Origin of the sequence: Enterococcus sp. DIV2379, from assembly GCF_050542965.1 — a bacterium.
In the GTDB taxonomy this organism is placed as follows: Bacteria; Bacillota; Bacilli; order Lactobacillales; family Enterococcaceae; genus Enterococcus_D; species Enterococcus_D entomosocium.
In genome coordinates, this window is sequence record NZ_CP172938.1 from 1 (window position 1) to 57,671 (window position 57,671).

Below are 57,671 nucleotides of genomic sequence, written 5' to 3' on the forward strand. Positions count from 1 at the left end.
ATGCCATCTGCTGATTCTATTTGGCAAGATCTTCAACGTTCCTTTAAAGAAGAGCTGAATCCGGCCAGTTATAGTGCTTGGATCGAGACTGCCAATGTCTTGTCGTTTGAAAAAAATCAGCTGCTGATCGAAGTACCCAGCGATCTTCATAAATCTTATTGGGAAAAAAATCTAGCTGCCAAAATTGTTGAAATGGGATTTATGAAAACTGGTGAAGAATTGATTCCTAGTTTTGTGACTGTCGAAGAAGCAGAAGCTTTAAAAACAGCCCCTTCTACTATTCAAACAGCTGCAAAAGAAAACGAGCGGCCGCCGAAATCGATCTTAAATGAAAAATACACATTTGATACCTTTGTCATCGGGAAAGGCAATCAGATGGCCCATGCTGCTGCTTTAGTTGTTGCAGAAGATCCTGGGTCTATTTATAATCCGCTGTTCTTCTATGGTGGCGTTGGTTTAGGGAAAACCCACTTGATGCATGCGATCGGTCATCAAATGTTGCTGAAACGTCCCAATGCCAAAATCAAGTATGTTAGTAGTGAAAATTTCACCAATGATTTCATTACTTCTATTCAAAAGAACAAAATGGAAGATTTTCGAAACGAATACCGCAATGTTGATCTTTTGCTAGTGGATGATATTCAATTCTTAGTCAATAAAGAAGGAACCCAAGAAGAATTCTTTAATACCTTCGAAGAACTGTATCGCAATAATAAACAGATCGTCCTCACAAGTGATCGTTTGCCAAATGAGATCCCGACTTTACCAGAACGTTTGGTTTCCCGTTTTGCTTGGGGCTTGTCCGTTGATATCACCCCGCCGGATCTAGAGACGCGGACTGCGATTTTGCGGAAAAAAGCCGAAGCCGAACGCTTGGAGATCCCCGACGATACGTTAAGTTATATCGCTGGACAGATCGATTCAAATATCCGGGAACTTGAAGGAGCACTCGTGCGGGTGCAAGCTTTTGCTACGATGCAAAACTCAGACATTACAACGAGCTTGGCAGCTGAAGCCATCAAAGCCTTGAAATCAAGCCATGGCTCGACCCAAGTTTCGATTTTGCAGATCCAAGAAGAAGTCGCAAAATACTATCACATTCATGTCAATGATCTAAAAGGGAAAAAACGGGTCAAAGGCATCGTTGTCCCACGGCAGATCGCGATGTATCTCTCTCGAGAATTGACCGATAGTTCTTTACCAAAAATCGGCGGCGAATTTGGTGGCAAAGACCATACCACGGTCATTCATGCCCATGAAAAAATTCAGCATTTAGTCGAAACAGATCCCACGATCAAAAATGAGATCGCTGAAATCAAACAAATTCTCTTCAGCTGATCTGTGGATAAGAAAAGAAGAACCAAAAAAGTTGTCCACAAGTTATTCACAGGCATTTTCGTTAGTCTAATCACTCTTTTCTCGAGTTATCCACATTACTAACAAGCCTATTACTACTATTACTTTTATTTAATAACTATAAATTAAAGGAGTATCGCTATGAAGCTAACTTTAAACCGAACAGAGTTCATGCAAGAATTACAAACTGTCCAACGGGCGATTTCAACCAAAACCACCATCCCGATCTTAACCGGAGTAAAATTGTCCCTTTCAGAAAAAGGATTGACCATGACTGGGAGCAATGCCGATATTTCCATTGAAACTTTTTTAAGTGTGGAAAACGAAAAAGCGCAAATGCAAATCGAAAAAACAGGAGCAATCGTTTTACAAGCACGTTTCTTCAGCGAAATCGTTCGTCGTTTGCCTGAAAGTACCTTAACGTTAGAAGTTTTAGACAATAATCAAGTAGCGATCACTTCTGGAAAAGCTAACTTTACCGTCAACGGCTTGGATGCCGATAGTTATCCACATTTACCAGTTGTCGAAAGTCAAGATTCGATCGAGATTCCAGCGCACGTGTTGAATAAGGTTGTTAGTGAAACGGTCTTTGCGGTTTCGCAACACGAAAGCCGTCCAATCTTAACTGGGGTCCACTTTGTCTTAGAAAATCAAAAATTATTAGCTGTTGCGACGGACTCACACCGTTTGAGTCAACGGGTGATTCCCTTGGAAAGCGGGGAAACAGCCTTCAATATCGTGATTCCCGGCAAAAGCCTAACGGAACTTTCTCGTTCCTTAACAGATGAAGAAGAAGCGATCCAAATCAGCATTATGGATAACCAAGTATTGTTCCAAACGAAAACTATGAAATTCTATTCTCGTTTATTGGAAGGAACTTACCCAGATACCAACCGTCTGATCCCTTCAAGCTTCAATACTGAAATTGAATTTTCTGTGCCAGAATTGTTACAGGCTATCGAACGGGCGTCATTGCTTTCCCATGAAGGCCGTAACAACATCGTTCGTTTGGCGATCTCCGAGGAAGCTGTTGTCTTATATGGAAACTCACCAGAAATCGGGAAAGTGGAAGAAGACCTTTCTTTTGAAAAAGTGACCGGCGACCCATTAGAGATCTCTTTCAATCCTGATTATATGAAAGCTGCACTACGAGCATTTGGTGACACCAGCATCGTGATCCGCTTTATCTCAGCGATCCGTCCCTTTACGTTGGAGCCAACAGAGAGCAAAGGCAGCTTTATCCAGCTGATCACACCGGTGCGCACCAACTAGTTTTTCATGTCTTTTGAAAAAAGTTGAAACAATCATCTGAAAATGAATAAATGAGTTAAAAGGGCTTAAAATCGTTTTTAAGCCCTTTTTTCTATTTTGGCTTCTTTTTTGTCTAAAAGCAGTAAGTCTTCTGAGAATGAAAAATATGCCGATGAATTTGTTTTCTTGGCAAAAAAAGAGTATAATAGAGCTAAACGCTCTTTGATAGAATTGAGGGGAATTATGAAAATGCAAATACCGTTAGAAACGGAATATATGACACTTGGACAAATGCTCAAAGAAGTCAGTGTGATCAGCAGCGGCGGCCAAGCGAAATGGTACCTTGCAGAGCACACCGTTTTTGTCGACGGCGAGCCGGAAAATCGACGAGGGCGCAAATTGTATGCGGGAATGCGTGTTGAGCTACCTGATGAAGGTACTTTTTTTATGGTGAAGAAGGAAGACGCAGATGCGGCTGAATGAGTTGCATTTAAGCAATTATCGGAACTATGATTCGCTGACACTGACTTTTGAGAAAGGTCTGGTCATTTTTTTAGGCGAAAATGCGCAAGGAAAAACCAATATTTTAGAAAGTATCTATGTATTGGCGATGACCAAAAGCCACCGCACCTCCAGCGAGCAAGAACTTATCCGTTGGGACACGGAAGGTGCGCGGATCTCTGGCAGTGTCAGTCGGGGACGCTCAACGATCCCGTTAGAACTGTTTTTGTCAAAAAAAGGACGAAAAACGAAAGTAAACCACATTGAGCAAAAAAAGCTCAGTAGTTACATAGGGCAGCTGAATGTCATTTTATTTGCTCCAGAAGACCTCTCCCTTGTAAAAGGAAGTCCCCAAGTCCGCCGCAAATTTCTCGATATGGAAATTGGGCAGATCGATCCAATTTATCTCTATGATCTCGTTCAATACCAATCCGTTTTGAAACAGCGCAATCAATACTTAAAACAGCTGAATGAAAAAAAACAGACCGATGAGATCTATTTAGATGTTTTGACGGAACAGCTGGTGGCTTTCGGCAGTAAAATCATTTTAGCCAGACAACGGTTTGTTCAGCGCTTGGCGTATTGGGCAAATCAGCTGCACCAAAAGATCAGCCAAGGAAAAGAAACCTTGCAGATCGACTATTTATCAAATGTGCCCGGTGAGGCGACCTCGCTGGAGGAGATCCAACAGCAATTTGTCAAAGCCTTGGCACAAGTCAAAGACCGTGAACGATTTCGGCAAGTCACGTTGGCAGGCCCCCATCGAGACGATCTGGATTTTTTGATCAATGAGAAAAATGTTCAGACCTTTGGTTCGCAAGGACAGCAGCGAACAACGGCCCTAAGTGTCAAATTGGCAGAAATCGATTTGATGAAAGAAGAAACAGGGGAATATCCCGTCCTTTTATTAGATGATGTCATGAGTGAGCTGGATGATTCCCGACAACTGCATTTATTGGAAACCATTGAAGGAAAAGTTCAGACCTTTCTGACAACAACGACATTAGAACATGTAAAAGACAAAATGTCTGTGGAAGCAGAGATTTTTTATGTAGAGCAAGGACATATTAAAGGAGAATAGACTGAATGACAGAAGAAGAAAAAAGCTTAGTTGAACGTGCGAAAGCCTATGATGCCAGTCAGATCCAAGTGCTGGAAGGACTAGAAGCCGTCCGCAAACGACCTGGGATGTACATTGGTTCTACCAGTTCAGAAGGTTTGCACCACTTAGTATGGGAAATCGTCGATAACTCGATCGACGAAGCACTAGCAGGCTTTGCCTCAAGTATTCAAGTGATCATTGAACCAGATAATAGCATTACGGTCGTCGATGACGGTCGGGGGATCCCCGTTGATATCCAAGCCAAGACAGGCCGTCCAGCGGTAGAAACCGTCTTTACGATCCTGCATGCCGGCGGGAAATTTGGCGGCGGCGGCTACAAGGTTTCCGGCGGACTTCATGGGGTAGGTTCCTCCGTCGTTAATGCGTTGTCCACGACTTTAGACGTAAAAGTCTATAAAGAAGGCAAAGTGTATTATCAAGAATACCATCGTGGAGCAGTCGTTGATGACTTAAAAGTGATCGATGAAACCGACCGCCACGGAACGACCGTCCACTTTGTTCCAGATCCAGAGATCTTTACGGAAACAACGGAATTCAATTTTGATAAATTAGCGACGCGGGTTCGGGAATTAGCCTTCTTGAACCGTGGTTTAAAAATCTCGATCGAAGACAAACGGGAAGAAAAACCCGTTTTGAAAGAATATCATTACGACGGCGGGATCAAGAGCTATGTGGAGCATTTGAATGCGAGTAAAACAGTGATTTTCCCAGATCCGATCTATTTAGAAGGAGAACAACAAGGAATCACGGTTGAAGTCTCCATGCAATATACCGATAGCTACCATAGCAACCTGCTAAGTTTTGCCAACAACATCCATACCTATGAAGGCGGAACCCATGAATTCGGGTTTAAGACTGCCTTGACCCGGGTGATCAATGATTACGCCCGCAAGTCAAAATTGATGAAAGAAAACGACGAAAACCTGACCGGAGAAGATGTTCGGGAAGGCTTGACGGCGGTTATCTCCATCAAGCATCCAGATCCTCAGTTTGAGGGACAAACGAAAACCAAATTAGGAAATTCCGAAGTGCGGACAGTCACCGATCGTCTCTTTTCCGAACATTTCACGAAATTCTTGATGGAAAACCCGAATGTGGGTCGTCAAGTCGTGGAAAAAGGACTTTTGGCATCAAAAGCCCGTCAAGCAGCCAAACGTGCCCGGGAAATGACTCGCCGAAAAGGTGCGTTAGAAATCAGTAACTTACCTGGGAAATTAGCCGACTGTTCCAGTAATGATCCAGAAAAATGCGAATTGTTTATCGTCGAAGGAGATTCTGCCGGCGGTTCAGCAAAACAAGGCCGCAGTCGGGAATTCCAAGCGATCTTACCGATCCGTGGGAAGATTTTAAATGTCGAAAAAGCCAGCATGGACAAAATCTTAGCAAACGAAGAGATCCGTTCATTGTTTACGGCAATGGGTACCGGGTTTGGTGCTGATTTTGATGTAGCAAAAGCCCGTTACCACAAGCTAGTCATCATGACCGATGCCGATGTCGATGGTGCCCATATCCGGACCCTACTCTTGACGCTGTTCTATCGTTATATGCGTCCCATCGTTGAAGCCGGTTATGTCTATATCGCACAACCGCCATTGTACGGTGTCAAACAAGGGAAAAATATCCATTATATCCAACCCGGCAAGAATGCCGAACAAGATTTGAAAAATACGATTGAATCACTACCTGCGACACCAAAACCAACAGTTCAACGATACAAAGGTCTAGGGGAAATGGATGACCACCAGTTATGGGAAACCACGATGGATCCTGACAATCGGATGATGCTGCGGGTCAGCGTAGATGATGCCATTGAAGCCGATCAAATTTTTGAAATGCTGATGGGGGATCGCGTCGAACCAAGACGGGCCTTTATCGAAGAAAACGCGCACTACGTGAAAAATCTTGACATCTAGCCAATCGTAGAGGAGGAAACAGCTTGAGTGAAGAAGCAAAACAAAATATTCATGACGTCAATCTGACCAGTGAAATGCGCGAGTCCTTTATCGATTATGCAATGAGTGTAATTGTTGCTAGGGCTTTACCAGATGTGCGGGATGGCTTAAAGCCGGTTCACCGCCGAATTTTATATGGAATGAATGAATTAGGGGTCACACCAGACAAGCCCCATAAAAAATCAGCCCGGATCGTCGGCGATGTCATGGGGAAATACCATCCCCATGGTGATAGTGCGATCTATGAATCAATGGTGCGGATGGCACAGCCCTTCAGCTATCGCTACATGTTAGTCGATGGCCACGGAAACTTTGGCTCAGTCGATGGTGACGGTGCCGCTGCGATGCGGTATACCGAAGCCCGCATGAGCAAACTGGCGATGGAGATGCTGCGGGACATCAACAAAGATACTGTTGATTTCCAAAGCAATTATGATGATACAGAACGAGAACCAGCGGTATTACCAGCACGCTTCCCGAACCTTTTGGTCAACGGGACGACGGGGATCGCTGTTGGGATGGCGACCAATATCCCGCCTCATAACTTGAATGAAGTTATTGCAGCCATCGATCTATTGATGGAAAATCCAGAAGTCACGACAAGTGAATTGATGGAAGTCCTGCCGGGACCAGATTTCCCAACCGGCGGGATCGTCATGGGAAAATCCGGTATTCGCCGTGCCTATGAAACAGGGAAAGGTTCGATCACTGTTCGCGGAAAAGTCGAAGTGACTGAAATGCCCAACGGTAAAGAACGGATCTTAGTGACTGAATTGCCGTATATGGTCAATAAAGCGAAGTTGATCGAGCGGATCTCTGAGCTGCACCGTGACAAACGGATCGAAGGAATCACCGATCTGCGGGATGAATCGTCTCGTGAAGGCATGCGGATCGTTATCGACGTTCGTCGCGACGTCAGTGCGTCGGTGATCTTAAACAATCTCTACAAAATGACTGCACTGCAATCTTCTTTTGGCTTTAATATGTTAGCCATTGAAAAAGGCGTGCCGAAGATTTTGAGTTTGAAACGAATTTTAGAAAACTACATCGAGCATCAACAAGAAGTGGTGACTCGTCGGACACAGTTTGATAAAAACAAAGCAGAAGCCCGTGCCCACATCTTAGAAGGGTTACGGATCGCATTGGATCATATCGATGAGATCATTGCTTTGATCCGGGCATCAAATTCTGATGATGAAGCAAAAAATAGCATGATGGAGCGCTTCAAATTGTCCGATCGCCAAGCGCAAGCAATTTTAGATATGCGTTTGCGTCGCTTGACTGGTTTGGAACGCGACAAGATCGAAAACGAGTACCAAGGTTTGTTAGAATTTATCGCTGATTTGACAGACATTTTAGCAAATCCACAACGAGTCCTAGAGATCATCCAAACGGAGTTGCAAGAATTAGGCCAACGCTTTGGCGATGATCGCCGGACTGAATTATTGGTTGGGGAAGTCTTAAGTCTTGAAGATGAAGACTTGATCGAAGAAGAAGAAATCGTCATTACTTTGACGAACAATGGATACATCAAACGAGTAGCTAAGTCTGAATTCCGTGCACAACGTCGCGGCGGACGTGGCGTTCAAGGAATGGGGATCCACGATGAAGACTTCGTGAAGACGTTGATTTCTTGTTCGACTCACGACACATTACTGTTCTTCACCAATAAAGGGAAAGTTTACAAAGCCAAAGGCTATGAAATTCCTGAGTATGGTCGGGCAGCCAAAGGTATCCCTGTGATCAATCTGCTAGGGATCGATTCTAGCGAACGGATCGAAGCGATCATTTCGGCTTCTGGTGGGCCTCAAGAAGGACGCTACTTGTTCTTCACGACGCGTCTAGGTGTGGTCAAACGGACCTCAGTGACGGCCTTTTCAAATATCCGTGCCAATGGTCTGATTGCGATCGGTCTTCGGGAAAATGATGAGTTGGTTAACGTGATCGAAACCCATGGCGAAGATGTCGTGATCATCGGCACCCACGATGGCTACTCTGTGACTTTCAAAGAAGCCCTTGTGCGGGATATGGGCCGAACAGCTGCTGGTGTGAGAGGCATTCGTCTAAGAGATGGAGACTACGTCGTAGGTGCCGCTGTGATCACAGAAGACAGTGAAGTCTTGGTCATCACTGAGAACGGCTATGGCAAACGCACCAAAGGCTCTGAATACCCAATCAAAGGTCGTGGCGGAAAAGGGATCAAAACAGCCAACATTACGGCGAAAAACGGTCCATTAGCCGGCTTGACGACGGTCAGCGGTGAGGAAGACATCATGGTGATCACCAATAAAGGCGTCTTGATTCGTTTCAATGTAGCGACTGTTTCCCAAACTGGTCGGGCAACCTTAGGGGTTCGTTTGATGAAGATGGAAAACAATGCCAAAGTAGTGACGATGGCAACGGTTGAACCGGAAGTCGAAGAAGAACTAACGACTGCCGAAGAAACAGCGGGACAAGACTTGCCAGTTGTGGAAGAAACAACGGAAGACACCACGGATACACAAGAATAAGCAATACATTTTCTAGGAAGACAGCAACCTGCGAACCTGCAGCTTGCTGTCTTTTTACTCTTTTTCAAAAAATCGGCAGCAGCTGACGTATTTATCAGTGTAAGCGATTGTTTGCAGTGATGGGTAGATGCAGGGACGCAAAAAAATAGCTTGCAGTAGGGACGAAAAAAGTGTATAATAATTATTTGTGAGTAGTCTAATTAGACCACTCTCTCTGCTCCTAGAAAACTAGGGGCCAAAGTCCACAGGGAGGTGAAAAATCAATGGAAAACACGAAATATGAGATCTTATATATCATTCGTCCAAACATTGATGAAGAAGCAAAAGCCGCATTGATCGCTCGTTTTGACTCAATCTTAACTGATAACGGCGCTGAAGTTATCGAATCAAAAGATTGGCAAAAACGCCGTCTAGCGTATGAAATGGATGGATTCCGTGAGGGTATCTATCACATCGTTAAAGTTTCTTCTTCAACAACTGCAAGTGCAATCAACGAGTTTGACCGTCTTGCGAAAATCAATGATGACATTATCCGTCACATGATTGTCAAAGAAGAAGCATAATATTGTTTCACATGAAACAAAAGCGATGAGGAGATGATGAACTTTGATTAATAATGTTGTACTAGTAGGAAGACTAACCAAAGATCCTGATTTACGTTACACTTCTAATGGCACTGGTGTCGCAACCTTTACCTTGGCGGTAAATCGCAATTTTACCAACCAAAGTGGAGAGCGCGAAGCTGATTTCATCAACTGTGTTATTTGGAGAAAACCAGCGGAAACATTAGCAAACTATGCACGCAAAGGAACTTTATTAGGGGTTACTGGACGTATTCAAACCCGTTCATACGACAACCAACAAGGCCAACGTGTTTATGTAACAGAAGTCGTTGCTGACAACTTCCAATTATTAGAATCGCGAAATGCTTCCGAGCAAAGACGCACAACTGATAGCGGATCTGGCAGCAGCAATACGTATAACTCAAATAGTTCTTCTGGATTTGGTAACAATAACTCAAATCAAACTCAATCCTCTCAACCATCAGGAATGCCTAATTTTGATCGAGACAACTCCGATCCATTCGGAAACTCATCAATCGACATTTCAGACGATGATTTACCATTCTAAGAAATTGATAGGAGGGAAATAGGATGGCACAACAAAGAAGAGGCGGACGCAAACGTCGTAAAGTAGACTACATTGCTGCAAACCATATTGAACATATCGATTATAAAGATATTGAATTACTAAAACGTTTCATTTCAGAACGCGGTAAAATTTTACCACGTCGTGTAACTGGTACTGGTGCGAAAAACCAACGCAAACTTACCATTGCAATCAAACGTGCGCGTATTATGGGATTACTTCCATTCGTAGGCGAAGAATAAATCGAATGATTTTCATTGACAAGTTTCTTTTGAAGCTTGTCAATTTTTTTATCTACTGAAGAAATACTTGTTATTTTATATACAGATAGAATAACGAGTGACAGAAATTTTCCCATGATTATCTCACCAAAAAAGTTTCACGTGGAACTTTTTGCATCAATCGCCTATTTGATTGTTTTGTGGTAAAATAAGGAACAAAGCTTCAAAAAAATGGGATGATACATTGAGGGGTAAAAAAGATGGCAGCAATTGGGTTGATTTCAATTGATAATTACGATGATTTGATTGAGAAAAAAGACGACAAACAAGTTTCTTATTTGAACTCGCTGATCACGACACTGATTTCTGATTGGGCAAGTGAGAATCATGTTTTTTACAAACGAATCAATTCCGAGCGGTTTCTTTTCGTCGCGAAGTATTCAGATATTGAGCGGATGAAGGAAGAAAAATTCCAATTTTTGACTAGAGTACGGCAAGTTGCGGAAAAAAATGATCTGGCATTAACGATCAGTATGGGAATCTCCTATGGGGAAGAGTCTTTTGAAGAGATTGGTGAAGTGGCACAAAACAATCTCGACATTGCGTTAGTTCGTGGCGGCGATCAAGTCGTTTTAAAAGAAGCCAAAGAAGAAGCAAAACCGCAATTCTTTGGCGGTAATACGGATGGTACGCCGAAGAGAACGCGTGTTCGTTCTCGTGCCATGAGTACGGCTTTGAGAAAGATTTTTGCTGAAAACCAGCGGATCTTTATCATGGGTCATCGTTACCCGGACATGGATGCTTTAGGTTCGGCTTTTGGGGTGGCTTACATGGCGATGATGAGCGACAAAGAATGCTACATCATTTTAAATCCGAAAGAGATCACCGCCGACATTCAGCGGGCATTGGAAGAATTGAAAAAATACCCCGAGCTGGAACGATTTGTGATCACTGGGGAAGAAGCAGTCAATTTATCAAATGAAGAAAGTGTCTTAGTGATGGTAGATTACCATAAGCCGTCGATGTCGATCTCGCAAGCGGTCTATGATGAATTTGACAAAATCGCAGTGATCGATCACCATCGTCGCGGGGATGAGTTTCCCGATAAGCCATTATTGACGTATATTGAATCTTCCGCGTCTTCAGCATCGGAACTGGTAGCAGAATTGATCCAGTATCGCGCTTCTCGCAGATCGCAAGTCCCTAAATTTATTACGACTTCTTTATTAGCGGGAATCTACGTGGATACGAAGAACTTCACGGTGCGAACCACTGGTCGGACCTTTGATATTGCTGGCTATTTGAAAAATCAAGGCGCAGATACGTCATTGGTTCAATACATGTTGAGTACGGATTTAGATTCCTATTTGATGATCAGTGAACTGGTTTCTCGCAGCCAGCATTTCCGAGAAGATATCGTGATTGCTGCAGCGGATGAAGATCGGGTGTACGATAGTGTCACCGTTGCAAAAGCGGCCGATACTCTGCTATCGATCAATGGGATCCATGCCGCGTTTGTCATTACGAAACAGCCAGGAGATTTGATCGGTATTAGTGCTAGAAGTACCGGAAAAGTCAATGTACAAACCTTGATGGAGGCATTAGGCGGCGGCGGACATTTTACCAACGCAGCCACGCAAATAAAAAACAGCAGCATTGGCGATGTAGAAAACCAGTTGCGAGCGGAATTAACGAAAAATGAACAATAACAAGGAGTGACCAAGATGAAAGTTATTTTCTTACAAGATGTCAAAGGCAAAGGCAAAAAAGGCGATATCAAGGAAGTCCCTAATGGCTACGCACAAAACTTCCTGATCAAAAACAACTTAGCCAAACCTGCCAACAATGAAAGCATGGCAGAATTAAAAGGCAAACAAAAAGCCAAAGAAAAACAAGATGCGGAAGTCTTAGCAGAAGCGAAAGAGCTAAAAGCACTTCTTGAAAAAGAAGAAACCGTCGTGAAGATCAATGCCAAAGCAGGGGAAGATGGCCGCTTGTTCGGTTCGATCCCATCAAAACAAATTGCCGATGCCTTGAACAAGCAATACAAAATTAAGATCGACAAACGCAAAATCGAATTGGATCAGCCGATTCGTGCATTAGGGTTTACGCAAGTACCTGTAAAATTGCACCCACAAGTAACAGCAACGATCAATGTTCATACCATTCAAGAATAAGCATTACTCCCAACAGTCACATGTTGGGGTTTTTTTCGGCAAACGTCCAAGCAATCTTGTACTTTGGATGGGAATCTTGTAGAATGAATGGACGAAGGAGCGAATGGCATGAATGAAGTTTGGCAAAATCAAGTTCCCCCACAAGATATTGAAGCGGAACAAGCGGTCCTAGGGGCAGTCTTTTTAGATGCCGATGCGATCATCGATGCAATGGAAGTAATCGCCCCAGAAGATTTTTATCGCCGCAGCCATCAAATAATTTTTCAAGCAATGATCCAGTTGAACGACCGTAGTGAATCGATCGACTTGATTACGTTGAAAGCAGAAATTGAAAAAAGCAACAGTCTTGAAGATGTTGGCGGTCTGACGTATCTGACTGAACTGAGTCAAGCTTCACCATCAGCAGCAAGTATTGCTTATTATGCGAAGATCGTTGACGACAAAGCCACGCTGCGCAATCTAATCCAAACAGCGAGCCGTATCGTAACCAAAGGCTTTGAACAAGATGAAGATGTACAATCGATCATTGATCAAGCAGAAAAAAGTATTTTAGAAGTATCCGAAAAGCGCAACAGCAATGGCTTCCAATCGATAGCGGAAGTCTTGAATCGGACGATCGAAACGATCGATCAGTTGGCGCAAAACAACGAAGAAATCACCGGATTACCTACGGGTTATGCGGCTTTAGACAAAATGACGGCGGGGCTGCAAAAAGAAGAGCTGATTATTCTCGCTGCCCGCCCCGCGGTAGGGAAAACCGCGTTTGCCTTGAATATCGCGCAAAATGTCGGAACGAAAACCGATCGTTCCGTAGCGATCTTTAGTCTGGAAATGGGGGCTGAATCATTGGTCAACCGGATGCTTTGTGCGGAAGGCTCGATTGAGGCCAGTCACTTGCGGACGGGGCAGCTCTCAGAAGAAGAATGGCGGAATTTGATCGTTGCCATGGGCAGTCTTTCTAACGCCAATATCTATATCGATGATACCCCCGGGATCAAGATCTCTGAGATCCGGGCGCGTTGTCGGAAACTGGCGCAAGAAAAAGGCAATCTCGGCTTGATTTTGATCGACTATTTGCAGCTGATTGAAGGAACGGGTCGCGAAAACCGCCAACAAGAAGTCTCTGAGATCTCTCGCCAATTAAAGAAACTGGCGAAGGAATTGAAAGTGCCGGTGATTGCACTGTCTCAGCTTTCTCGGGGTGTGGAACAGCGACAAGACAAACGTCCTGTTTTAAGTGATATCCGGGAATCAGGGTCGATCGAGCAGGATGCCGATATCGTTGCTTTCTTGTATCGGGATGACTACTACCGCAGTGAAGGCGACGATGACGATGAACCAGAAGAACAACAAAACAACAATGTGATCGAAGTCATTATCGAGAAAAACCGGAGTGGTGCCCGGGGGACGGTCGAACTTCTATTCATCAAAGAATACAATAAATTCTCCTCGGTCTCGCCACGAGAAGAGTTCGGGTAAGACAACTAGCTATCTGAGAAACACTAGCTCTTGCTACCATCCGCATCGCGCTGATGGTAGTAGGGCTTTTTTTATGTGTCGACTTTATTCGTTTTTACGTGTATAAATAATTATTCCAAAGAAAATAGTTCGTTTTTTACCCCTGAAAAATGAGAATTTAAAACGATTATTCGATTTTAGATTGAAAGAGCTTGCGAATCTTGTTACAATACTTAAGGAATGCACTAATTAAAGAAAGAGGTCATTATATGTCATCTGTAGTAGTAGTAGGTACACAATGGGGCGATGAAGGTAAAGGAAAGATTACGGACTTTTTGAGTGAAAACGCGGAAGTCATTGCACGTTATCAAGGTGGAGACAATGCCGGCCATACGATTAAATTTGACGGTGTGACCTATAAACTGCATTTGATTCCTTCAGGGATCTTTTATGCAGATAAAATCAGTGTCATTGGAAACGGGGTCGTTGTGAACCCGAAATCATTAGTTAAAGAATTAGCATACTTGAAAGAAAACAATATAATAACAGAAAACTTGAAGATCTCTGATCGTGCACATGTTATTTTACCTTACCATATCCATTTGGATCAGCTGCAAGAAGATGCCAAAGGTGACAACAAGATCGGTACGACAATCAAAGGGATCGGACCAGCCTATATGGATAAAGCGGCCAGAGTCGGCATTCGGATCGCTGATCTTTTAGACAAAGAAATTTTTGAAGAACGTCTGCGTATCAACTTAGAAGAAAAAAATCGTCAATTCGTGAAAATGTTTGATGCAGAGCCAATCGCCTTTGAAGATATTTTTGAAGAGTATTACGAATATGGCCAACAAATCAAAAAATATGTGACGGATACTTCGGTGATCCTTAACGATGCCTTAGATGAAGGCAAACGAGTTTTATTTGAAGGGGCACAAGGCGTGATGCTGGATATCGACCAAGGAACCTATCCTTTCGTAACGTCATCCAACCCCGTTGCTGGAGGTGTCACCATCGGTAGTGGTGTGGGCCCTTCAAAAATCAACAAAGTCGTTGGTGTCTGCAAAGCCTACACCTCTCGGGTAGGAGATGGTCCATTCCCAACGGAACTGTTTGATGAAACAGGTGAACAAATTCGTAAGATCGGTCGTGAATACGGGACAACGACAGGACGACCTCGTCGTGTGGGCTGGTTTGATACCGTCGTGATGCGCCATTCAAAACGGGTCTCAGGGATCACGAACCTATCCCTTAACTCGATCGATGTCTTGAGCGGTTTAGAAACCGTGAAAATCTGTACCGCTTATGAACTAGACGGCGAATTGATCTATCATTATCCAGCAAGCTTGAAAGAGTTGAACCGCTGCAAACCAGTCTATGAAGAACTTCCTGGCTGGTCTGAAGACATTACTGGCTGCAAAACATTGGCAGATCTGCCAGAAAATGCACGCAATTACGTTCACCGCATCTCTGAATTAGTCGGTGTCCGCATTTCGACCTTCTCGGTAGGGCCAGACCGCAGCCAAACCAACATCTTAGAAAGTGTTTGGGCGCAAATTTAACCTGACGCGAAAGTATCAGAACAAGACAAAGAACTTCTGTGTCAGAAGCGGTCAACGACAAGTTTGGCTGCTTTTGATGAGAATTTCTTCTGTCTTGTTCTTTTTTTGCTATAATAGGGGGTAACGAGAGGGGTGAAACCATGTTTCAAATCATGACAGATTCCTGCTGTGATTTACCAGCAGCAAGATTAGCGGAGCTAGATGTCGCCTATATTCCAATGCTGATTGAATTAGATGGCAAAGAATATATCGATGATATGGGCAAAGAATTTGATACGGAATGGTTTTTAGGAAAACTAAAAGAGCATGCGCAACCGACGACTTCTCAAATCAATGTCGGACGTTATATGGAATATTTTCGGCCATATGTCGAAGCGGGCACACCGGTCCTTTATTTAGGTTTTTCTTCAGGAATGAGCGGCTCATTCCAAAGTGCCGTCCAAGCCGTAGCCTTACTAAAAGAAGAATACAAAGAAGTCGCGATCACCTTGATCGATACGCGCTCTGCTAGTTTAGGCGAAGGCTTCTTAGTGGCTGAAGCAGCCCAACAAAAAGCCCAAGGGCGTTCGTTGCTGGAAGTCAGCCAATGGGTAGAAGAAAATAAACTGCGTTTAGATTCATGGGTCACCGTCGATGATTTAAAACAATTGGAACGCGGCGGCAGAATCTCTAAAACAGCCGCAGCGATCGGTGGATTGTTGAATGTGAAACCAATCATTACCGTAGATACCGCGGGAAAATTACGTAGCGTTGATCGAGTGCGGGGACGCAACAAAGCGATCCAAAAAATCGTGGATCAAACCATCGCCAATCTTCACGAATCAAAAACCAATACGGTTTATTTTGCCAATGCTGGCGATGCCGAAGCAGCGGAGAAACTCATCAAACGTTTGACCGAAAAAGTTCCTGACATTATTATTCATCATTATCCATTAGGTCCAACGATCTCCAGTCATACCGGCTATGGCTGCTTGGCGCTGTTTTCATTCGGCAAAGCCCGTTTAGAACAAGCGTAACCTGCCAAAAATACCCGAAGCACCTAGGTAAAATAAAAGAAACGCTCCAGTTGCAGCCTTGGTGGCGGGCAACTGGAGCGTTCTTTTTTTCAAAAGCAGCTTATTGATTCATTTCTGCTACGCGTTTTTGGACATCTTTGTTTTCTAAGAATTCATCGTAGGTCGTTTCGGCACGATCCACCACGCCTTTGCTAGAGACCGCAATGATACGGTTCGCAAGGGTTTGAATAAATTGGTGGTCATGAGAAGCAAACAACAATGAGCCGGTGAAGGCCATCAAACCATCGTTTAATGCGGTGATCGATTCTAAGTCCAAGTGATTGGTTGGATCATCCAACACCAATACGTTGGCTTTTGAAAGCATCATTTTCGACAACATACAGCGAACTTTTTCGCCCCCGGAAAGAACGTTGACGGGTTTTAATACTTCATCACCAGAGAATAACATGCGACCTAGGAAGCTGCGCAAGAAGGTATTGTCGTCTTCTTCTTTGCTTGCGTATTGACGCAGCCAATCAACGATCGGGGTATCCGTATCGAATTCGCTGGTCGTATCTTTTGGCAAGTAGGCATGCTGCGTGGTGACGCCCCAACGAACACTACCTGTATCAGGAGTGATTTCCCCCATGATGACTTTGAATAGCGTCGTGGTGGTGATATCGCTATTGGCAACAAAAGCGACTTTGTCGTCTTTATTCAAGGTGAAAGAGATATTGTCTAAAATCTTTTTGCCGTCGATCGTCACACTGACATTGTCGACTTGCAGCAAGTCATTCCCGATTTCACGTTCTGGTTTAAAACCAACAAACGGATAACGGCGGGACGAAGGTTGAATATCATCAAGGGTGATTTTATCCAACATTTTTTTCCGAGACGTTGCTTGTTTGGATTTTGATGCATTGGCACTAAAGCGTGCGATAAAGTCTTGCAGTTCTTTGATCTGCTCTTCTTTTTTGGCATTTGATTGTGATTGTAATTTCGCCGCTAATTGGCTTGATTCCAACCAGAAATCATAGTTGCCGACAAACAATTTGATTTTGCCGAAGTCTAGATCGGCCATATGGGTACAAACTTTATTTAAGAAGTGGCGGTCATGGGAAACAACGATGACAGTGTTGTCAAAGTTGATTAGAAATTCTTCTAACCAGTTGATAGATTGGATATCCAATCCGTTGGTAGGCTCATCTAGGAGCAAGACGTCTGGCTTACCGAAAAGGGCTTGTGCGAGTAAGACTTTTACCCGTTGACCAGCAGTTAGATCTTTCATCAAGACATGATGCAATTCATCGGGAATGTTCAGGCCTTGCAAAAGAACGGCTGCTTCTGGCTCTGCTTCCCAACCATCAAGTTCCGCAAATTCGCCTTCTAGTTCGGCGGCACGAATCCCATCTTCATCAGAAAAGTCTTCCTTCATGTAGATCGCGTCTTTTTCTTTCATCACTTCGTAGAGACGTTTATGGCCCATGATGACCGTTTCGATCACTGGAAACTCTTCGTAATCATAGTGGTTCTGTTTCAAGACAGCCATCCGTTCATCAGGACCTAAAGAAACGTTCCCGGTCGAAGGTTGGATCTCACCAGATAAAATTTTTAAAAAAGTTGATTTACCAGCACCATTTGCACCAATCAAACCATAACAATTACCAGGCGTAAACTTAATATTAACATCATCAAACAGTTTGCGGTCTGAAAAATGCAAACTTACATCACTTACTGTAATCAATTCTTTTCCTCACTTTATATAAATTGACATGGAGTCTCCTAGCATTATAGCGATGAATGTTGAAACTTTCAAGTAAAGCCGAGGATTTCGTCAGGAAAGGCATAGGCCTGGTGAAAGAAAAATTATGGTTGCTGCTGCCTTCCTAGTAGAACCTGACGGCTTCCTATGCTAGAGTATTGGTAGAATAGTTAGACAAAGGAGCAGACGAATGGTGGATTGGTTGGTTGGATTGTCGCCATGGCAGCAAGCGCTGGCGGGGACAATCTTTACGTATGGTATGACGGCGCTTGGGGCAGCGCTAGTCTTTTTCTTCAAAGAAATCAATAAAAATGTCCTGAATACAATGCTGGGGTTTGCCTCTGGAGTGATGATCGCCGCTAGTTTCTGGTCGTTATTAGATCCTGCGATCGCACGAGCCGAAGAAAATGGCGACATTCCGTGGCTGGTGGTCAGTATCGGGTTTGGTTTGGGCGGTTTGTTTCTTTATGCAGCAGATAAGACACTCCCACATATGCATTTTGGTCCGAATCATGAAACAGAAGGATTGCCTAGTCATTTGAAGCGAACGATCTTGCTGGTTTTTTCCATCACACTACATAATATCCCGGAAGGCTTGGCGGTAGGGGTAGCGTTTGGGGCGGCGGCTAGTGCTGATGATCCACGAGCTGCGATCTTAGCAGCACTTTCGGTAGCAATCGGGATCGGGATCCAGAATTTTCCAGAAGGCGCAGCCGTTTCGATCCCCTTGCGCCAAGAAGGGTTAAGCCGAACCAAAGCCTTTATGTATGGGCAAGCGTCTGGGATCGTTGAACCGATCGCGGGTGTGATCGGGGCTTTGTTGGTAACGAGTATGTCCGCTGTCTTGCCGTATGCGTTGGCTTTTGCAGCGGGTGCTATGATTTATGTGGTGGTGGAAGAATTGATTCCAGAAGCGCAGCAAACCTTGACGAGTCGCCGCCATTTTGCGGTCTTTGGCGTCATGTTAGGCTTTATCTTAATGATGGTTCTAGATGTCGCATTAGGCTGATGGATAGAAAAAACCACCTGACTCTTGGAAAGTCAGGTGGTTTTGGTTTTCCTGCAATTAACGATAATATTTTCTTGGTTTTTGGCGAATCGAGGTTAACCAGCGAACGATCAAAACGGCCAGCAGTAAAGGAATCCCGAAACGGAAGATCAATCCGATCAACCCACCAACAATGCCTAATACGACAGATAAAACAAGAGATGCTGCGATTAAAACTGCCACGACAGTAACGATTCTTCCTAATAAACTTTCTGTATTCATAGCGACTCCTCCTAGACTTTTTTTCTTATCCTTAGCATAGCAAGAAGGAAGAAGAAAAACATCCAACTTAAGGCGGAATAATTGCTCCGCCGTGGGCCATAGGTTTTGTGATAAACTAAACATGAAGCATTCATGAAAGGAGACGAAACGAATGAACGTAGAAATCCTCACGAGCCAAGTCATCACAGAAGGAGGGTGCAATGCCTGTTTGCCTTATGAACTCAATACCTTCATGCTGCAGCTGCCAGATGGTCGTTGTTTTTCGTTAGAAAACTTGGATGTTGCTTCCTTGGTGATGCCCATCGCCCAAATCAATCAGTGGCAAACTCGCTTATTATTGGAAGAAGACGAAGGGCTGATCTATCGCAAGGGAACACAAGAAGTGATTTTCGTAGAAGGCAGCCGCCAGGATACGTTTTCCAGCAAAGGACAGACGATTGCTTGTCCGAAAAAGAGTTGTGAAGCAGACGTTTTTGCCACAACCAATCGGGTGCTGACAGAATTGTTTGGCATCGACCCGCTTTCCTTCGTTTTGCGGGCTGCACAAGCATAAGAAGACACAAAAACAACCCCTTGCACGGGTGTACCGACCTCCAAAAGTTCGCTTTTGATCGAACTTTTTGGGGGACACTACAGCAGGGGGCTGTTTTTGCATATCGTTACTTACGGATCTGTCCTTCGCCATAAATAATGTATTTGGTGGAAGTCAGTGCTTCTAACCCCATTGGCCCACGGGCATGTAGTTTTTGCGTCGAGATGCCGATCTCGGCACCAAAGCCAAACATAAAGCCATCCGTGAAACGGGTCGAGGCATTGACGTAAACCGCCGCCGCATCAACTTCTTTCAAGAAGCGTTGGGAAGCGAAATAATCATCAGTGATGATCGCTTCAGAGTGCTTCGTATTGTAGCGATTGATGTGAGAAATGGCTTCTTCTAGCGAAGCCACCACTTTGATCGCTAAGATATAGTCTAAAAACTCGGTTGCCCAGTCTTCTTCAGTGGCAAGCTGTGCATTGTTTAAAAACGCCAACGCTTTTTCATCTCCTCGCAATTCGACTTGATTGGCAAATTGCTGTTCTACCATTGGCAAAAATTCCGCTGCCACTGCTTCATGGACGAGGATCGTTTCGATGGCATTGCAGACAGAAGGGCGTTGCGTTTTTGCATTCGTGACGATCGCCAGTGCCATCGGCAGCTGGGCGGCTTGATCGATGTAGATATGATTGTTGCCAGTGCCGGTTTCGATCACTGGTACTGTGGCGGTCTCTTTGACGCGACGAATCAAGCCGGCGCCCCCACGGGGGATCAAAACATCCAAGTAATCCGTCAGACGCATTAGTTCAGCCGCTGTTTCGTGGCTCGTGTCTTCGATAAACTGGATCGCATGGCGGGAGTGTCCATTGGCAGCTAATGCCTCTTGTAAAATAGTCACGAGGACTTGATTGGAGTGGAAGGCTTCTTTTCCACCACGCAAAATCACGGCATTTCCTGATTTGAAACACAGACTAGCGGCGTCAGTGGTGACATTAGGACGAGCTTCGTAGATGATGCCGATGACCCCTAAGGGCACCCGCTGTTGACCAATCAAAAGATCGTCAGCATTGCGCCACATTTTATCCACGGCACCGATTGGATCGGGCAATTGGGCGACTTCTCGGATGCCGTTAGCCATCTCTGTGATCCGTTGTTCTGACAGCAACAGTCGATCCAGCATCGTTTGGCTGGTTCCTTTGGCTTTTGCGGCAGCTAGGTCTTGTTGATTAGCAGCTAAAATCGTCTCAGTAGCTTTTTCTAAAGCATCGGCCATCGCTACCAGTAAGTGATTTTTTTCACTGGCACTCAGTAAGCTTAATGTCTGGGCGCTTGCTTGAGCTTGTTGACCGATCGTTTGCAAGTTGCTCATTGCTCATCCTCCGTTCGTTGATAAAAGTGGGTGCCGACAGGTTCCCCTGCGAGCAAGTCAAAAATAATTTTCGGCTGCTTGCCGTTAGCGAGCAGCATGTGACTGTTCAAGTCTAAGATGCGTTGGGCGGCTTTTAGTTTACTGGTCATACCGCCGGTTCCATAAGGACTGCCTTTTCCCGTAGCTTGTTCTAAAAGTTCCGGGGTGATTTCATTGATCTCGGAATACAAAACGGCATCAGGATCATTCAGCGGATTGGCGGAATAAAAGCCATCGATATCAGAAAGCATGATCAAAAGCTCGGCTTTCGTCAACTGAGCGACGATCGCTGACAACTGGTCATTGTCGCCAAATTTGGTGAGATGGTCCAATTCATCTACTGCCACCGTGTCGTTTTCATTAATGATCGGGATGATCCCCATCGTAAGTAGTTGCTCTAAGGTGTTGCTAACGTTTTGACGGCTTTGGGGAAATTCGATGATGTCTCTGGTCAGCAGAATTTGTGCAGTCTGCTGGCTATAGCTTTGAAAACGCTGGTTGTAGATCGTCATCAGTTCCGATTGGCCAACGGCTGCCACGGCTTGCTGCTGTGGGATCTCCACGGGTCGTTCTTTCAAATTTAACTTGTTCATGCCAACACCGATCGCCCCGGAAGAAACTAAGATGATTTCTTTGCCTTGGTTTTGCAAAGCTGCTAAGACAAAGGCTAATTCATCGATGCCAGCTAGATTGATGGCACCATTGGGATAAATCAACGAGCTGGTGCCGATTTTTACAACGATTCGGTTTTTGTTTGAAAGATCTGCGCGCATATGCCACCGCCTATTTTTTGATATTTTTTCTATTGTACTCGCAAACGGGCGTTTCGTCATGCTCTTTTTTCTTTTTGAGCTATTTTAAACGAAGAAATTGTAAAGACTTTTCGATAATTGTGTTTTCCATGAAGAAAATAGTTCTTCCTATGCTAAAATAGCTATATGTTTTATTATTGGAGGAACCCATGAAATTACGAGGATTTGAAATTATTACATCATATAAAGAAAAAAGCATCACCTTGCCTCAACGTGCCACCCATCATGCGGCTGGTTATGACTTTGAAGCCGCGGAAGAAATCGTGGTGCCAAGCATTTGGAAAGCGGGCGTGATCGATGGGGTCAAAGCGCTTTTTGCGAAAGAGACCGCAAAACAGTTGAAGCCAACCTTGATTCCCACTGGGATCAAAGCCTATATGGGGGAAGACGAGTATTTGCAGCTGACAAATCGTTCCAGCAATCCTTTGAAACGTTTCTTAGTCTTGACGAATGGTGTCGGCGTCATCGACAGCGATTACTATGACAATCCAGATAATGAAGGGCATATTATGTTCCAGTTTACCAATTTCGGCCCCACAGATGTCGTCATTAAAAAAGGCGAGCGGATCGGCCAAGGAATTTTCTTGCCGTTCTTAAAAGCTGATCAAGATACAACCACTGCCAGCCGAACCGGCGGCTTTGGCTCCTCGAATCAGTAAATCCTGCCTGGGGGTCTGTTTGATAGAAGTAGTGGAGGAGATCAATGGCAAAAAAAGCAAAAAGTCAATTTGTCTGTCAAAATTGCGGGTATAGTTCCCCTAAATATTTAGGAAAATGCCCCAATTGCGGCAGCTGGAATTCAATGGTAGAAGAAGTGATCCAAGAAACCGCTGATCGTCGTGTACGTACGACATTGACGGGGCAAAAGATGCAGCCGACGAAAATTGCCGATGTCGTACCGAAAAAAGAACCGCGGGTCCAAACGAAACTCGCTGAGTTGAATCGCGTCTTAGGCGGCGGCGTGGTCCCAGGTTCCTTAATTTTGATCGGTGGGGATCCCGGGATTGGAAAATCGACGCTGCTCTTGCAAGTTTCCCAGCAATTAGCAGCGATCGGCGGAACGGTCTTGTATGTGTCAGGAGAAGAAAGTGCCGAGCAGATCAAAATGCGGGCGCAGCGCTTAGGCGCCATCGACACGGAATTTTATCTATATGGGGAAACGGACATGTCAGAGATCAGTAAAGCGATCGAAAACATCCGCCCAGATTATGTGATCATCGATTCGATCCAAACCATGACCCAACCGGATATCACCAGTGTGGCAGGCAGTGTCAGCCAAGTGCGAGAAACGACCGCAGAATTGCTGAAAATCGCTAAAACCAATGGCATCGCCATCTTTATCGTTGGCCACGTGACGAAGGAAGGCTCGATCGCAGGACCGCGGATGCTGGAGCACATGGTGGATACCGTCTTGTATTTCGAAGGCGAAAAGCACCACAGCTTTCGGATTTTGCGGGCCGTCAAAAACCGCTTTGGGTCCACTAATGAGATCGGGATTTTTGAAATGGAAGAAGGCGGGTTGAAAGAAGTCGCTAATCCGTCACAAGTCTTTTTGGAAGAACGCTTAGAAGGCGCAACCGGATCGGCGATCGTAGTGGCAATGGAAGGCAGTCGGCCAATCTTGGTGGAGATCCAAGCACTGGTCACGCCAACGATGTTCGGCAATGCCAAACGCACGACGACGGGGCTAGACTTCAACCGGGTCTCGCTGATCATGGCGGTTTTAGAAAAACGGGCAGGTTTGCTGCTGCAAAATCAAGATGCCTACTTAAAAGCAGCCGGCGGGGTCAAATTAAATGAACCCGCGATCGATCTAGCAATCGCTGTTAGTATCGCCTCCAGCTATAAAGAAAAAGGCACCAGCCCGACGGAGTGTTTTATCGGTGAAATTGGCTTGACGGGTGAGATTCGCCGAGTCAATGCGATCGAACAACGGGTCAAAGAGGTGCAGAAACTGGGCTTTACAAAAGTTTATTTGCCTAAAAACAATCTGACTGGTTGGCAGCCGCCAAAAGGCATCGAAGTCGAAGGCGTGTCTACCTTAGCCGAAACCTTACGGAAAGTCTTCCGTTAAAGTGGAGTCACTGCAAGAGCAAGGGGCAATCTCCCTTCCTCTTGCCCTGACGCTGCTGGTTCATTCATTGAACCAACCGACAGCCGCTGACTGGTGGAAGGAGTCAGTTTGGCAGCACGGATTTTTGAACAAAAGAAACCTACTGGAGTATGGAGGAACATGTATGCAGAAACGAGTCATTACCGCACTAATGGTACTTGCCGGAGCAAGTCTAGGGATCTCACTGATGCCCATCGCATGGCAAGCCATTGGGCAAACCCAAAATGAATGGCTGAATAATAACATCACTAATAGTTTGCTTGGAGCCCTTATTTTCTTTTTATTATCTTTACTATTAGCGAAATATATTGCAGCCGGTATTCGCAAAATTGAAGAAAAACTAAGTGAATTGAGCTTAACCTATCTCTTGTTTGGCGCAATTGGTTCGATCATCGGTCTGATGATCGGTGTGATCGTGTCGATTCCTTTTTACAATTGGGATATTCCTTTTATCAACGGGATCGCCCCAATCTTAGTGATGGTCCTGTTAGGGTATCTCGGTTTTCAGATCGGGACGACACGGATCGATGAATGGAAAAAAGTCTTTGCCCCGAAAAACAAAAAGGCAGAGCCTCAAGAGCAAGATGAACAGCAGATGCTAGAAAGAAAAATCGCGGACCATTTCCACAAATACAAAATTTTGGATACCAGCGTGATCATTGATGGCCGGATCTATGATATTGCCAAAACCGGCTTTTTGGAAGGCGTCCTGCTGATCCCGAATTTCGTTTTGTATGAATTGCAATACATCGCAGATTCTGGCGATAGTTTGAAACGGGTCCGGGGCCGTCGCGGCTTGGATATTTTGAATGCTTTGCAAAAAGAAGAAGGCATCGCAGTTGAGATGTACGAAGGCGATTTTGAAGACATTTCCGAAGTCGACAGCAAGCTGATCAAGTTAGCGAAATTGCTGGATGGTGTCGTTGTGACTAATGACTACAATTTAAACAAAGTTTCTGAATTTCAAAATGTGCCGGTTTTGAATATCAATGCGTTGGCCAATGCGGTCAAACCAGTGGTGATTCCAGGAGAAAGCATGCACGTCTTAGTAGTGAAAGCTGGCACGGAGCGGCAGCAAGGGGTCGCTTATCTAGATGACGGGACGATGGTTGTGGTGGAAGATGGCCAGCATTACATGAACGAACACATCGAAGTGATCGTAACCAGCGCCTTGCAAACGGCAGCTGGGCGGATGATTTTTGCCAAACCAGCCCATTCTGGTCGCGGCATCGACAACAAAGAAGGATCAAAATCAGAGAAATAATCCTCGGCAGCTGGCGTAAAATATGCCAGCTGCCTTTACTAATTGGGTTATTGATTGTACAATTCAACTTGAGGGTTCTGTTTTTTACGCGGGTCTTTCCCACTAAACTGAACAATAAGCCCCAAGCAGCTTGGCTGGCTTGGAAATCAGATGAAGGAAGAGGAAAACAATGACAAAAGTACGTGTACGTTACGCGCCAAGTCCAACAGGACATTTACACATCGGGAATGCTCGGACGGCTTTATTCAATTATTTGTTTGCTCGTCACAATGACGGTGAATTTATTATCCGAATCGAAGACACCGATCAAAAAAGAAACATTGAAGATGGTGAAAAAAGCCAGCTTGAAAACTTGCAATGGTTAGGGATGGATTGGGACGAATCACCTGAAAATCCAGGGGAATATGGGCCGTATCGTCAATCAGAACGCGGCGATATCTACCAACCACTGATCGATCAATTGCTCGCAAGCAATCGTGCGTATAAGTGTTATTGTACGGAAGAAGAGTTGGAAGCCGAACGCGAAGGCCAAAGAACGCGTGGCGAAATGCCTCATTATGCAGGGAAATGTGCCAACTTAACACCGGAAGAGCAAGCCGAAAAAGAAGCACAAGGCTTGAAACCAGTGATTCGTTTCCGTGTCTCTCGCAATACTGAATACAAATTCCATGACATGGTCAAAGGCGAGATCGTTTTTGAATCAGATAATGTCGGTGGCGATTTTGTCATCCAAAAACGTGATGGCATGCCGACCTACAACTTTGCAGTAGCAGTGGATGACCATCATATGAAAATCACCCATGTGTTGCGTGGAGATGACCACATCGCCAACACACCAAAACAGTTGATGATCTATGAAGCATTTGGCTGGCAAGCACCGGAATTCGGTCACATGACATTGATCATCAATAGCGAAACTGGGAAAAAATTAAGCAAACGGGACGAATCGATTCTGCAATTCATCGAGCAATACCGTGAATTGGGCTATTTGCCAGATGCTATGTTCAATTTTATTGCACTTTTAGGCTGGTCACCAGTTGGGGAGGAAGAAATTTTCTCTCAAGAAGAATTGATCAAAATCTTTGATCCTGAACGGTTGAGCAAATCACCAGCTGCCTTCGATGCCAAGAAATTGGAATGGGTCAATAACCAGTACATGAAACAAATGGATTTGGATGAATTGACGGCAATGTGCGTTCCTTACTTGGTAAAAGCTGGCCGCATCGAAGAAACATTGACCGAAGAAAAAGCTGCTTGGTTGAAAAAAATCGTTTCCTTGTATCAACCACAAATGAGTTTTGCGGCTCAAATCGTCGATCTTTCGGAATTGTTCTTCGAAGAACATCCTGAATTAGATGATGCAGCCAAAGAAGTCTTGGCAGGGGAAACCGTACCGACGGTTTTAACAGCCTTTAAAGAAAAATTGCTGGCGATGCCAGTTGTTGAAGCTGCAGCAGTCAAAGCAGCTATCAAGGAGATCCAAAAAGAAACAGGCATCAAAGGCAAGAATTTATTCATGCCGATCCGCGTGGCGGTCTCAGGCCAAACCCATGGACCAGAACTACCGGATACCGTTGAATTATTAGGGAAAGAAAAAGCCCTTGATCATTTGAATAACGTGTTATAAACACAGCGAATAGACGAAGTACTAGCCGATTTTTTTCAGAGAGGCCACGGAAGGTGAGAGTGGTCAAAAAAGGCTAGGAAATGCACCTAGGAGTGGCTTTGGCGCAAGTCAAAGACGAAGCAGCGGACGTTACCCGCTTGAAGGCAGTGCCGAACTGCGAACAAAAGTGGGACCACGCAAAAAAGCGTCTTTTGAATAAGGAAACTTATTTGAAAGACGCTTTTTTCGTATCAAGAAGTTTGGATAAAGCAGGTGAGAAGATGACTTGGTTCAAAAAAGCAATTGCGGCAACAAAAAAACACGATCCGTCGGTGCGATCAACGTTGGAGATCATCATCACGTATCCGGGATTCCATGCCTTATTTTGGCATCGTTGGGCGCACTTTTTGTTTCAGCATCGCTGGTATTTTTTGGCAAAACTGACGGCCCAGTTTTGGCGTTTCTTGACCGGGATCGAGATTCATCCTGGTGCCCAGATCGGCCAAGGGGTCTTTATCGATCATGGGATGGGGGTCGTGATTGGGGAAACGGCGATCATTGAAGATGATGTCGTCTTGTTTCACGGAGTCACCCTGGGGGGAACCGGCAAAGAGCGGGGCAAGCGTCATCCCACGGTTAAAACCGGTGCGTTTCTCTCAGCCCATGCGCAGATCTTAGGTCCTGTCACGATCGGTGAATATGCAAAGATCGGCGCCAATGCAGTGGTTTTGAAGGATATCCCCGCAGAAGCAACTGCTGTCGGCATCCCGGCAAAGATCGTTCGAATCAAAGGAAAGAAGGTTACCCACGATGATTAAAATCTATAATACGCTGACACGAGAAAAAGAAGTGTTTCAGCCATTGGAAGAAAAGAAAGTAAAAATGTATGTTTGCGGACCCACCGTCTATAACTATATCCATATCGGGAATGGCCGCAGTACTGTTTCATTTGATACCGTACGTCGTTATTTCGAATACCGCGGCTATACAGTGGACTATTTGATGAATTTTACCGATGTCGATGATAAAATCATTCGTGCAGCAAAAGAATTAGGTACGACGGCCCCAGAAGTGGCAGAGCGTTTTATCAACGCCTTCAATGAAGATACTGCAGCGCTGAATGTCAAACCTGCTACGATGAATCCTCGTGTGATGGATCATATTGAAGACATCATTGCCTTTATTGCTGCTCTTGTAGAAAAAGGCTATGCCTATCCAGTCAATGGCGATGTTTATTACCGTACCCGTAAATTTGCTCACTATGGGCAATTAAGCGACCAATCCATCGACGAGCTGGAAGTCGGCGCAAGCCAGCGAACCGGTGAAGAACAAAAAATCAAGGAAGATCCGTTGGATTTTGCTTTGTGGAAAGCGGCAAAAGGCGATGAGATCGCTTGGGAATCTCCTTGGGGAGCCGGCCGTCCCGGCTGGCATATCGAATGCTCGGTGATGGCGACCAAACACCTAGGCGAGACCATCGATATTCATGGAGGCGGACAAGACTTGACCTTCCCTCATCATGAAAATGAGATCGCCCAAAGCGAGGCAAAAACCGGCAAGACCTTTGCCAACTATTGGATGCATAATGGCTATGTGACGATCGGTGAAGACGAAGAAAAAATGAGTAAGTCGCTGGGCAACTTCGTCACGGTGCATGAGATGGTCAAAAAAGTTGATCCACAGGTGCTGCGTTTCTTTTTGGCAACGACTCAGTACCGCCGACCAATCAAATACAGCGAGACTACCTTGCATGAAGCACAAACCAATCTGCAAAAATTGCGTACGACCTATGAAAATGCCAAATTCCGCTTGAATAGCAGTCACTATCAAGCCAGCGATGAGGAAGTCAATGCACCGGTTCTGGAAGAATTTGAAGAACGTTTCATCAAAGAAATGGACGATGATTTCAACGCGGCTAATGGGATCACAGTGGTCTATGAATTGGCGAAGTGGCTGAACTTAGCTAGCGAAGACCCAGAAACAGACTTGGCTTTATTAACCGCTGGATTAGCCAAGTTCAGCGAATGGCTGACGATTTTCGGGATTTATTTTGTATCAGAAGAATTGCTAGATGAAGAAATCGAACAGCTGATCAATGAACGAATCGCCGCCCGCAAAGCCAAAGATTTTGCCCGCAGCGACCAAATCCGTGATGAGTTGAAAGAACAAGGGATCATCTTAGAAGATACCCCGCAAGGAACCCGATGGAGACGAGAAGTATGAGAGATTATAAACAATTGAATGGTTTGGCATTGGCCTATGTGGGGGATGCGGTCTATGAAGTCTATATTCGCGATTATTTAGTCGCCCAAGGCCAAACCCGACCAAACCAACTGCACCATATGGCGACCCACTATGTATCTGCCAAGGCCCAAGCAGCGTTGATCCAAAAGATGTTGGATGAAGAGATCTTGACCGAAGAAGAACATGATTTTTATCGTCGCGGCCGTAATAGTAAAAGTCATACGGGTGCCAAAAATGCCGATGTCACGACGTATCGCATCGCTACTGGCTTTGAATCGCTGATCGGGTATTTGCACCTCACGCAGCAAAAAGAACGCTTAGACGAGCTGGTAGACTGGTGTATAAAGAAAGTAGGAGAAGAAGATGCGAGAAAAACCGCAAAGAAAGCGTCCAAATAAAAAAACAGCTGGCCAATCAGAAGCTAGAAAAGAAAATAGACCGGATCGCCGCAAAGAAGCCGAGGGAGAAGCCATCGAAGATAATTTTGTCTTTGGCTATCATGCGGTTGCTGAAGCCTTGAAAGAAGGGCGAGGCAACAAGCTGTTTCTTTCTGAAGAGGCAAGGGGAGAAAAGATCGATCGTCTGAAAGAAATGGCACGGGAACAGGCAGTTCCTGTCAAATGGGTGCCAAAACAAAAGCTGGATACGATGAGTGACCAAGGGGTCCATCAAGGCATGATCTTGGCGATCACCCCTTACCAGTATTTGACCTTGGATGAATTGTTGGCCCAAACGAAAGAACAGCCGCTGTATCTGATTTTAGATAATCTAGAAGATCCCCATAATTTCGGCTCCATCATGCGAACCGCTGATGCCAGCGGCGTAGACGGGATCATCATTCCGAAACACCGTGCGGTGGGGATCACGCCGATCGTGGTGAAAACATCGACCGGCGCAGTGGAACATATCCCTGTGGCTCGAGTGACCAACTTGACCCAAGCAGTCCAGCAGCTGAAAAAAGCTGGTTTTTGGATCTTCGGTACTGATATGAGCGGCAGTGATTACCGTACATGGAATGCCCAAGGGGCGGTCGGTTTGATCATCGGTAACGAAGGTCGCGGCATGGGGGAAGGTTTGAAAAAAGAAGTGGATCAAATGCTGACGATCCCAATGACCGGGCACGTGCAGAGCTTGAACGCCAGTGTGGCGGCAGGCTTGTTGATGTATCAGGCCTTTACTAGCCGAAATGGGGCATCCCAATGAAAACCCCTTTGCTGATCGTGGATGGCTACAATATGATTGGCGCTTGGCCGGAGCTGGTTCTTTTGAAAAATCAGGACCGTTTAGAAGATGCGAGAGAAGCTTTGCTGAACCGGCTATCGAATTATGCAAAATATGAAGGCTTGAGAATCATCGTTGTTTTTGATGCCCAACTGGTGCCTGGTGTGACACAAAGTTACACCAAATATCAGCTGGAAGTTATTTTTACCGAAGAAGGAGAGACCGCCGACAGCTACATTGAACGAATCGCTGGTGAGTTAAACAATCGATTGACGCAAGTCACCGTCGCTACCAGCGATTTAGCCGAACAGTGGGTGATCTTCTCTCAAGGTGCCTTACGAACTTCGGCACGGGAATTGTACAAAAGCGTGGAAAAAACGGAAAAAGACATCCACGAGCATCAAACCGATTTGCGGTTTGAAAATTTCCGGCGCAATTCCCCTTGGTCACCGGAACAATTAGCTGAACTTGAAAAGAAATTGCGCGACCTTAGTTAGGGACAAAGTTGGTCTGGTAAATTAGAAGATGTCCCAGCCATTTATGATACGCTCCTTTTGTAGCAAATGAAGCAAAAACAAAAGGAGTGATATCGATGCGCAGGGAAGAAGGACAAGTATCACACCCTTCTGATAGATTTGAAGAGTTGTTCAGAAAATATAGACCGATCGTTGAGATTTTGCATAAAAAATATTATCTGCGGGATTATGACTTAGATGATTGGCTGCAAGAAGGCCGGATCGTTTTTAATAAGTGTCTAAAGACTTACGATCAGGACAAAGGAACGACGCTGGGTATCTTGTTTAAGCGATCCTTTGAAAACCGTATCTGCAGCTTGTTGCGGGCGCAGCATGCCCAAAAACGCAAAGCCCAAGTCGATGCCTGCTCGCTGGAAGAAAAGCTTTCACAGGAAGGCAATCGGTTTTTGACCGATCATAATCGCTGTGCGGAAACTGCAGAGACCTATTTGTTTGTTAATGAATCGTTGGTAGAGTATCCGAAAAGTTTATCGTCTTTAGAAAGAATGGTTATAATGAATTATTTAAAAGGATTAGAACTTGATCAGATTGCGGCTCAAGAAAAGCTGTCTTACGAAAAAATAAAAAGCGCTTTCAGTCGCGGTAGGACAAAATTGATAGCGCTTATCAAAGACGTTTAACAAAAATCTTATTGAAAGTAGAATTATTTTATGGTAAACTTGAAATTTTCTGCATTTCGTGGTATAATGATGCTCGAGGTGAATGCGATGCCAACAACTTTAGCTACAATCAAGAAAGATTTAGAAGGCCGTATCGGTAGTGAGATTATGCTAGTTGCTCAGACTGGACGTAAGCGTCAAACTGAACGTCGCGGCGTTTTGACAGAAACTTATCCTTCAGTTTTTGTTGTAGATTTGGATCCAAACGAGAATTCATTCGAGCGGGTTTCTTATAGTTATTCAGATATTTTAACCAGAACTGTTGAGATTGAATTTTTATCGGAAGCTGTTTGAAACAAGAAGAGTTGACACTTTGTTGACTCTTTTTTGGTTCAACAAGATAAGGAGTGATGGGATGGCGTTTTTTCTAAAAGAGTTAGGGGAAATGACTGGGGTGGAGTTTTATCAACTTGCCCGTTTGCGCACAGCAGTTTTTGTGGTGGAACAAGCGTGTGCGTATCAGGAGATCGATGCGATCGATGCACAGGCCAAACATTTATGGGCCCTTGATGAGGACGGGCAGGTCGTTTCGTATGCCCGTATTTTCCAGCAGGAACAAACGGTGCATTTTGGTCGGATCATTGTGGCACCGACATACCGGGGGCAAAAAGAAGGCCATCGTCTGATCAAAGAAGTTTTGCATCGCATTGAGCAGTGTTATCCGGCTTTGCCTATTGAGATCGAAGCACAAGCCCACTTAGAAAAATTCTACGGCCAGTATGGCTTTAAAACCATTACACCGCCTTTTTATGAAGACGGGATCCTGCATGTCGGGATGAAAAAAGAAGCAAGCACAGCGACTCTCTAGAGAGGTTCGCCGTGCTTGCTTCTTTTAGTGCTATGATTGATGGATCGGATGAATCCGAATTGCTTCTTTTGTCCTTAATGACAAAGAGCCGGTTTCTTATCTGATCGTATCGTCCAATGATGTTGGACGTGGATCAACGGTGTTGGCAGTAGGCGTTTGCGCTTTTAAAAGATCACGAATCTCTTCTAAATAATCCTCTGCAGTGATTTCTGGTACTTCGTCTTCCTCAGGTTGTTGTTTCAGATTGCGTAATTTGTTCACTGCTTTGACAATCAAGAACAAGACAAATGCGGTAATCAAGAACGTAATAATGGCAGTGATGACGCGGCCAAAATCAAAGACTACATTTTTGGCGGGTTCAAAGACCAAGCCAGAAAAGGCATCGGCGTTACCGAAGAGTGATAAGATCCATGAAACCAATGGTGTCAGCAATCCTTCAACTAAACTAGTGACGATTGCGGTGAAGGCACTCCCGATTACGACCCCGATCGCCAAGTCAATGACGTTTCCTCGTAAAATAAATTCTTTAAATTCTTTAATCATCCTGTATCCTCCCTTCTAAATCTTACTGACAGTATAGCGAAAAATGCAAGATTTATAAAAAAAAACGCTCGCTGCAGCAGGTTTGATCAATGAGCCAAGGAGAAAGTTTGTCAGCTATGCTATAATTGAAGAGATAATTTTGCTTCTAGAAGGGGTGTCACATGTCTATTGAATTAAAAAAAGGTGTTCGGTTAACGGTGCTGCCGACCAAAAAGTATAAAACGATCCGTTTTTTCGTTCGGTTCACTGCACCATTGCAGGCCGAAATGACCGCCAAACGGACTTTATTGACTAGTTTATTAGAAACGACTAGTTTGGCTTATCCGACGCAGACCGCATTTAGCAGTCAACTGGCGGAGCTTTACGGTGCCAGCTTCGGAATGAATGTCAACAAACGGGGCAATCTGCATCAAATCAATGCAGCGATGTCCTTTGTCAACGGGAAGTATGTGTCAGATGAAGCAGTCTTGCCGCAAGCAGCCGCTTTTTTAGCAGAAGTTTTGTTCCATCCGAATGCCCACGAGGAGCAATTTGAGGAAAAGAACTTTACCATCGAAAAGCACAACTTGATCGCCTATATGAACAGTGTGGCAGAAGATAAGCAAGCATTGGCTTCTTTAGGGCTGCAAGAGTTGTATTTCGAAAACGATCAGAATCAGAAGTATCCGAGCTTTGGCCGTCCCCAAGACTTAGAAGCTGTGACCGCAAAAGAGCTTTACCAAACCTATCGCTCAATGATGGACAATGACCAAATCGATCTTTTTGTGATCGGCGATGTGGTTGAAGCAGAAGTCGCGGAGATTTTCCAGAACATGGCCTTTACCGATCGGCCAGACCAAGCAATACCGGTCTTTTATCAGCAAGCGGCGGAAAATATCATTCGCGAGAAAATCTTGCGGGAACCAATCATTCAAGCCAAATTGAACTTAGGCTATCATACTGGCGTGTATTATGACCAAGCCGAGCGGATCGCCTTTATGGTCTTCAACGGGTTGTTTGGCGGATTCCCTCATTCAAAACTGTTTATGAATGTCCGAGAGAAAGAAAGTTTGGCTTATTATGCTTCCAGCAGTATCGATACGTTTCGCGGGTACTTGTCGGTCCAAACAGGAATCGACGGCAAAAACCGCGACAAGGTCTTCAAATTGATCGAACAACAGCTGCAAAGCTTGCAGCGTGGCGAAGTCACAGCGGAAGAACTGGCACAAACAAAAGCGATGTTGAAAAACCAGTACTTGCTTTCGTTGGATAACCCACAAGCACTGATCGAAACAGCCTATCTGAATCAGTGGGTACCGAATACGAAAATGACGGAAGATGAATTTATGCAGAAATTGGCTCAAGTGACCGTAGCAGATGTCCAAGCATTGGCCAAAAACGTGTCCTTGCAAGCTGTATTCTTCCTGGATAAGGAGACGACCCATGAATAAAAAAGTCTATCAGCAAATCAATGAGACCCTTTATGAAGAAGTATTGCCAAACGGCTTGAAAGTTTATTTGCTGCCAAAAGCCGATTTCCATAAAACTTACGGACTTTTCAGTACGAACTATGGCTCTGTCGACAATCATTTCGGGTTTTCACCCGAAGCATTGCATCAAGTTCCAGATGGCATTGCCCATTTTCTAGAGCACAAACTGTTTGAAAAAGAAGACGGCGATGTCTTTCAAACCTTTGGTCAGCAGGGGGCTTCTGCCAATGCCTTTACCAGTTTCACGAAAACCAGCTACCTTTTTTCGGCAACCGATCAAATCAAGCTGAACCTTGAAACGTTGATCGATTTCGTTCAAGCCCCGTATTTCACAGAAGAAACCGTCGAAAAAGAAAAAGGGATCATTGGCCAAGAAATCCAAATGTATGATGACGATCCGAACTGGCAGCAGTTTTTCGGCATCATCAAAAATTTGTATCCGAAGCACCCCCTGCATATCGATATCGCTGGTACGGTGGAAAGCATTGCGCAGATCACCGCAGAAGACTTGTATCTTTGCTACAATACCTTCTATCACCCAAGCAACATGACACTTTTTGTGGTAGGCAACATCGATCCGGAAGAAACGATGGCGTGGATTCGGACCAATCAAGCGGCCAAGACCTTTCCAGAAACGCAAGCGATCATTCGCCAGTTTCCTGAAGAAACCTTTGCCGATATTCAAGCAGAATCAAGTCTTACCATGCCAGTGACACGTGCTAAAGGCGTGTTAGGGATCAAAGGGGACTTGAACAAACTGCCGGAATCAGGAAGAGAGCTCTTACGCTTCAAAAATGCGTTGAACCTTTTCTGCCAATTGGTTTTAGGCAATACTTCCGCCAATTATTTACGTCTGTATGATCAAGGCATCATCGATGACACGTTTGGATTTGAAGTGAACTTGGATCGCGGCTTTTACTTTGCCGATTTCTCGGGGGATTCTGAAGAGCCAAAAGAAATGTTGGCAGAGATCGAAGCGATCTTAATGAATTTCCAGCACGACCCAGAGATTAATGAAGAAAACTTGACGTTATTGAAGAAGAAAATGCTAGGGAAATATTTCCAATCACTGAACTCATTGGAGTTTATTGCAAACCAGTTTACCCAAAGCTTATTCGGTGAAACGACGCTCTTTGATCTACCGGAGGTGATCCAATCGATCACTTTGGAAGATGTTCAGCAAGCGGCTCGTTCCTTTATCGATCCTAAAGCGTTTAGCCGTTTTTACATGTATCCAACGGAAAAAGCCTAAGCGAAGGCTGGTTTTGTCAAACAGCTGTCATTTAAGCGACACTGAATGATTCAAGGAGGAAGGCCCAACAGCTCAAGGGCTGCCCACCTCCTAGATCATTCAGTGTTTTCTTTTTGCGTCAAAGGGTGGTTTTTTCTTGCATTTTGATGCCAATTTGGCGAAAAGTATTAAAATTTGTTTGCGAGTTGTGGTTAGGCTATCCTCAGACTTTTTCTTTTATGGTATTCTTTAATTATTGAAGCAAAATCTTTTTTTGTTTTTTTGCAAAAAATCACGGAAAAAATGTTATATTTAGTAGACGGCGCGCCCAGATGGAAATCGGCGTGACGGAGTTTTTTTTATTGACTGATACAGGGAACCCCTGTTTTAAAATGATAGAGCAGCTTTGCTGACCTTACGACAAGCAGCGAAGCGATTTTAGGGCTTTTTTTAAAGATGAATAAAAGACTGGAGTAGATGATCGAGTGGCCAACGAAACAACGATTGGAGCAAAATTACGGCAAGCCCGTTTAGATAAAAACATTTCATTGATTGAATTACAACAAATGACAAAGATCCAAAAACGCTATTTAGAAGCAATTGAAGCGGAGCGTTTTGATCAATTGCCAGGCACTTTTTATGTCCGCGCGTTTATTCGCCAATATGCAGCAGCGGTTGGAGAAGACGGCGACAAATTGGTAGCCGTTTTTGATGGCAAAGATACGTTAGACGCCCCCTTACCAAAAAGACCGCAGCCTGAAACCGTCAGCGGCTCACGAAAAGCACAGCACGTAGAAGAAAAAAGCGGCTCATTTGTCGTCCGCTATTTGCCGATGATTCTATTAGGTCTGGTGGCCATTACGATCGTGAGTATCGTGGGCTACATGGCTTGGCAAGACCGGAATACAACGCCGATGATCCAAGGAAGCTCTTCTCTTGTGGTAGAAAATTCAGCGTCTACCGCTTCCACCACGTCAAGTACGGAAGAAACCAGTACTTCGAGTGAAGCGACTGAGTCTTCAAGTACGACGGAATCCAGCGAAGCGAAAATGACGATGACTGCCAGTGATTCGACGCAATCGTCGATCACGATCACGATGAAAGATGCGGAAAATCCTATTGAATTAGCATTTACTGGGCTAGATGCTTCTTGTTGGGTCGGTGTACAAGTCGACAACGCTTATGTGTACCAATACACTGTTCAAGCGGGAGAAACGCAATCGATGACGCTGCCAGAAGGCGCCACGAATGCGACTTTGACCCTGGGCGCAAGCCAAAACATCTCCATCACTGCCAATGGTCAGGAAGTGGACTTTTCTGATCCGCAATTTGAATTGTTACAAAAGACAGTCCGCCTCGTGATTGAATACCAAGACGATGCGGCATAAATCTGACAAATGTGCTTCATTGAGGTATCATTAGCTAAAAAGTTATCTGTTGCATCCGACCATTGAAAAGCAGAAGTAGTGGCATGATTTGCCGTTATTTCGTACAATAGTCGGCAGAGAGGAGTCTATTTCGTGAATTTACCCAATCAATTAACTGTATTACGGATCATTATGATCCCCATCTTTATTTTGGTCTTGGTTTTGCCAATCGATCTTGGTACGCTGACCGTTGGTACGACACAATTAGAAAACACGCACCTTATTGCAGCGATCCTTTTTGCGGCAGCCAGCATTACAGACTGGCTAGATGGCAAGATCGCTCGTTCCAGAGGCCTTGTTACCAACTTCGGGAAGTTTGCTGACCCGTTAGCAGATAAAATGCTCGTCATGACGGCTTTTATCATGCTGGTTGAATTAGACAAAGCCCCAGGCTGGGTAGTTTCGATCATCGTTTGCCGCGAGTTGGCAGTGACGGGTTTACGCTTGTTGTTAGTGGAACAAAGCGGGGAAGTCATGGCTGCTGCGTGGCCAGGGAAAATCAAAACCGCGACACAAATGGTTGCGATCATTTTCTTGTTCTTGAACAACATTCCCTTTTCAATGATCGGTTTGCCTATCGATCAAATCATGTTGTATCTATGTTTGATCTTCACGATCTATTCCGGGGTCGATTATTTCATAAAAAATACGAATGTTTTTAAAGATTCTATGTAAAATTTCTAGATCTAGATAAAGAAGCGATAAAAACAAGGATACAAGTCACGAAAGTTCAGAAGTTTTCTGGACTTTTTTTGTCAATATGAAAGACTTTTACGTATCTGATAAATGAAGGAGTAAACGAATGAAAGCAGAAATTATTGCAGTCGGGACCGAATTACTTTTAGGACAGGTGGTGAATACGAACGCGACCTTCTTGTCAGAAGAACTGGCAAGTCTTGGGATCGATGTTTTTTATCATAGTGTTGTCGGGGACAACCCCAATCGCTTAGAGGAATTGCTGACGATCGCCGACAAACGCAGCGACTTGATCGTGCTGTGCGGCGGCCTAGGGCCCACCGACGATGACTTGACGAAACAAGTCACTGCCCGTCATGTGGGACAAGAGTTAGTCAGAGATGAACCAGGTTATCACCAATTGAAAGCCTTCTTTGAAAACAGTCAACGGAGGATGACGGAAAACAATTTGCGGCAGACCTTAGTCTTCAAAGACGGTGTGTCTTTGCCAAATCCCAATGGACTAGCGATCGGGATTTTTTATCAGACAGCCGCTACCAGTTATTTGCTGCTGCCAGGACCGCCAAGTGAACTGCAGGCGATGTTTCTTACCCACGCAAAACCACTTCTGTTAGAGCAGTTTCCCCAAGAAGAAGTCTTGCTTTCTCGCGTTTTGCGCTATTACGGGATCGGGGAATCGGCGTTGGTCACAGAATTGGCCGATTTGATCGAGAACCAAGTCAATCCCACCATCGCCCCTTATGCCAAACCCAATGAGGTCACATTGCGTCTGACGGTCAAAACCGCAGATGAGGCGCAAGGAATCAAACAATTGGATGCATTAGAAGAAACCGTCCAAGCACGGGTCGGTGCGTATTTCTATGGATATGGGGAACAAAATTCGCTGGCAGAAACAGTCGTCGATCTACTAATCGAGAAAAAGAAAACCGTCACCGCAGCGGAAAGTTTGACCGCTGGTTTGTTTCAAGCGACCCTAGGAGGGATTCCTGGCGTCTCTGAGGTGTTTCCCGGTGGGTTCGTGACATATTCTGCTGGAACAAAAAGCAAGCTCTTAGGCATCGATTCAGCGCTTTTAGAAAGCTATGGGACTGTTAGTCAGGAGTGTGCGGAAGCAATGGCCGTCTATGCCCGCAAACAAGCAGAGACCGATTATGCGGTGGCCTTCACCGGTGTTGCTGGTCCAGACGAACTAGAAGGCCAGCCCAAAGGCACTGTTTGGATCGCCTTAGCTTCTGACAAAGGCGTCTCAAGCCAGCTGTATCACTTCAACCGCGACCGCGCCTATATTCGGCATAGTGCTGTCATGGTAGGCTTAAATCAAATACGTAAGGAATTATTAAATTAATGCGAATGTTTGTTCGTTTTTTCTTGCAATTTCCCTTCAGAAGGACTATTATTATCTTATGAACGACACACGAAAGTGATGAATATAAGGAGGATTATCCGTTTGGCAGATGATCGTAAAGCAGCCTTAGATGCTGCACTAAAGAAGATTGAAAAGAACTATGGTAAAGGTGCCATCATGAAGCTTGGCGAAAAAGTTGATCAACAAATTTCAACGATCCCAAGTGGTTCATTGGCCTTGGATGTTGCATTAGGTGTAGGTGGTTACCCACGAGGACGGATCGTAGAAGTTTACGGCCCAGAAAGTTCTGGTAAAACGACAGTTGCTTTACATGCCATTGCGGAAGTCCAAAAAAATGGCGGTACAGCAGCATTTATCGATGCCGAACATGCGTTAGATCCTCAGTATGCGCAAAAATTAGGTGTAAATATCGATGATCTTTTGTTATCACAACCAGATACAGGGGAACAAGGATTAGAGATCGCTGACGCCTTAGTTTCAAGTGGTGCGGTTGATATCGTAGTTATTGACTCGGTAGCAGCTTTAGTCCCACGAGCGGAGATCGATGGTGAAATGGGTGATACCCACGTTGGTTTGCAAGCTCGTTTGATGTCACAAGCATTACGGAAACTTTCTGGTTCCATCAACAAAACGAAAACGATCGCGATCTTTATCAACCAAATTCGCGAAAAAGTTGGGATCATGTTTGGGAATCCAGAAACGACACCTGGTGGACGTGCGTTGAAATTCTATTCAACCATCCGTTTGGAAGTACGTCGTGCTGAGCAATTGAAATCCGGTACAGATATCATCGGGAACCGCACGAAGATCAAAGTAGTCAAAAACAAAGTAGCGCCACCATTTAAAGTAGCGGAAGTCGACATGATGTATGGTCTAGGTATTTCACAAGAAGGTGAATTATTGGATATGGCCGTGGAACAAGACATCGTTGATAAAAGCGGTGCGTGGTATGCCTATAAAGGGGATCGCATCGGTCAAGGTCGTGAAAACGCCAAAAACTATATGCGTGAACACCAAGAAATGATGCTAGAAGTTTCTGCTCGCGTCCGCGATGCTTACGGGATTGGAACAGGAGAGACCGTAACCCTCGAGGAAGCGCAAGAAGAATTACCATTAGACGAATAAGTCTTGAAAAGCCAAACAACGAGGTTGTTTGGCTTTTTTGTGGCTTTTTGCTAGATTCATCTATTGTTGAAAAAACATCCGTAAAAAGGAAGGGTTGCGAAAGTTTACTTTATTATTTAAAGTTGACACTCTTGTGTTCAAACATTAGAATAAACGTATGTGGATTTCCACATAAGAAGTAGCGAATTGATAATTTTGTTATCCTTTGTTAATCAAAATTACAAAATATTTAAAAAGATAGTATGGAGGTGGATTCATTGGAACTACTTTACATTCTCCTCGCTATCATCGGTTTAATTGTCGGTCTTGGATTAGGAGTTTATGTGACGAAATCTCGTCATGAGAAAGAAATCAACGGCGCCCAAAATTCTGCAGCTGGAATTATCGAAAGCGCTAAGAAAGAAGCAGAAACTCTTAAAAAAGAAGCATTGTTAGAAGCTAAGGAAGAAAATCAGAAGTATCGGTCAGAGATTGAAAGTGAGTTGAAAGAAAGCAAACTTGATTTAAAATCACAAGAAAATCGTTTACTCCAAAGAGAACAAGTACTTGATCGTAAGGACGATTCTTTGGAAAAACGAGAACGCTCACTTGAAGATAAAGAAGGCAGACTTAGTGAGAAACAACAATTAATTGACGAGCGAGAAAAAGAAGTAGAAAACTTAATCGATGGACAACAGAAAGAATTAGAGCGCATCGCCGCGCTGTCTAGAGATGAAGCAAAAGAGTTGATCATGAAATCAACGGAAGAGGAATTGAACCATGAATTAACGATCATGGTCAAAGAATCTGAACAGCGTGCGAAGGAAGAAGCAGATCGAAAAGCAAAAAATCTCTTGTCCCTAGCAATCCAACGTTGTGCCGCAGACCAAGTGTCTGAAACCACGGTATCGGTCGTATCATTACCAAATGATGAGATGAAAGGTCGAATCATCGGAAGAGAAGGTCGGAACATTCGGACCCTTGAAACATTGACAGGGATCGATTTGATCATCGATGACACGCCAGAAGCAGTCGTCTTATCAGGATTTGATCCGATTCGCCGTGAAATTGCTCGTATGACCCTTGAAAAACTGATTCAAGACGGCCGGATCCATCCAGCTCGAATTGAAGAAATGGTCGAAAAATCTCGGAAAGAAATGGATGAGCATATTCGTGAATATGGGGAACAAGCAGCCTTTGAAGTCGGTGCTCACACCCTTCATCCAGACTTGATCAAGATTTTAGGTCGTTTGCGTTTCCGTACCAGCTACGGACAAAACGTCTTGAACCACTCGATCGAAGTCGCAAAACTAACCGGTGTTCTTGCCGCAGAATTAGGTGAAGATATCCAGTTAGCCAAACGTGCCGGACTCTTGCATGATATTGGGAAAGCCCTTGACCATGAAATCGAAGGCTCTCACGTTGAGATCGGGGCTGAGTTAGCTGCCAAATACAAAGAAAATGGTGTGGTGATCAATGCGATCGCTTCTCACCATGGAGATGTTGAAGCAACATCGGTTATCTCTGTTTTAGTTGCAGCCGCAGATGCCTTGTCAGCAGCCCGTCCAGGTGCCCGCAGCGAATCATTGGAAAATTATATTCGCCGCTTGCAAAACCTAGAAAATATCGCCAACGGCTTCAAAGGTGTCGATTCCAGTTTTGCCGTCCAAGCCGGACGTGAAGTCCGTGTAATGGTCAAACCAGAAGAGATTTCTGATTTGGATGCTGTACGATTGGTTCGCGACATCCGCAAGAAGATCGAAGACGATTTGGATTACCCAGGTCATATCAAAGTAACCGTTATTCGCGAGACCCGCGCAACGGATTACGCCAAATAGCAAGCAAAAGCAGTATCCTCTCAGAGGGTACTGCTTTTTTTGTGTGGCTGACTGTTAATAAGGACGACTGAGTTGTTCAAAATCAACTGTGCTTTTCATCAGTCCCATAAATGATTGAGCCTTTTTTGTTCGTCGGCAGCCAAACGCCGGGAAAGCAAAAGGATGAATCGTTAGCGACAGAGGCGAAAAGAGGAAGGATCGATCCAGCATCATCTCGAGAGGGGGGGATTGAAACATAAAACAGACCCAGACTTCTCGGTGAAGTCTAGGTCTGTTTTGTCTTTTTCACGTCTATACGTCCATCAAATCTTGCGTCGACGGGCAAAGTCCACAAAGCGGAATTTATCCAGTCGGTGGATCGATTCGGTGTATTCAAAACAGCGCGTGTCTTCTAGATACACGAGGCTGCGAACCGTAACGACATGCTGATCTTCAGGACGCAGATCCATTAGATCCCGCAATTCTTTGTTGACGGGGTCAACAGTGATTTCTTTTTGTGCATAAGCGATCTCAAGGCCAAGATCATTTTCAAAGTAATCAAAAATCGATACTTTCGCTCGGTTTTCTGGCAACTCTTCGATGATAGAAGCATCAAGGTAATCTTTATCCAAAATCACCACTTCTCCATCGATTCTCCGCTGACGGATCAGTTTCCATGCCTCAGAAGCGACAGGCCAACCAGTGGTCTCGTGCAGCTTTGGCGAAACGGCGATCTTACGGATCTCGACAACCTTTGTTTCACTAGGAATGCGTTGGGTATCTTGCAGCTCACGAAAACTCGTCAAGCCGGAAATTGGGAAATCAAAGCGATTCAAGTCTAAAACGATCGAACCTTTCCCTTGTTTCTTTTGGATATAACCAGCATCCCGCAATAAATTCAATGCCTTACGGACAGTCTCGCGGGAGACACCATAAGTTTTGATCAATTGGTTTTCGCTAGGCAGCAAAGAATGCGGAGGGTATTCGTTTGCTAGAATTTTTTGTTCTAAATCTAAAAATATCTCTTTAAACTTGTTCATCGGATTGCCCCCTCTTTGGCTATTATAGCGAGGCCAATTTGGAAATGCAATCGACTATTTCGCCAAAAGTTCGTCAATGTTTAGATCCGTCAATTTTTCAACGATCACATCTGCACCGTGTAGTTCTTCTCCTGAATAAACGCCTACCGCGTACATACCAGCAGCTTTGATGCCGTCGATCCCTGCTTGAGCATCTTCAAAGCCAACTGCTTCTGCCGGTTCAATGCCTAGTGCTAGCGCTGCTTGGATAAAGATTTCTGGATCTGGTTTGCCTTTTTTCAAGGTTGCTGGGTCAACGATCGTATCAAAGTCTTGCATGACACCTAGTTTGTCCAAAATAAACGGCGCATTCTTGGATGCCGAAGCGATGGCACAAGGAATATTTTTTGCTTTGGCTTCATCAAGGAACGTCTTTACCCCCGGCAATAGATCATCAGGAGTCAAGCTTTGTAATAATTGTACATAGTGGGTATTTTTCTTTGTCGCTAAGGCTTCTTTTTCGACTTCTGTGTAGGCATCATTTTTGTTGCCTAGTGTTAAGATTCGCTCTAAAGAATCCATGCGGCTAATGCCTTTTAACTGCTCATTGAATTTCAAATCGATCTCGATCCCAATCTCCGCAGCTAATTCTTTCCATGCGATGTAGTGGTATTTAGCTGTATCCGTGATAACGCCGTCTAAATCAAAAACAAATCCTTTTTTCATGTGTAACACTCCTTTTAGTAAGTAATCGTTGCTTCTTTCTTTGCTTCTAGAGAAACTTGCTGCCCATTCACTAAGATCGTGACTGGCTGATCAGCGGTGATCGTCAATGTTTCATGTGTAACATTCAATGCAAAGCGGGTGCCGCGAACTTCTAGCTGAAAGGCTAAGCTGTCCCAAGCTTTTGGCAAGTTTGGTGTGATCTGCAGTTGCTCTTCTCGAATATCAATCCCAGCAAAAGTGGTTAACGGAATAAACAACGTAGCGGCCATGACACCGGCGTGAATGCCTTCTGCCGTGGTCCCGCCTTGGATATCACGATAATCAGAAGAGAGGGCTTCTTGGTATAACGACCAAGCCAATTCCTGATCATCCACCATTGCCGCTAACTGAGCGTGAACGATCCGCGACAAAGTCGAGCCGTGGGAGGTGCGAGCCAAATAATAATGGAGATTTTTTTCAATATAGTCTGTTGGCAGTTGGTAAGAAAGATCCGCCAAAATTTGATTGACTTGCTCTTTTGAGAAATTATAGAAAATCATCAAACTATCGGCTTGTTTCGCGACTTTGTAGCTGTCAGCACTCTTGCCTTCAGCGTTTAGGATGCGATCCATCCGATAAATGTTGCCATATTTCTCTTTATAATGGGCCCAATCCAGATCTTCCAACTGGAAGTACCCTTCAAACTGTGCGATGATGCCTTCGTGATCGATCTCTAAGCCTAATTTGGTACGAATATCTGCCATAGCAGCAATATCCGCTGGGGTTAAAGCCGTTTTCTCCAATACTGCTTGGAAGCTCTCTGCTGATAGTTGTTGTTGGAGGTTCTCGATCTCTTCAAACAACCATACTACCATCATATTGGTATAGGCGTTGTTTTTCAAGCCGCCTTGTTCACTATTTGGGTAGCTTTCATGAAATTCATCTGGTCCCATGACTTTATCGATAAAGTAACGTTGAGCAGTATCATCCCAGGTGGCAGCACTTTGCCAGAAATGGGCGACTTCTAACATCAATTCTAATCCATATTGTTCCATAAAGGGACGGTCTTGTGTGTTGTGCCAATATTGCCAAATGTTATAAGCGATCGCTAAGGAGACGTGGCGCTGCAAGCGACTGTGGTCTTCTTTCCATTCGCCGCTGATAGGGTTCAAATGCAGTTCTTGGGATTGCTCACTGCCATCCAATCCTGATTGCCATGGGAACATGGCGCCTTGGTAACCGGCTTTTTGGGCGTCTTTTTTGGCAGCAGCTAAGCGGCGGTAGCGATACAGCAAAATTTCTTTGGCGGTGTCAGGAAAATGTAGAATGTAAAAGGGTAAGATAAACAGTTCATCCCAGAAAATATGACCGCGATAGGCTTCACCATGTAGGCCACGGGCAGTGATACTGGCATCTAAGGACTCCTGATAAGCATTCGGTGCTGCGGAGACCAGCAGATGATACGTATGCAGATTCAGCATTTTTTGCGACATCAAGTCACCAGTGACTTCGATGGCCGCTTTCGCCCATAATTCAGCCCAGGCTTGTTTTGAGGCGGTATACATCGTCGCAAAATCAGGTAATGCTAAGGAAGAAAACGTAAATGCCGGTTGCGGATCCTCTTGCCGATAAGCGGCAGCAGTGACTGATTTTTCGACCCGATAAGTTTGTCCCTCCGTCACCTCAAGGGCTACTTGCTGACGGACGAGCTGGTCGTTTGTTTCAGCGTGCAGCTCAGCCAATGGCAGGTCCTGTGAAAACAGTTCAGAGGATTGGACAACGGTAATCTGTGATTGGTTAGTGGTGACCACTAAATGCGCTTTGTTTTGTTCAGCTGCTGTCTCTTTCACGGTCAAATGCTGGTTGGTTAAGCTACGGTAACGAGCGACGTTATAGTTATAAACCGATCCGTCGGCTTCACTGACGAAGGTAACGGGACCGGAAAAGTTCAGTGGGGTAAACTGATAGACCAAGCTATATTGGTGAACGTCTTGCATATTGGCGATTTTCTTCGTTTCGATTCGCAGACGCTTTTGTTTTTTTGTTTCAATTTCTGCCACTGATTGGAACAAGCCGGTCTTCAGATCTAAGGTCCGTTTAAAGGAAAGAAGCTGATTGTTGGCAATGTCGATCACTTCATCATCGATCTTCACGTACATTTTTTGCAGATTCGGTGCATTGACGAAGTCTTCATTGCTGATGGTATGACCAGAAACATCAGATTCCACCGTATTGTAAAGACTTGCTAAATACAGCCCTGGATAGTTCGCTTCACAAATGGTCATCTCAGGCGTCGTGCCTCGCAGCCCTAGATAGCCGTTGCCGACGGTTAAAAGTGACTCCACCGAGTATTCATCTTTACCAGGGGTGTAGCCATAGTATTCGAGGTTCCAAGGAATTTCAGCACTTTTTTCTTCATACTGTTCTTTCGTGGTGCAAACAAAGGGACGATTCAATTTTTCTGTCAACCATTGGTCCAGTGAAAAAGTCCCTTCTTCATTCGTAAACACCAAAGATTCAGAGACGATCCCGCCACCTTCCATTTTCTGCAGCTGCGCGGTCAGTGCAGCAACTCGTTCACTGTCTGTCCCAGAAAACGGATAGGTCGTACCGGTTTGATCCGTTAACAGCCATTCTTCCTTAGACAATATAATCGTATTCACAATAGTTGTCCTCCTTTAAACTTGTCTATACATGCAAGATGATTATAACGTAATTTGTAAGCTATTTCAATTTATCTCACCTGTTTTTTTATTCTTTTTTGTTAAATAAACAGTAAATAAAGTCATTGGTAATATTATTTTATATTAATCAAATATTTTAAAAAACGTTTATTTATTAAGGTTTTAATACGGTACCTTTTCTATTCACTTGTATTGTTTGTAGAAAAAGTGAAAAAAATTGGTTTGAAACGCTTGCAATATCAAAACTATCAAGTTATGATTAGTGCGTAATTAAAACATATATATACAAGTGGATATGAAAGGGGTTTATTAATTATGGGAAAGTATCGTGATGATGCTGAGAAGCTGCTGGAATATGTTGGCGGCAAAGAAAATATCGCCGCAGTAACACATTGCGCGACACGGATGCGTTTTGTTTTGAACGATCAGACAAAAGCAAACGAAAAGGCAATTGAAGAAATTCCAAGTGTCAAAGGGATGTTTACGAATGCGGGACAATTCCAAGTCATTATCGGCAATGATGTCTCAACGTTTTACAATGATTTTACCGATGTATCAGGAATAGAAGGTGTTTCTAAAGAACAAAGCAAAGCGATTGCAAAAAACAATCAAAATATCGTGCAACGAGCGATTGCTACGTTAGCTGAGATCTTTACCCCATTATTACCAGCGATTATTGTCGGTGGTTTGATGCTAGGGCTGAGAAATTTCTTAGAAGGTGTACCGTTAGAAGCTCTAGGTGGACAAACCATTACGCAAGCTTCTACTTTTTGGAACGGTGTCAACGGCTTTTTATGGCTGCCCTGTGAAGCGATCTTTCACTTTCTACCAGTAGGGATTACCTGGAGTATTACACGTAAGATGGGAACCACGCAAATATTAGGGATTGTTTTAGGGATTACATTGGTTTCACCGCAATTATTAAATGCTTATTCAGTAAGTTCAACTTCTGCTGCAGAAATCGCCCAAAATTATACGTGGGACTTCGGGTTCTTCACTATTGATAAAATTGGGTATCAAGCACAAGTGATCCCAGCAATGCTGGCAGGTTTCTTATTGGTTTATCTTGAAAGATTCTTCCGGAAATGGATTCCAGAAGCGGTTTCAATGATCTTCGTTCCATTGTTCTCATTGCTGCCAACTATTTTAGCAGCTCACATGGTATTAGGTCCAATCGGTTGGCAAATCGGATCAGGCATTTCTTGGGTCGTAAATGCTGGCTTGACCTCACCATTAAACTGGTTATTTGGTTTCATTTTCGGTGGCTTGTATGCGCCTTTGGTTATTACCGGATTGCATCATACAACGCTAGCGATCGACTCTCAATTAGTAGCGGATTTTGGTACAACAAACCTTTGGCCAATGATCATGCTGTCAAATATTGCGCAAGGTACGGCAGTATTGGCGATTTGGTTCCTTCACCGTGGCAATAAAAAAGAAGAACAAGTCTCTGTTCCAGCAACGATTTCTGCTTACATGGGGGTTACTGAACCAGCGATGTTCGGGATCAATTTGAAATATGTTTACCCATTTGTCGCAGCAATGGTAGGTTCTGCCTTCGGTGGAATGCTGATCACTGCAACGAATACCCGTGCATTAGGTATTGGTGTAGGGGGACTGCCTGGCTTCTTATCATTTAAAATTGAAAACTATCCAATGGTCTTCATCTCAATGGCGGTGACGATTGCGATCACTTTTGTTTGCACTATCGTCTTTAGAAAAGTTACCTTCTTAAATAAATTAGAACCGCAATTGGCTGCTGATACAGCTGCAGCAGCGGCTGTTGCACCAACGACTGCTGCACCGACAACTGCAGCCCCAGAAGCAACACAAGTTTCAGAAGAAACCCTTTATGCCCCAGCTGATGGGAAAGTGGTTGCCATCACTGAAGTTTCTGATCCTGTCTTTTCTCAAAAAATGATGGGTGACGGCTTTGCTGTTCAGCCAACGAACGGAACGATTTATGCTCCTGTTGCAGGTACGATCTCTAGCATTTTTGAAACGAAACATGCAATCGGGATTTTAACGCCTGGTGGCGCGGAAGTTCTCGTCCACATGGGCTTGGATACTGTAGAACTAAAAGGTGCGCCATTTGAGGTTCTTGTTTCTGAAGGTGATACGGTCACACCAGAAACGAAGCTTGCAGTGATGGATCTAGATGCCGTTATCGCAGCTGGCAAACAGACAGATGTTTTGACGGTCATCACGAATGCCGAAAAAGTGCGTCAGCTTTCATTGACGACTACAGGCACAGTGACAGCCAAAACAGCGGTTGGTTCAGCTGAATTAAACTAAAAAAATAATCCGTTTCCGAGAGCGCCCTTTGACTAAGAAGGGGAATCGGAAGCGGATTTTTTTATGGGCCGTCCTCAAGGGAGGGCGGCTTTTTTTCGTTGTTTTTCAATTGGCAAAGCCGCAGTTAGCTGACAGCTTTTTGGTCGGTGTTTTTGCGGAAATAGTTAATCGTTAATAGGAAAGTCAGTAAGACCATGGCCCACAAAAAGAATAAGGCGATTTGAGAGCCGATGACCGTCCCTTGGGTGTAATCGGTCGTCGCATTTTGTGCCAAATTGATAATGGTCGCCACCACAGCCGTCGCCACTGCACCAGAAAATTGCTGCAGCGTATTAAAGATCGCATTACCGTCCGCGTACAACGCAGGAGTCAGCTTGTTTAAGCCGGTGGTCATCATATTGCTGTAGGCTAAGCCGATCCCGATCATGTAAAAGACATGTCCGGCAACTAGGCTCCAAATGAAAGGAGAACGCAAAACAAGGGCTAAGGCAAGCCAACCAATGGCAATCAAAGTCAAACCAGACAGGATCGGTTTTTTCGGTCCAACTTTATCCAGCAACCGACCAGAGATCGGCGCAAGGACCGCCCCGATGGCCGCCCCGGGCAGCATAACTAATCCTGCAGTAAAGGCATCTTTTCCCAAGACGAGTTGGACAAAGTTCGGCAAAACAAAGGAAATGCCCAGTAAAAGGAACTGACAAACGAGAAAGCCGAAAAGAAACAAACTGAAGCTGCAGTTTTTCAAAACAGCCAAACGAATCAAAGGGTTCGGGCCTTTTGAGCGTTGATAAAACAAGCCAGCACCAAGGAAACCGAAAAGCAGTGGCAGTAGACTCGCTAAGGTGCCTACTTGATTCAAGAACAATAAGAAGCCGCTGAACATCAAGACGATTCCTAATACACTCAGTAAATCCAGGGAAGTGTCTTTTGCCCCAGCCGTTTTAGGGATCGAGTAAAGGCCGAGTACTAGGGAGATCAGTAAGACTGGGATTAAGAAAAGAAAGATCGCATTCCAAGACCAATGGGCGGTCAATAATCCTCCATATGTCGGTCCGATCGCTGGAGCGATGGAAGTGGTCAAATTCCCTAAGCCGATCGCCGCTCCCCGCTTTTCAAAGGGGGAGTAAGTCAAAATGATGTGGAACATCAAAGGCAGTGCGATCCCTGTGCTGGCACCTTGGAAAAAGCGGCCAATCAGCAAAATGGCAAACGTCGGCGATAAAAAGTCGATCACCAAGCCAACAAGGAAGAAGGCGTTGGCAGCTAGAAACAAGGTTCTCAATGAGAAGCGTTTCAAAAGGTAGGTCGATATTGGGACAATGATGGAGATGACCAGTAAGTAGATGGTCGTCACCCATTGGACATCGGATGTTGAAAGCGTAAATTGATCGATCAATGTCGGAAACGTTACATTCATGGCTGTTTCAATCAGCACGCCTGCAAATGACATCAATCCGGTTGCGAGGATCGCCCCCACGAGTTTTTTGTTGTTTTCCATATTCTCACCTCTAAAAAATTCGCAAAAAAAGAGACCGTTTCTATTCTCATAGAAACCGCCTCTCTCTCGACAAGCGAACCCGCTTGTTATCTGTACGATTTAATCTATCGCTATTCTACTGACTTCATAAGAAAGTGTCAAGAGAAGTGGTTAAAAAAATAGCAAAAAACTTTTTTGAAAGTTTTCAAACTTTTACTTACACGAAAAATTTTCTTCTGCTAGAATAGTCGAGTACGAAAAAGAGAAAGGAAGTTGTTACATGCCCATCAATAAAAAAGAAAGTTTGATCTATACGACACTTATGTGTATTTTCATGGTGTATTTTATGAGTGTTTATAACCTCATGTTTCAAGTCGGTGTTTCGGCATTGGCATTCCAATTGGCATGGAATGAATTACCATTAGCCCTTTGTGTCGCCTTTATTTTGGATTGGTTCATTGTTTCTGGTCCGGCAAAAGGTTTGGCGTTTCGATTTTTGGACCATCAATCAGCTACTTGGAAAAAAATTGGGTTGATTTCTTCATTGATGATCGCCGGCATGGTGATCTGTATGTCACTCTTTGGTGCGTTGATGCACCCAAACCCTGATCACTCGGTGTTCGTCAATTGGCTAAGCAACATTGGGAAAAATGTGATCGTCGCATTGCCGTTGCAATTGTTCATTGCAGGTCCAATCGTTCGCCGGGTGTTTCGCGCCTTGTTTCCTATTGGCACTGTGCAAGAACAGCCAGTACTAGGGGAATAATCGATCAGTAGAAAAAACGTACTGCAGACGGGTTCTGCCAAGGTTAGCTAAAACAGCTGGCTTGGCGATACCTGGACTTGCGGCACGTTTTTTTGCTTTTATAAACAACAAAAAAACCCATAGGATGGTATGGGTTTTTCTGGTTACCCTATGAAATAGGATACAGGATGTACCTATATAGTAATATGGTTCCGTCAAAAAGAGAAGTTCAATTTTTTCGCCGATACATGAAATTAATGCAAATTGCTAGTTTTTCTGACGAAAAAAAACAACTTATAATTGTTTTTGCCGATTAGTCTGTGTAGAAACCAATCAGTTGATACCAACGACGATGCTCAATATGGTAGGCATCAGGTGAGTACCCTGACATTGAAAAACCGATAAAGGTGATGACCAGTCCGAGAATAATAAACAACAGACTGAGAAAAACGAAAAAGCGCTTATTGATTTTGATCATAGGACTGCCTTCTTTCGATAGTTTTGAACAAATGATTTTGGCCAAACGACAAGGGAGTGGGTAAGACGTGAAAAAGGTCGGCTCATACTATAAGTGGCGATCAGACAAAGAAGCCCTAAACCAAATAAGAAAATCCCCACGCCTAACTGACTTAAAAAGAGATAGAAACCATCCGCCATCAGCATGGGACTTAAGACAACGCTAGCAATCCCACCGATAAACGTAGTGACACCAATCATGCCAGTGGTGAAAGGCACACACCAGATGATTATTAAAAAGCTTAGGATCAGCAAAGCGGCACTTAACAATAAGCTGCCCCACAATGGAAAGCCTAGCACTAAGATCAAGAGCAAAAAGGGATGAAAGCGGCGGGGAATCTCTACCACGACCTCTTCTGTTTCTGTGACTGTTTGGATCAGTTCTTTTGGGGAGCCAAGGCGTGCCACGGCTTCTTCTTCAGTGTATCCTTCTTCCATCAAATCTTCGATCATCTCGTCATAATAGTTGATCAGCTGATGAATCTCGCTAGGTCTGACTTTTTCAGATAATTCTGCAGCCAATGCCTTGATAAAATCAACTCTGTTCATCTAGTGTTCCTCCTTTAATAAATCGCTGGATCAATGTCAATTGGGGCCAGTCGTTGGTTAAAAAATCGTCGATCCGCTGTTTGCCAAGTTTGGTCAAGCGGTAATATTTTCGGGTCCGTCCTTGATGACTCTTGTTGTAAGTCTCAACCGCTCGGCTGGCTTCTAAGCGCTTCAAGATAGGGTAGAGGGTGGATTCTGAGATTGGTAGTAAAGGAGAAATATTTTTGACTAATTCATAGCCATAAGAGTCCCCGTGCTGCAAATAGGCTAAAACACAAATTTCCAATAATCCTTTTTTTAATTGGGCATCCAAAGGCTCTCCTCCTGTTCATATCCATACTATACATTACATAGTATCATTTCACAAGTAGTATCAAAAAAATCAGTCTTAAGACTTAGCCGAGGAAAACAGGGAATTTTTTCGGGAAAATGGTCAAAAATATAAAACAAAATTAAGAAATTAGGCAGAAAGTATATGTTAACGTTCTCTTTTTTGTTAAAGTAGAAGTATGCAGATTACTTTCAGTAAGAAAATTGGGTGTTGGTGGTGTTTCACTGGAAGAAAGCAAGTGAGAGTAGAGGAGCGTTAGCGAGAGCTGATCGCCTCAAGAAAGGAAGGGGTATTATGAGAAAAGCAACGATTACGAAAAAATATTTGATCAACTGTTTAAAAAAATATCTGGTGGAATATCTTTATCGGCCAATCACTGTCCGCGACATTGCTAAATATGCACGAACATCGACCCAACCAATCTATTTGAATTTTTCAAACATGCAAAATTATAAACAGGCAATGGTCGATGATGTCTTCCATGACATTCATGAAGCAAAAAAAGAGACGGTGATGACACTGGATCCTCTATACTGTTTTTGGCATGACTATTACGTGTTCGCCAGTCGCAATCGAGCCCTCTTTTTTGCATTATTTTTAAATGATATTGGTTGTGGTCCCTACATAAAAGAGTGTTCTTTTGCATATTTTCAAGAAGCAATCGCTGAATCAACTGTTTTTCAATGTGAGCAAGAAAACGATCTGAGGAAATACCATGAAGAAGCCTTGATTTTTTTTAGTGGGTTGGTATTGCTGTTTATTCGTGAAGGGTGTACTGACGGCAACAAGGATTTTATAAAAGATACCATGGAGTATTGGGAACGAATGTTAAAGAAAGCAAAAGGCGTGACGCGAGACCAGGGTCGGCAAGGATTATTAGAGGTCGGTACGTTTGCTGTAGAGGAATAGGTACTTGAAATCAAGCATTAAAATAAATATCTGAATATTTTGACACCAAAAAACCGTTAGTGATTAAACATTCTTCACTGACGGTTTTTTTGAGGAGGTAAGTCTTGCGGTATGAGTAGAACAATTGTGGTGTTTTCACCTTTTACTGATTGAATCGATAAGGAAGCTTGCGTGCCATAGTACAATGCTAGCCGTTGGCGTACATTGTTGATACCATAATGTTGATCAGAAGGTTCCTCCAGTTGTTTTAGCTGTTCAGGATCAATCCCGGGACCATTGTCTTGAATCTCAAACCGTAGCAATTGTCCTTCTTTGAGGCAGCGGATCGTCAATACCCCTCTGCGGTCATCTTCAATATGATCAAGCCCATGAAAGACGGCATTCTCGACAAACGGTTGTAAGAGCAGATGGATCATCGGATATTCACCGATATTTGAGTCAATTTCGAGGACTAAATCAAAGGAATGGTGATGCATTTTTTGCTGAATTTTAGCATAGGTGATCGTCAGATCGAGTTCTTTGCTGACGGATAGCCGGTTGGATCCTTGGTTTAGGCTGAGACGGTAGAATCGAGACAGCAGCTGAGCCATCTCACGGATCTCGTGATTGCCGTTTAGTGTGGCAGTATTGCTGATCAGTGCTAAGGAATTATAAAAGAAATGCGGATTGATCTGGGCTTGCAGAGCCCGCAATTCGTATTCTTTTTGTTTCAATTCGGCTTCATATACTTCATTGATCAGCTCAGCGATTTTATCTAGCATTTTTTGAAAATTGGTGTATAACTGCCCGACTTCATCTTTTGAAGAATATGTGTGCTGGATTTTGAATTGATCCATTGATAAAGAGGCCATTTGCTGGGTCAAAGAGTTGATCGGCTGTACCACGGTTTTAGCCAACCACCAGCTGGATAAAACCAATATCATTAATACAAAACCAAAGATAATAAGTGCCGCACCAACTAGATACAGTAAACTGCTGAAAAATGACTGTGCGGTTTTAACAAAAACGATTTGCCAATGATTATCCAGCAGTACAGGTGCCTCTTCAATAACTGCGTTTCCAACCAGCCACTGTTTTTGAGTACGTTGCTGCTTCGTCAAATAATCAATGCGGTAAAGCGTCTGCCCGGTCTCTGACTGAATCGTCAAATCATAAGGCTCCTCAGTGACTGCATCAAGATTCGTGAACAATGCTGCTCGATCGATGGTTAAAACGATGTAGTTTAAGGAATCTGCGGTATGGCCTTTTAAAAAAAGGTTGGTATAAAAAGAAAGTTCCTCCCGTTCTTTGTCAAAATACGTTCGAATCTCGGTCGAAGGTTTCTCTTTGAGAAAAGGCAGTGCTGTATCAGCCGTGATTTTTTTGACGTATTGCCCATGATCATAAAGATCGATCGTGGTGTATAGCGTGATGCCTTTAATATCTGCTTGCGGAAAACGAACACTGTGAAACAAAGGCACGATCGTATTTTGAAAGAGATTGTATTGATCAAAGTTTGAGAAGCGTTGACTAGAAAGCTCTTGCGTCAAGGCGGTATTGTTGGCTAAAAAGAGCAAGCTGTCCCGATAGGTGTGGATCTTGCTTTCTAACTGATAGCTGATACTTTTGAGATTATCGGAGTAAGCACTTTTTTCCTGCTGTTGGATAAAGGCTCGGATGATAGATACCCCGACAAAGGTCAAAACGATCAGAGGAACAATGCTTGAAAGAATTGAAATAAGGGCGATCTTTTTTTGAAAACGAAAATTTTTAAAACAATCGTGGACTTTTCTTAACAAGAGGGACCTCTCTTTCTATACGCATCCGGCGTCATTCCGACAATTTCTCGGAACGTTTTGCAAAAATAGGAATAATGATTAAAGCCAACTTGTTTGGAGATAGTTCGAATGCTGCAGTGCGAGTTCTTTAAACGCTTCTGAGCCTGTTTGATACGGTAAGACTTGATGTATTTGGTGATACCCATGCCTTCAGAAGTACTGAATAATTCGCTTAGGTAGTTAGGATTGATATTGACTTCCTTTGCTAACCGCTCCAAGCTCAACTCTTGGTGAAAATGAGCGAATATATAGGATTTTACTTGGCGCACATAGTCATTTGACTGGCTCCCGTTGATTTGAAGCAAGGCATCATGGATATAATGGAAGAGGGCATCAAAAATATCCGCAATTAGTTGCAGACTGGGAGCTTCCAGTATTTTTCCAATCTGATTAGCGCCATACTCCGCATCAAAAGTGATCGTGCACTGATCGAGGATTGTTTGATAAAAGGTCGCAAAATAAAACTTGGCATTGGTTGGTTCCTCACGTCCATTTGTTTCAAAGCAGTCGAAAACTGTTTTCACAAGCGCGTGGGCTTTTTTACTTTCGTATTGATTCACATACGAAACGGTTTTTTCAAAAAGCGCTTTCTTGACGATGTAGTGATCTCCCGGAAGCAGCTGGCAGATTTTCCCTTTGTTTTGCTGATAAAAAGACCGCTGACTGGTTCTCAGTAAGTCATGATAGGTGCCATACACCCCTGAATGGTGGGGAACTGGTCCGCTGTCAAAAAGTGTTATTTTTTGCTGAAACTGTTTGGAAAAATAGGTAGTTAAGTTGTTTTTTCGCTCTTCGATTTCCCTTTTTGGCAAAGGTTCGTTAAAAAAGAGCAGTTGTGCTGGAGCTAAAAACAAACTGAACATTTCAGGAAATGCAGCAGATAGCGAAGGGACAAAATCCGGCGCATTCCAAGAATCCAGCGGCCAAGTAACGAGAAAAAAAGAGGGATGAGTCTTAAAAAAATCTTGTGCAATCGATTGCTCTTCCTTCGGTAGTGAATGCCAAGGATAGCCATAAAAAAGTTTACTCAAAATCTCTTTCAAGTAATGGGTTTGTGCGATTGTTTTTGTGTAAGCGCGCTGCTTTTGTTGATCAATAAAAAGAATGATTTTATTTATTTGTTCATAAAAATCATCAGGGTCGATTGGTTTTAAGAGGTAGTCAACCGCTTGTAACTGTATGGCTTTTTTTACATAATGAAAATCTTCAAAGCCGCTGATAAACATCACAGGAATTTCAGGAACTGCTTCTTTGATTCTCGCTACGAGGGCATGCCCATCCATAAAGGGCATCTTTACGTCGGTAATTATCAAGTCAAAGGGCTGTTCCTGAAAAAGTTGCCAGGCTTCGCGGCCATTTTTGGCTTCTTCGATCAGCCATTCTTTTTCATGCTGACTCAAGAAGTATTTGATCACTTCTCTTTGATCGTAGCTGTCATCAGCAAGCAGCAGTCGGTACATGGTTTTCGCCGTCCTTTCGTATAGAGAAAATTACGCAGTCGCTTCTTCTTTCTATAGTAAGCGATAAACAAAAAAAGCAACAGAGCGAATTTGTAAACGTTTTATTTTTCTGGAAATCGTGCTATGAATCTGAAAAAAGTGCTATATTTTCTGTGGAAGCGATTGCGTATAATAAGGATATCAAAAAAGTTTGAGGAGGAAAACAATGAAATTTAGGCGGGGGACAGCAATGTTAACAGCAGTTGCTTCAGCACTTATTATGACAGGATGCAGTTCAGAAGAAGCAAAGACCAATGAAAATGGGGATACCGTGATTACGATCGGACGCCAGACCGCACCGAACTCGAAACTGCCTGAGGGGGATTCTTACAGCAATAACGCATATACTCGATTGATTCAAGAACGCTTGGGCATCGAGCTGGAGAGTGCCTTTGAAGCCCATGGGGAAGACTATGATCGTCAAGTATCGCTAGCGATCGCTTCAGGGGAACTACCGGATACGATGATCGTCGGTTCAAGAGATGAATTGGAAGAATTAGTTAACAATGATTTAGTGGAAGACTTGACCGAAGTATTTGAGGAGCATGCCGACGATTTTCTAAAAGACATCTATGATTCGTTTGATGGGATTCAGTTAGAAGCAGCCACGTTTGATGATCGCTTGATGGCGATCCCATCTACTAGCGATGACTTCGGGCCCAATCTTGTCTGGTTGCGCCAGGACTGGCTAGATGAGCTAGGTATTGAACTGGATAAAGATGGCAATCGCTCAATTACATTGGATGAGTTGAAGGAAACAGCGATTGCTTTTCAAGAAAATGATTTAGCCAGTACCGGAAAAGCAGTTGGTTTGCCATTGGCCTTCTGGTTGTCTTCGCCAAATCATGGCGGCACGGCATATACCGGAACAGCCATCATGAATGCGTTTGGAGCCTACCCAAAATCGTATCTCCAAGATGAGAATGGGCAGATGTTTTATGGATCCAATACGCCAGCAATGAAAGAAGCACTAACGCTA

At 44.1% G+C, this 57,671-nt stretch carries 53 protein-coding genes and 1 other annotated feature (1 of these 54 running past the window's edge); of the genes, 39 read left to right on the top strand and 14 right to left on the bottom strand.

Going from position 1 to position 57,671, the window contains the following annotated elements; all coding sequences use genetic code 11:
• The 14 genes from dnaA to IGI92_RS00070 all read left to right on the top strand — a co-directional run bounded on the left by dnaA (window position 1) and on the right by IGI92_RS00070 (window position 16,276).
• Window positions 1-1,338, top strand: a complete 1,338-nt coding sequence (gene dnaA / locus IGI92_RS00005; RefSeq protein ID WP_005232925.1) for a chromosomal replication initiator protein DnaA — start codon at window positions 1-3, stop codon at window positions 1,336-1,338.
• Between the two features lie 159 nt (window positions 1,339-1,497).
• Window positions 1,498-2,628 (top strand): DNA polymerase III subunit beta, encoded by a 1,131-nt coding sequence (gene dnaN, locus IGI92_RS00010; RefSeq protein WP_005226354.1) that lies wholly within the window; start codon window positions 1,498-1,500, stop codon window positions 2,626-2,628.
• 222 nt (window positions 2,629-2,850) lie between these two features.
• On the top strand, window positions 2,851-3,090 hold the full coding sequence (gene yaaA, locus IGI92_RS00015; RefSeq protein WP_008376781.1) for a S4 domain-containing protein YaaA: 240 nt from the start codon (window positions 2,851-2,853) through the stop codon (window positions 3,088-3,090).
• On the top strand, window positions 3,077-4,189 hold the full coding sequence (recF, locus tag IGI92_RS00020) for a DNA replication/repair protein RecF (protein ID WP_005232923.1): 1,113 nt from the start codon (window positions 3,077-3,079) through the stop codon (window positions 4,187-4,189). The genes yaaA and recF overlap by 14 nt, the downstream gene beginning before the upstream one ends.
• 5 nt (window positions 4,190-4,194) lie before the next feature.
• The gene (gene gyrB / locus IGI92_RS00025) at window positions 4,195-6,144 is read left to right on the top strand and encodes a DNA topoisomerase (ATP-hydrolyzing) subunit B (RefSeq protein WP_005232922.1); all 1,950 of its coding nucleotides are present in this window, start codon (window positions 4,195-4,197) and stop codon (window positions 6,142-6,144) included.
• Between the two features lie 23 nt (window positions 6,145-6,167).
• Window positions 6,168-8,693, top strand: a complete 2,526-nt coding sequence (gene gyrA / locus IGI92_RS00030) for a DNA gyrase subunit A (protein ID WP_420657268.1) — start codon at window positions 6,168-6,170, stop codon at window positions 8,691-8,693.
• A gap of 263 nt (window positions 8,694-8,956) precedes the next feature.
• Window positions 8,957-9,256, top strand: coding sequence for a 30S ribosomal protein S6 (gene rpsF / locus IGI92_RS00035; protein WP_005226363.1), 300 nt, complete (start codon window positions 8,957-8,959; stop codon window positions 9,254-9,256).
• Window positions 9,257-9,299: 43 nt separating this feature from the next.
• Entirely contained in the window at window positions 9,300-9,824 is a 525-nt protein-coding gene (ssb, locus tag IGI92_RS00040; RefSeq protein WP_005232920.1) for a single-stranded DNA-binding protein, read from the top strand.
• A 23-nt stretch (window positions 9,825-9,847) separates the two neighbouring features.
• Entirely contained in the window at window positions 9,848-10,084 is a 237-nt protein-coding gene (rpsR, locus tag IGI92_RS00045; protein ID WP_005226367.1) for a 30S ribosomal protein S18, read from the top strand.
• Between the two features lie 239 nt (window positions 10,085-10,323).
• Complete coding sequence (locus tag IGI92_RS00050; RefSeq protein ID WP_005232918.1) at window positions 10,324-11,772, top strand: DHH family phosphoesterase; 1,449 nt, start codon at window positions 10,324-10,326, stop codon at window positions 11,770-11,772.
• A gap of 15 nt (window positions 11,773-11,787) precedes the next feature.
• Window positions 11,788-12,240: a 50S ribosomal protein L9 gene (gene rplI, locus IGI92_RS00055; RefSeq protein ID WP_005226371.1), complete on the top strand. Its 453-nt coding sequence runs from the start codon at window positions 11,788-11,790 to the stop codon at window positions 12,238-12,240.
• A 108-nt stretch (window positions 12,241-12,348) separates the two neighbouring features.
• Entirely contained in the window at window positions 12,349-13,719 is a 1,371-nt protein-coding gene (dnaB, locus tag IGI92_RS00060) for a replicative DNA helicase (protein WP_005226374.1), read from the top strand.
• 248 nt (window positions 13,720-13,967) lie between these two features.
• Window positions 13,968-15,260, top strand: coding sequence for an adenylosuccinate synthase (locus IGI92_RS00065; RefSeq protein ID WP_005232916.1), 1,293 nt, complete (start codon window positions 13,968-13,970; stop codon window positions 15,258-15,260).
• A 140-nt stretch (window positions 15,261-15,400) separates the two neighbouring features.
• The gene (locus IGI92_RS00070) at window positions 15,401-16,276 is read left to right on the top strand and encodes a DegV family protein (protein WP_008376769.1); all 876 of its coding nucleotides are present in this window, start codon (window positions 15,401-15,403) and stop codon (window positions 16,274-16,276) included.
• Between the two features lie 100 nt (window positions 16,277-16,376).
• On the opposite strand, the gene IGI92_RS00075 is transcribed toward IGI92_RS00070, so the two are convergent.
• Window positions 16,377-17,999 (bottom strand): ABC-F family ATP-binding cassette domain-containing protein, encoded by a 1,623-nt coding sequence (locus IGI92_RS00075; RefSeq protein WP_005226380.1) that lies wholly within the window; start codon window positions 17,997-17,999, stop codon window positions 16,377-16,379.
• Between the two features lie 208 nt (window positions 18,000-18,207).
• Here IGI92_RS00075 and IGI92_RS00080 point away from each other — a divergent pair, with 208 nt between their 5' ends.
• A complete protein-coding gene (locus IGI92_RS00080; RefSeq protein ID WP_005232914.1) occupies window positions 18,208-19,026 on the top strand; it encodes a ZIP family metal transporter in 819 nt (272 codons plus the stop codon).
• Window positions 19,027-19,083: 57 nt separating this feature from the next.
• Here the strand turns inward: IGI92_RS00080 and IGI92_RS00085 are convergent, their stop codons facing one another.
• On the bottom strand, window positions 19,084-19,287 hold the full coding sequence (locus IGI92_RS00085) for a hypothetical protein (protein WP_008376766.1): 204 nt from the start codon (window positions 19,285-19,287) through the stop codon (window positions 19,084-19,086).
• A gap of 151 nt (window positions 19,288-19,438) precedes the next feature.
• Here IGI92_RS00085 and IGI92_RS00090 point away from each other — a divergent pair, with 151 nt between their 5' ends.
• Window positions 19,439-19,840: a DUF4809 family protein gene (locus IGI92_RS00090; protein WP_016611671.1), complete on the top strand. Its 402-nt coding sequence runs from the start codon at window positions 19,439-19,441 to the stop codon at window positions 19,838-19,840.
• 106 nt (window positions 19,841-19,946) lie between these two features.
• Here IGI92_RS00090 and IGI92_RS00095 read toward each other — a convergent pair whose 3' ends face one another.
• The gene (locus IGI92_RS00095) at window positions 19,947-21,191 is read right to left on the bottom strand and encodes a glutamate-5-semialdehyde dehydrogenase (RefSeq protein ID WP_430607540.1); all 1,245 of its coding nucleotides are present in this window, start codon (window positions 21,189-21,191) and stop codon (window positions 19,947-19,949) included.
• The gene (gene proB / locus IGI92_RS00100; protein ID WP_008376761.1) at window positions 21,188-22,003 is read right to left on the bottom strand and encodes a glutamate 5-kinase; all 816 of its coding nucleotides are present in this window, start codon (window positions 22,001-22,003) and stop codon (window positions 21,188-21,190) included. The genes IGI92_RS00095 and proB overlap by 4 nt, the downstream gene beginning before the upstream one ends.
• 188 nt (window positions 22,004-22,191) lie before the next feature.
• On the opposite strand from proB, the gene IGI92_RS00105 reads away from it, so the two are divergent.
• The 12 genes from IGI92_RS00105 to IGI92_RS00160 all read left to right on the top strand — a co-directional run bounded on the left by IGI92_RS00105 (window position 22,192) and on the right by IGI92_RS00160 (window position 32,493).
• Window positions 22,192-22,701, top strand: coding sequence for a dUTP diphosphatase (locus IGI92_RS00105; protein ID WP_005232909.1), 510 nt, complete (start codon window positions 22,192-22,194; stop codon window positions 22,699-22,701).
• Between the two features lie 44 nt (window positions 22,702-22,745).
• Window positions 22,746-24,116 (top strand): DNA repair protein RadA, encoded by a 1,371-nt coding sequence (gene radA / locus IGI92_RS00110; protein ID WP_005226394.1) that lies wholly within the window; start codon window positions 22,746-22,748, stop codon window positions 24,114-24,116.
• 163 nt (window positions 24,117-24,279) lie between these two features.
• The gene (locus IGI92_RS00115; protein WP_005232908.1) at window positions 24,280-25,419 is read left to right on the top strand and encodes a PIN/TRAM domain-containing protein; all 1,140 of its coding nucleotides are present in this window, start codon (window positions 24,280-24,282) and stop codon (window positions 25,417-25,419) included.
• A 169-nt stretch (window positions 25,420-25,588) separates the two neighbouring features.
• Window positions 25,589-27,046, top strand: coding sequence for a glutamate--tRNA ligase (gltX, locus tag IGI92_RS00120; protein WP_005232907.1), 1,458 nt, complete (start codon window positions 25,589-25,591; stop codon window positions 27,044-27,046).
• Window positions 27,043-27,241 (top strand) — a binding site (T-box leader). It overlaps the preceding gene by 4 nt.
• A 65-nt stretch (window positions 27,242-27,306) precedes the next feature.
• Window positions 27,307-27,843 (top strand): serine O-acetyltransferase EpsC, encoded by a 537-nt coding sequence (gene epsC / locus IGI92_RS00125; RefSeq protein WP_034872105.1) that lies wholly within the window; start codon window positions 27,307-27,309, stop codon window positions 27,841-27,843.
• A complete protein-coding gene (gene cysS / locus IGI92_RS00130; RefSeq protein ID WP_005232905.1) occupies window positions 27,836-29,248 on the top strand; it encodes a cysteine--tRNA ligase in 1,413 nt (470 codons plus the stop codon). Before epsC ends, cysS begins: the two co-directional genes overlap by 8 nt.
• A complete protein-coding gene (locus tag IGI92_RS00135; RefSeq protein ID WP_005232904.1) occupies window positions 29,245-29,667 on the top strand; it encodes a Mini-ribonuclease 3 in 423 nt (140 codons plus the stop codon). Before cysS ends, IGI92_RS00135 begins: the two co-directional genes overlap by 4 nt.
• Complete coding sequence (gene rlmB, locus IGI92_RS00140; RefSeq protein WP_005232903.1) at window positions 29,633-30,472, top strand: 23S rRNA (guanosine(2251)-2'-O)-methyltransferase RlmB; 840 nt, start codon at window positions 29,633-29,635, stop codon at window positions 30,470-30,472. The genes IGI92_RS00135 and rlmB overlap by 35 nt, the downstream gene beginning before the upstream one ends.
• A complete protein-coding gene (locus IGI92_RS00145; RefSeq protein ID WP_005232902.1) occupies window positions 30,469-30,987 on the top strand; it encodes an NYN domain-containing protein in 519 nt (172 codons plus the stop codon). Before rlmB ends, IGI92_RS00145 begins: the two co-directional genes overlap by 4 nt.
• A gap of 95 nt (window positions 30,988-31,082) precedes the next feature.
• Complete coding sequence (locus IGI92_RS00150) at window positions 31,083-31,646, top strand: sigma-70 family RNA polymerase sigma factor (RefSeq protein ID WP_005232901.1); 564 nt, start codon at window positions 31,083-31,085, stop codon at window positions 31,644-31,646.
• A gap of 87 nt (window positions 31,647-31,733) precedes the next feature.
• Window positions 31,734-31,979, top strand: a complete 246-nt coding sequence (locus IGI92_RS00155) for a Veg family protein (RefSeq protein WP_005226417.1) — start codon at window positions 31,734-31,736, stop codon at window positions 31,977-31,979.
• 61 nt (window positions 31,980-32,040) lie between these two features.
• Complete coding sequence (locus IGI92_RS00160; protein WP_087664730.1) at window positions 32,041-32,493, top strand: GNAT family N-acetyltransferase; 453 nt, start codon at window positions 32,041-32,043, stop codon at window positions 32,491-32,493.
• A gap of 96 nt (window positions 32,494-32,589) precedes the next feature.
• Here IGI92_RS00160 and mscL read toward each other — a convergent pair whose 3' ends face one another.
• Entirely contained in the window at window positions 32,590-33,036 is a 447-nt protein-coding gene (gene mscL / locus IGI92_RS00165) for a large conductance mechanosensitive channel protein MscL (RefSeq protein WP_005232898.1), read from the bottom strand.
• Between the two features lie 161 nt (window positions 33,037-33,197).
• Here mscL and yfmF point away from each other — a divergent pair, with 161 nt between their 5' ends.
• From yfmF to rny, 7 genes are all read left to right on the top strand, one after another.
• A complete protein-coding gene (yfmF, locus tag IGI92_RS00170) occupies window positions 33,198-34,466 on the top strand; it encodes an EF-P 5-aminopentanol modification-associated protein YfmF (protein WP_005232897.1) in 1,269 nt (422 codons plus the stop codon).
• Window positions 34,459-35,757, top strand: a complete 1,299-nt coding sequence (gene yfmH, locus IGI92_RS00175) for an EF-P 5-aminopentanol modification-associated protein YfmH (RefSeq protein WP_005232896.1) — start codon at window positions 34,459-34,461, stop codon at window positions 35,755-35,757. The genes yfmF and yfmH overlap by 8 nt, the downstream gene beginning before the upstream one ends.
• A 464-nt stretch (window positions 35,758-36,221) precedes the next feature.
• Window positions 36,222-37,124, top strand: a complete 903-nt coding sequence (locus IGI92_RS00180) for a helix-turn-helix domain-containing protein (RefSeq protein ID WP_016608952.1) — start codon at window positions 36,222-36,224, stop codon at window positions 37,122-37,124.
• Between the two features lie 132 nt (window positions 37,125-37,256).
• Window positions 37,257-37,838, top strand: a complete 582-nt coding sequence (gene pgsA, locus IGI92_RS00185) for a CDP-diacylglycerol--glycerol-3-phosphate 3-phosphatidyltransferase (RefSeq protein WP_005226440.1) — start codon at window positions 37,257-37,259, stop codon at window positions 37,836-37,838.
• A 127-nt stretch (window positions 37,839-37,965) separates the two neighbouring features.
• A complete protein-coding gene (locus IGI92_RS00190) occupies window positions 37,966-39,204 on the top strand; it encodes a competence/damage-inducible protein A (protein ID WP_430607545.1) in 1,239 nt (412 codons plus the stop codon).
• Between the two features lie 102 nt (window positions 39,205-39,306).
• On the top strand, window positions 39,307-40,350 hold the full coding sequence (gene recA, locus IGI92_RS00195; RefSeq protein ID WP_008376737.1) for a recombinase RecA: 1,044 nt from the start codon (window positions 39,307-39,309) through the stop codon (window positions 40,348-40,350).
• 242 nt (window positions 40,351-40,592) lie between these two features.
• Complete coding sequence (gene rny / locus IGI92_RS00200; protein ID WP_005232891.1) at window positions 40,593-42,167, top strand: ribonuclease Y; 1,575 nt, start codon at window positions 40,593-40,595, stop codon at window positions 42,165-42,167.
• Between the two features lie 302 nt (window positions 42,168-42,469).
• On the opposite strand, the gene treR is transcribed toward rny, so the two are convergent.
• From treR to IGI92_RS00215, 3 genes are read right to left on the bottom strand one after another with little or no spacing between them, the layout of a single operon-like run.
• Window positions 42,470-43,186, bottom strand: a complete 717-nt coding sequence (gene treR, locus IGI92_RS00205; RefSeq protein ID WP_005226457.1) for a trehalose operon repressor — start codon at window positions 43,184-43,186, stop codon at window positions 42,470-42,472.
• A gap of 54 nt (window positions 43,187-43,240) precedes the next feature.
• Window positions 43,241-43,891 (bottom strand): beta-phosphoglucomutase, encoded by a 651-nt coding sequence (pgmB, locus tag IGI92_RS00210; RefSeq protein WP_005232889.1) that lies wholly within the window; start codon window positions 43,889-43,891, stop codon window positions 43,241-43,243.
• A 14-nt stretch (window positions 43,892-43,905) separates the two neighbouring features.
• Window positions 43,906-46,533, bottom strand: a complete 2,628-nt coding sequence (locus IGI92_RS00215) for a glycoside hydrolase family 65 protein (protein WP_194199398.1) — start codon at window positions 46,531-46,533, stop codon at window positions 43,906-43,908.
• A gap of 336 nt (window positions 46,534-46,869) precedes the next feature.
• Between IGI92_RS00215 and treP the strand changes: the two genes are divergently transcribed.
• Complete coding sequence (gene treP / locus IGI92_RS00220) at window positions 46,870-48,849, top strand: PTS system trehalose-specific EIIBC component (RefSeq protein WP_008376729.1); 1,980 nt, start codon at window positions 46,870-46,872, stop codon at window positions 48,847-48,849.
• A 124-nt stretch (window positions 48,850-48,973) separates the two neighbouring features.
• Here the strand turns inward: treP and IGI92_RS00225 are convergent, their stop codons facing one another.
• Entirely contained in the window at window positions 48,974-50,347 is a 1,374-nt protein-coding gene (locus tag IGI92_RS00225; protein ID WP_430607549.1) for an MFS transporter, read from the bottom strand.
• Window positions 50,348-50,606: 259 nt separating this feature from the next.
• Here IGI92_RS00225 and IGI92_RS00230 point away from each other — a divergent pair, with 259 nt between their 5' ends.
• Window positions 50,607-51,092, top strand: coding sequence for a hypothetical protein (locus IGI92_RS00230; protein ID WP_005226468.1), 486 nt, complete (start codon window positions 50,607-50,609; stop codon window positions 51,090-51,092).
• A 292-nt stretch (window positions 51,093-51,384) separates the two neighbouring features.
• Here the strand turns inward: IGI92_RS00230 and IGI92_RS00235 are convergent, their stop codons facing one another.
• From IGI92_RS00235 to IGI92_RS00245, 3 genes are read right to left on the bottom strand one after another with little or no spacing between them, the layout of a single operon-like run.
• Window positions 51,385-51,549, bottom strand: a complete 165-nt coding sequence (locus tag IGI92_RS00235; RefSeq protein ID WP_005232885.1) for a hypothetical protein — start codon at window positions 51,547-51,549, stop codon at window positions 51,385-51,387.
• On the bottom strand, window positions 51,546-52,136 hold the full coding sequence (locus IGI92_RS00240; RefSeq protein ID WP_005232884.1) for a DUF1700 domain-containing protein: 591 nt from the start codon (window positions 52,134-52,136) through the stop codon (window positions 51,546-51,548). The genes IGI92_RS00235 and IGI92_RS00240 overlap by 4 nt, the downstream gene beginning before the upstream one ends.
• Window positions 52,123-52,449: a PadR family transcriptional regulator gene (locus IGI92_RS00245; RefSeq protein ID WP_005232883.1), complete on the bottom strand. Its 327-nt coding sequence runs from the start codon at window positions 52,447-52,449 to the stop codon at window positions 52,123-52,125. The genes IGI92_RS00240 and IGI92_RS00245 overlap by 14 nt, the downstream gene beginning before the upstream one ends.
• Window positions 52,450-52,674: 225 nt before the next feature.
• Here IGI92_RS00245 and IGI92_RS00250 point away from each other — a divergent pair, with 225 nt between their 5' ends.
• Window positions 52,675-53,376: a TetR/AcrR family transcriptional regulator gene (locus tag IGI92_RS00250; protein ID WP_016619502.1), complete on the top strand. Its 702-nt coding sequence runs from the start codon at window positions 52,675-52,677 to the stop codon at window positions 53,374-53,376.
• A gap of 74 nt (window positions 53,377-53,450) precedes the next feature.
• Here IGI92_RS00250 and IGI92_RS00255 read toward each other — a convergent pair whose 3' ends face one another.
• A complete protein-coding gene (locus IGI92_RS00255; protein WP_430607554.1) occupies window positions 53,451-55,154 on the bottom strand; it encodes a sensor histidine kinase in 1,704 nt (567 codons plus the stop codon).
• Window positions 55,148-56,653, bottom strand: a complete 1,506-nt coding sequence (locus IGI92_RS00260; RefSeq protein WP_430607557.1) for a response regulator transcription factor — start codon at window positions 56,651-56,653, stop codon at window positions 55,148-55,150. The genes IGI92_RS00255 and IGI92_RS00260 overlap by 7 nt, the downstream gene beginning before the upstream one ends.
• Window positions 56,654-56,858: 205 nt before the next feature.
• Here IGI92_RS00260 and IGI92_RS00265 point away from each other — a divergent pair, with 205 nt between their 5' ends.
• Window positions 56,859-57,671, top strand: the beginning of a protein-coding gene (locus IGI92_RS00265) for an extracellular solute-binding protein (RefSeq protein ID WP_430607560.1). The gene runs 858 nt beyond the window's last position; only the first 813 of its 1,671 coding nucleotides appear in the window; it begins with the start codon at window positions 56,859-56,861; its stop codon lies off the right edge, out of view.

Excerpts from the sequence above, each read along its gene's own strand:
- IGI92_RS00225 (WP_430607549.1), bottom strand. The coding sequence starts at position 50,347 with ATGGAAAACAACAAAAAACTCGTGGGGGCGATCCTCGCAACCGGATTG.
- gltX (WP_005232907.1), top strand. The coding sequence starts at position 25,589 with ATGACAAAAGTACGTGTACGTTACGCGCCAAGTCCAACAGGACATTTA.
- yfmF (WP_005232897.1), top strand. The coding sequence starts at position 33,198 with ATGTCTATTGAATTAAAAAAAGGTGTTCGGTTAACGGTGCTGCCGACC.
- IGI92_RS00155 (WP_005226417.1), top strand. The coding sequence starts at position 31,734 with ATGCCAACAACTTTAGCTACAATCAAGAAAGATTTAGAAGGCCGTATC.
- IGI92_RS00150 (WP_005232901.1), top strand. The coding sequence starts at position 31,083 with ATGCGCAGGGAAGAAGGACAAGTATCACACCCTTCTGATAGATTTGAA.
- rplI (WP_005226371.1), top strand. The coding sequence starts at position 11,788 with ATGAAAGTTATTTTCTTACAAGATGTCAAAGGCAAAGGCAAAAAAGGC.
- recF (WP_005232923.1), top strand. The coding sequence starts at position 3,077 with ATGCGGCTGAATGAGTTGCATTTAAGCAATTATCGGAACTATGATTCG.
- treP (WP_008376729.1), top strand. The coding sequence starts at position 46,870 with ATGGGAAAGTATCGTGATGATGCTGAGAAGCTGCTGGAATATGTTGGC.
- IGI92_RS00080 (WP_005232914.1), top strand. The coding sequence starts at position 18,208 with ATGGTGGATTGGTTGGTTGGATTGTCGCCATGGCAGCAAGCGCTGGCG.
- IGI92_RS00090 (WP_016611671.1), top strand. The coding sequence starts at position 19,439 with ATGAACGTAGAAATCCTCACGAGCCAAGTCATCACAGAAGGAGGGTGC.
- IGI92_RS00105 (WP_005232909.1), top strand. The coding sequence starts at position 22,192 with ATGAAATTACGAGGATTTGAAATTATTACATCATATAAAGAAAAAAGC.
- IGI92_RS00050 (WP_005232918.1), top strand. The coding sequence starts at position 10,324 with ATGGCAGCAATTGGGTTGATTTCAATTGATAATTACGATGATTTGATT.
- rpsF (WP_005226363.1), top strand. The coding sequence starts at position 8,957 with ATGGAAAACACGAAATATGAGATCTTATATATCATTCGTCCAAACATT.
- dnaN (WP_005226354.1), top strand. The coding sequence starts at position 1,498 with ATGAAGCTAACTTTAAACCGAACAGAGTTCATGCAAGAATTACAAACT.
- dnaA (WP_005232925.1), top strand. The coding sequence starts at position 1 with ATGCCATCTGCTGATTCTATTTGGCAAGATCTTCAACGTTCCTTTAAA.
- gyrB (WP_005232922.1), top strand. The coding sequence starts at position 4,195 with ATGACAGAAGAAGAAAAAAGCTTAGTTGAACGTGCGAAAGCCTATGAT.
- proB (WP_008376761.1), bottom strand. The coding sequence starts at position 22,003 with ATGCGCGCAGATCTTTCAAACAAAAACCGAATCGTTGTAAAAATCGGC.
- epsC (WP_034872105.1), top strand. The coding sequence starts at position 27,307 with ATGACTTGGTTCAAAAAAGCAATTGCGGCAACAAAAAAACACGATCCG.
- IGI92_RS00240 (WP_005232884.1), bottom strand. The coding sequence starts at position 52,136 with ATGAACAGAGTTGATTTTATCAAGGCATTGGCTGCAGAATTATCTGAA.
- IGI92_RS00085 (WP_008376766.1), bottom strand. The coding sequence starts at position 19,287 with ATGAATACAGAAAGTTTATTAGGAAGAATCGTTACTGTCGTGGCAGTT.
- cysS (WP_005232905.1), top strand. The coding sequence starts at position 27,836 with ATGATTAAAATCTATAATACGCTGACACGAGAAAAAGAAGTGTTTCAG.
- rlmB (WP_005232903.1), top strand. The coding sequence starts at position 29,633 with ATGCGAGAAAAACCGCAAAGAAAGCGTCCAAATAAAAAAACAGCTGGC.
- IGI92_RS00065 (WP_005232916.1), top strand. The coding sequence starts at position 13,968 with ATGTCATCTGTAGTAGTAGTAGGTACACAATGGGGCGATGAAGGTAAA.
- rpsR (WP_005226367.1), top strand. The coding sequence starts at position 9,848 with ATGGCACAACAAAGAAGAGGCGGACGCAAACGTCGTAAAGTAGACTAC.
- IGI92_RS00160 (WP_087664730.1), top strand. The coding sequence starts at position 32,041 with ATGGCGTTTTTTCTAAAAGAGTTAGGGGAAATGACTGGGGTGGAGTTT.
- yfmH (WP_005232896.1), top strand. The coding sequence starts at position 34,459 with ATGAATAAAAAAGTCTATCAGCAAATCAATGAGACCCTTTATGAAGAA.
- yaaA (WP_008376781.1), top strand. The coding sequence starts at position 2,851 with ATGAAAATGCAAATACCGTTAGAAACGGAATATATGACACTTGGACAA.
- pgmB (WP_005232889.1), bottom strand. The coding sequence starts at position 43,891 with ATGAAAAAAGGATTTGTTTTTGATTTAGACGGCGTTATCACGGATACA.
- IGI92_RS00095 (WP_430607540.1), bottom strand. The coding sequence starts at position 21,191 with ATGAGCAACTTGCAAACGATCGGTCAACAAGCTCAAGCAAGCGCCCAG.
- IGI92_RS00260 (WP_430607557.1), bottom strand. The coding sequence starts at position 56,653 with ATGTACCGACTGCTGCTTGCTGATGACAGCTACGATCAAAGAGAAGTG.
- IGI92_RS00145 (WP_005232902.1), top strand. The coding sequence starts at position 30,469 with ATGAAAACCCCTTTGCTGATCGTGGATGGCTACAATATGATTGGCGCT.
- treR (WP_005226457.1), bottom strand. The coding sequence starts at position 43,186 with ATGAACAAGTTTAAAGAGATATTTTTAGATTTAGAACAAAAAATTCTA.
- dnaB (WP_005226374.1), top strand. The coding sequence starts at position 12,349 with ATGAATGAAGTTTGGCAAAATCAAGTTCCCCCACAAGATATTGAAGCG.
- IGI92_RS00235 (WP_005232885.1), bottom strand. The coding sequence starts at position 51,549 with ATGATCAAAATCAATAAGCGCTTTTTCGTTTTTCTCAGTCTGTTGTTT.
- IGI92_RS00135 (WP_005232904.1), top strand. The coding sequence starts at position 29,245 with ATGAGAGATTATAAACAATTGAATGGTTTGGCATTGGCCTATGTGGGG.
- IGI92_RS00230 (WP_005226468.1), top strand. The coding sequence starts at position 50,607 with ATGCCCATCAATAAAAAAGAAAGTTTGATCTATACGACACTTATGTGT.
- IGI92_RS00070 (WP_008376769.1), top strand. The coding sequence starts at position 15,401 with ATGTTTCAAATCATGACAGATTCCTGCTGTGATTTACCAGCAGCAAGA.
- IGI92_RS00115 (WP_005232908.1), top strand. The coding sequence starts at position 24,280 with ATGCAGAAACGAGTCATTACCGCACTAATGGTACTTGCCGGAGCAAGT.
- mscL (WP_005232898.1), bottom strand. The coding sequence starts at position 33,036 with ATGATTAAAGAATTTAAAGAATTTATTTTACGAGGAAACGTCATTGAC.
- rny (WP_005232891.1), top strand. The coding sequence starts at position 40,593 with ATGGAGGTGGATTCATTGGAACTACTTTACATTCTCCTCGCTATCATC.
- radA (WP_005226394.1), top strand. The coding sequence starts at position 22,746 with ATGGCAAAAAAAGCAAAAAGTCAATTTGTCTGTCAAAATTGCGGGTAT.
- IGI92_RS00190 (WP_430607545.1), top strand. The coding sequence starts at position 37,966 with ATGAAAGCAGAAATTATTGCAGTCGGGACCGAATTACTTTTAGGACAG.